55 protein-coding genes and 1 tRNA gene (2 of these 56 cut by a window edge) are annotated in these 55481 nt (G+C 70.3%); 15 read left to right on the forward strand and 41 right to left on the reverse strand.

Translation table 11 applies throughout. The features are described 5' to 3' along the window. The 6 genes from scy to ACIQJT_RS21690 all read left to right on the forward strand — a co-directional run. Positions 1-1358, forward strand: partial view of a polarized growth protein Scy gene (gene scy, locus ACIQJT_RS21665; RefSeq protein WP_402645814.1) — the 3' end only. 2521 nt of this gene lie to the left of the window's left edge; only the last 1358 of its 3879 coding nucleotides appear in the window; its start codon lies off the left edge, out of view; its stop codon occupies positions 1356-1358. Between the two features lie 183 nt (positions 1359-1541). Further along, positions 1542-2477, forward strand: a complete 936-nt coding sequence (locus ACIQJT_RS21670; protein ID WP_053851466.1) for a cellulose-binding protein — start codon at positions 1542-1544, stop codon at positions 2475-2477. Positions 2478-2633: 156 nt separating this feature from the next. Beyond that, complete coding sequence (locus ACIQJT_RS21675; protein WP_365461879.1) at positions 2634-3593, forward strand: ABC transporter ATP-binding protein; 960 nt, start codon at positions 2634-2636, stop codon at positions 3591-3593. A gap of 2 nt (positions 3594-3595) precedes the next feature. After that, entirely contained in the window at positions 3596-4366 is a 771-nt protein-coding gene (locus ACIQJT_RS21680) for an ABC transporter permease (RefSeq protein WP_402645818.1), read from the forward strand. Positions 4367-4478: 112 nt separating this feature from the next. Further along, on the forward strand, positions 4479-5756 hold the full coding sequence (locus ACIQJT_RS21685; protein ID WP_402645821.1) for an ABC transporter ATP-binding protein: 1278 nt from the start codon (positions 4479-4481) through the stop codon (positions 5754-5756). Next, the gene (locus ACIQJT_RS21690; RefSeq protein WP_365461873.1) at positions 5753-6631 is read left to right on the forward strand and encodes an ABC transporter permease; all 879 of its coding nucleotides are present in this window, start codon (positions 5753-5755) and stop codon (positions 6629-6631) included. Before ACIQJT_RS21685 ends, ACIQJT_RS21690 begins: the two co-directional genes overlap by 4 nt. A gap of 4 nt (positions 6632-6635) precedes the next feature. On the opposite strand, the gene ACIQJT_RS21695 is transcribed toward ACIQJT_RS21690, so the two are convergent. Further along, complete coding sequence (locus ACIQJT_RS21695; RefSeq protein ID WP_365461871.1) at positions 6636-6977, reverse strand: ATP/GTP-binding protein; 342 nt, start codon at positions 6975-6977, stop codon at positions 6636-6638. A 224-nt stretch (positions 6978-7201) separates the two neighbouring features. Here ACIQJT_RS21695 and ACIQJT_RS21700 point away from each other — a divergent pair, with 224 nt between their 5' ends. Further along, entirely contained in the window at positions 7202-8230 is a 1029-nt protein-coding gene (locus ACIQJT_RS21700) for an LLM class flavin-dependent oxidoreductase (RefSeq protein ID WP_402645826.1), read from the forward strand. A gap of 86 nt (positions 8231-8316) precedes the next feature. Here the strand turns inward: ACIQJT_RS21700 and ACIQJT_RS21705 are convergent, their stop codons facing one another. Beyond that, positions 8317-8709 (reverse strand): SCO5389 family protein, encoded by a 393-nt coding sequence (locus ACIQJT_RS21705; RefSeq protein ID WP_053851471.1) that lies wholly within the window; start codon positions 8707-8709, stop codon positions 8317-8319. 255 nt (positions 8710-8964) lie between these two features. Between ACIQJT_RS21705 and nucS the strand changes: the two genes are divergently transcribed. Then, positions 8965-9636, forward strand: coding sequence for an endonuclease NucS (gene nucS, locus ACIQJT_RS21710; RefSeq protein ID WP_365461867.1), 672 nt, complete (start codon positions 8965-8967; stop codon positions 9634-9636). 72 nt (positions 9637-9708) lie between these two features. On the opposite strand, the gene ACIQJT_RS21715 is transcribed toward nucS, so the two are convergent. The 4 genes from ACIQJT_RS21715 to ACIQJT_RS21730 all read right to left on the reverse strand — a co-directional run bounded on the left by ACIQJT_RS21715 (position 9709) and on the right by ACIQJT_RS21730 (position 14592). Continuing rightward, positions 9709-12240 carry an ATP-binding protein gene (locus ACIQJT_RS21715; protein WP_402645829.1) on the reverse strand — a complete coding sequence of 844 codons (2532 nt, stop codon included), beginning with the start codon at positions 12238-12240 and terminating at the stop codon, positions 9709-9711. A gap of 230 nt (positions 12241-12470) precedes the next feature. After that, positions 12471-12794 (reverse strand): STAS domain-containing protein, encoded by a 324-nt coding sequence (locus tag ACIQJT_RS21720; RefSeq protein WP_031040714.1) that lies wholly within the window; start codon positions 12792-12794, stop codon positions 12471-12473. Positions 12795-12964: 170 nt separating this feature from the next. After that, complete coding sequence (locus ACIQJT_RS21725; protein WP_402645833.1) at positions 12965-13813, reverse strand: 3-hydroxyacyl-CoA dehydrogenase family protein; 849 nt, start codon at positions 13811-13813, stop codon at positions 12965-12967. A gap of 137 nt (positions 13814-13950) precedes the next feature. After that, on the reverse strand, positions 13951-14592 hold the full coding sequence (locus ACIQJT_RS21730; protein WP_365461863.1) for a TetR/AcrR family transcriptional regulator: 642 nt from the start codon (positions 14590-14592) through the stop codon (positions 13951-13953). Positions 14593-14673: 81 nt separating this feature from the next. Between ACIQJT_RS21730 and ACIQJT_RS21735 the strand changes: the two genes are divergently transcribed. The 3 genes from ACIQJT_RS21735 to ACIQJT_RS21745 are packed head-to-tail and all read left to right on the forward strand — an operon-like array spanning position 14674 to position 16815. Further along, the gene (locus ACIQJT_RS21735) at positions 14674-15459 is read left to right on the forward strand and encodes an ABC transporter ATP-binding protein (protein ID WP_402645836.1); all 786 of its coding nucleotides are present in this window, start codon (positions 14674-14676) and stop codon (positions 15457-15459) included. A 20-nt stretch (positions 15460-15479) separates the two neighbouring features. Next, positions 15480-16229, forward strand: coding sequence for an ABC transporter permease (locus ACIQJT_RS21740; protein ID WP_365461861.1), 750 nt, complete (start codon positions 15480-15482; stop codon positions 16227-16229). A gap of 13 nt (positions 16230-16242) precedes the next feature. After that, entirely contained in the window at positions 16243-16815 is a 573-nt protein-coding gene (locus tag ACIQJT_RS21745; protein ID WP_280849283.1) for a cob(I)yrinic acid a,c-diamide adenosyltransferase, read from the forward strand. Here ACIQJT_RS21745 and ACIQJT_RS21750 read toward each other — a convergent pair. After that, entirely contained in the window at positions 16812-17342 is a 531-nt protein-coding gene (locus ACIQJT_RS21750; protein WP_402645841.1) for a hypothetical protein, read from the reverse strand. The two genes, ACIQJT_RS21745 and ACIQJT_RS21750, sit on opposite strands and share 4 nt — an antisense overlap. Before the next feature lie 152 nt (positions 17343-17494). Here ACIQJT_RS21750 and ACIQJT_RS21755 point away from each other — a divergent pair, with 152 nt between their 5' ends. The 3 genes from ACIQJT_RS21755 to ACIQJT_RS21765 all read left to right on the forward strand — a co-directional run bounded on the left by ACIQJT_RS21755 (position 17495) and on the right by ACIQJT_RS21765 (position 21249). Then, positions 17495-18667, forward strand: a complete 1173-nt coding sequence (locus ACIQJT_RS21755) for a sensor histidine kinase (protein ID WP_402645843.1) — start codon at positions 17495-17497, stop codon at positions 18665-18667. Continuing rightward, positions 18664-19305, forward strand: coding sequence for a response regulator (locus ACIQJT_RS21760; protein WP_402645845.1), 642 nt, complete (start codon positions 18664-18666; stop codon positions 19303-19305). Before ACIQJT_RS21755 ends, ACIQJT_RS21760 begins: the two co-directional genes overlap by 4 nt. Before the next feature lie 120 nt (positions 19306-19425). Further along, on the forward strand, positions 19426-21249 hold the full coding sequence (locus ACIQJT_RS21765; protein WP_365461853.1) for a glycoside hydrolase family 18 chitinase: 1824 nt from the start codon (positions 19426-19428) through the stop codon (positions 21247-21249). Between the two features lie 310 nt (positions 21250-21559). Here the strand turns inward: ACIQJT_RS21765 and ACIQJT_RS21770 are convergent, their stop codons facing one another. From ACIQJT_RS21770 to ACIQJT_RS21895, 26 genes are all read right to left on the reverse strand, one after another. After that, the gene (locus tag ACIQJT_RS21770; protein ID WP_355751279.1) at positions 21560-22006 is read right to left on the reverse strand and encodes a DUF2550 domain-containing protein; all 447 of its coding nucleotides are present in this window, start codon (positions 22004-22006) and stop codon (positions 21560-21562) included. Positions 22007-22148: 142 nt separating this feature from the next. Next, positions 22149-22523, reverse strand: a complete 375-nt coding sequence (locus ACIQJT_RS21775) for a F0F1 ATP synthase subunit epsilon (protein ID WP_053850769.1) — start codon at positions 22521-22523, stop codon at positions 22149-22151. Between the two features lie 133 nt (positions 22524-22656). Further along, positions 22657-24093 carry a F0F1 ATP synthase subunit beta gene (gene atpD, locus ACIQJT_RS21780; RefSeq protein WP_365461850.1) on the reverse strand — a complete coding sequence of 479 codons (1437 nt, stop codon included), beginning with the start codon at positions 24091-24093 and terminating at the stop codon, positions 22657-22659. Then, a complete protein-coding gene (locus tag ACIQJT_RS21785) occupies positions 24093-25010 on the reverse strand; it encodes a F0F1 ATP synthase subunit gamma (protein WP_365461848.1) in 918 nt (305 codons plus the stop codon). The genes atpD and ACIQJT_RS21785 overlap by 1 nt, the downstream gene beginning before the upstream one ends. A 21-nt stretch (positions 25011-25031) precedes the next feature. Beyond that, the gene (gene atpA, locus ACIQJT_RS21790; RefSeq protein ID WP_365461846.1) at positions 25032-26621 is read right to left on the reverse strand and encodes a F0F1 ATP synthase subunit alpha; all 1590 of its coding nucleotides are present in this window, start codon (positions 26619-26621) and stop codon (positions 25032-25034) included. A 125-nt stretch (positions 26622-26746) separates the two neighbouring features. Beyond that, on the reverse strand, positions 26747-27568 hold the full coding sequence (locus tag ACIQJT_RS21795) for a F0F1 ATP synthase subunit delta (protein WP_365461844.1): 822 nt from the start codon (positions 27566-27568) through the stop codon (positions 26747-26749). After that, a complete protein-coding gene (locus ACIQJT_RS21800) occupies positions 27565-28116 on the reverse strand; it encodes a F0F1 ATP synthase subunit B (RefSeq protein WP_179200221.1) in 552 nt (183 codons plus the stop codon). Before ACIQJT_RS21800 ends, ACIQJT_RS21795 begins: the two co-directional genes overlap by 4 nt. A 42-nt stretch (positions 28117-28158) precedes the next feature. Further along, a complete protein-coding gene (locus ACIQJT_RS21805) occupies positions 28159-28389 on the reverse strand; it encodes an ATP synthase subunit C (protein ID WP_031040683.1) in 231 nt (76 codons plus the stop codon). 73 nt (positions 28390-28462) lie between these two features. Then, a complete protein-coding gene (atpB, locus tag ACIQJT_RS21810; protein WP_053850764.1) occupies positions 28463-29287 on the reverse strand; it encodes a F0F1 ATP synthase subunit A in 825 nt (274 codons plus the stop codon). 225 nt (positions 29288-29512) lie between these two features. Next, positions 29513-29944 carry a hypothetical protein gene (locus ACIQJT_RS21815; RefSeq protein WP_053850763.1) on the reverse strand — a complete coding sequence of 144 codons (432 nt, stop codon included), beginning with the start codon at positions 29942-29944 and terminating at the stop codon, positions 29513-29515. A 307-nt stretch (positions 29945-30251) separates the two neighbouring features. Next, positions 30252-31559 carry an MraY family glycosyltransferase gene (locus ACIQJT_RS21820; protein ID WP_365461841.1) on the reverse strand — a complete coding sequence of 436 codons (1308 nt, stop codon included), beginning with the start codon at positions 31557-31559 and terminating at the stop codon, positions 30252-30254. A gap of 129 nt (positions 31560-31688) precedes the next feature. After that, a complete protein-coding gene (glyA, locus tag ACIQJT_RS21825) occupies positions 31689-32930 on the reverse strand; it encodes a serine hydroxymethyltransferase (RefSeq protein ID WP_402645853.1) in 1242 nt (413 codons plus the stop codon). A gap of 154 nt (positions 32931-33084) precedes the next feature. Then, on the reverse strand, positions 33085-33756 hold the full coding sequence (locus ACIQJT_RS21830) for a low molecular weight phosphatase family protein (protein WP_053850760.1): 672 nt from the start codon (positions 33754-33756) through the stop codon (positions 33085-33087). After that, positions 33753-34400: an L-threonylcarbamoyladenylate synthase gene (locus ACIQJT_RS21835; protein ID WP_020136571.1), complete on the reverse strand. Its 648-nt coding sequence runs from the start codon at positions 34398-34400 to the stop codon at positions 33753-33755. Before ACIQJT_RS21835 ends, ACIQJT_RS21830 begins: the two co-directional genes overlap by 4 nt. Before the next feature lie 52 nt (positions 34401-34452). Then, on the reverse strand, positions 34453-35298 hold the full coding sequence (prmC, locus tag ACIQJT_RS21840; protein WP_365461836.1) for a peptide chain release factor N(5)-glutamine methyltransferase: 846 nt from the start codon (positions 35296-35298) through the stop codon (positions 34453-34455). 41 nt (positions 35299-35339) lie between these two features. Continuing rightward, positions 35340-36416, reverse strand: a complete 1077-nt coding sequence (gene prfA, locus ACIQJT_RS21845; protein WP_365461834.1) for a peptide chain release factor 1 — start codon at positions 36414-36416, stop codon at positions 35340-35342. A gap of 103 nt (positions 36417-36519) precedes the next feature. Next, positions 36520-36738: a 50S ribosomal protein L31 gene (rpmE, locus tag ACIQJT_RS21850; protein ID WP_007384712.1), complete on the reverse strand. Its 219-nt coding sequence runs from the start codon at positions 36736-36738 to the stop codon at positions 36520-36522. Positions 36739-36888: 150 nt separating this feature from the next. Beyond that, positions 36889-37995, reverse strand: coding sequence for an LCP family protein (locus ACIQJT_RS21855; protein WP_402645858.1), 1107 nt, complete (start codon positions 37993-37995; stop codon positions 36889-36891). Between the two features lie 207 nt (positions 37996-38202). Continuing rightward, the gene (locus ACIQJT_RS21860) at positions 38203-40002 is read right to left on the reverse strand and encodes a trypsin-like serine protease (RefSeq protein WP_402646478.1); all 1800 of its coding nucleotides are present in this window, start codon (positions 40000-40002) and stop codon (positions 38203-38205) included. 135 nt (positions 40003-40137) lie between these two features. Then, a complete protein-coding gene (gene rho, locus ACIQJT_RS21865; RefSeq protein WP_365461829.1) occupies positions 40138-42159 on the reverse strand; it encodes a transcription termination factor Rho in 2022 nt (673 codons plus the stop codon). 408 nt (positions 42160-42567) lie between these two features. Beyond that, complete coding sequence (gene thrB / locus ACIQJT_RS21870) at positions 42568-43497, reverse strand: homoserine kinase (protein WP_402645861.1); 930 nt, start codon at positions 43495-43497, stop codon at positions 42568-42570. A gap of 251 nt (positions 43498-43748) precedes the next feature. Then, positions 43749-44807, reverse strand: coding sequence for a threonine synthase (thrC, locus tag ACIQJT_RS21875; RefSeq protein ID WP_402645864.1), 1059 nt, complete (start codon positions 44805-44807; stop codon positions 43749-43751). Between the two features lie 6 nt (positions 44808-44813). Beyond that, entirely contained in the window at positions 44814-46106 is a 1293-nt protein-coding gene (locus tag ACIQJT_RS21880) for a homoserine dehydrogenase (protein WP_402645866.1), read from the reverse strand. A gap of 142 nt (positions 46107-46248) precedes the next feature. Next, positions 46249-47640, reverse strand: a complete 1392-nt coding sequence (lysA, locus tag ACIQJT_RS21885) for a diaminopimelate decarboxylase (RefSeq protein ID WP_402645869.1) — start codon at positions 47638-47640, stop codon at positions 46249-46251. A 22-nt stretch (positions 47641-47662) separates the two neighbouring features. After that, positions 47663-49135, reverse strand: a complete 1473-nt coding sequence (nrtL, locus tag ACIQJT_RS21890; protein ID WP_402645871.1) for an ArgS-related anticodon-binding protein NrtL — start codon at positions 49133-49135, stop codon at positions 47663-47665. Positions 49136-49288: 153 nt separating this feature from the next. Beyond that, the gene (locus ACIQJT_RS21895; RefSeq protein WP_402645874.1) at positions 49289-49729 is read right to left on the reverse strand and encodes a response regulator; all 441 of its coding nucleotides are present in this window, start codon (positions 49727-49729) and stop codon (positions 49289-49291) included. 185 nt (positions 49730-49914) lie between these two features. Between ACIQJT_RS21895 and ACIQJT_RS21900 the strand changes: the two genes are divergently transcribed. Then, a tRNA-Arg gene (locus tag ACIQJT_RS21900) sits at positions 49915-49986 on the forward strand. Between the two features lie 199 nt (positions 49987-50185). Here the strand turns inward: ACIQJT_RS21900 and ACIQJT_RS21905 are convergent. The 8 genes from ACIQJT_RS21905 to ACIQJT_RS21940 form a co-directional block, all read right to left on the reverse strand. Then, a complete protein-coding gene (locus ACIQJT_RS21905; protein ID WP_402645877.1) occupies positions 50186-50560 on the reverse strand; it encodes a DUF6083 domain-containing protein in 375 nt (124 codons plus the stop codon). Positions 50561-50755: 195 nt separating this feature from the next. Continuing rightward, positions 50756-52129, reverse strand: a complete 1374-nt coding sequence (locus tag ACIQJT_RS21910; RefSeq protein ID WP_402646481.1) for a tyrosine-type recombinase/integrase — start codon at positions 52127-52129, stop codon at positions 50756-50758. Continuing rightward, the gene (locus ACIQJT_RS21915) at positions 52126-52299 is read right to left on the reverse strand and encodes an AlpA family transcriptional regulator (protein ID WP_030597040.1); all 174 of its coding nucleotides are present in this window, start codon (positions 52297-52299) and stop codon (positions 52126-52128) included. Before ACIQJT_RS21915 ends, ACIQJT_RS21910 begins: the two co-directional genes overlap by 4 nt. An 11-nt stretch (positions 52300-52310) precedes the next feature. Then, positions 52311-53690 (reverse strand): replication initiator protein RepSA, encoded by a 1380-nt coding sequence (gene repSA / locus ACIQJT_RS21920; RefSeq protein ID WP_402645880.1) that lies wholly within the window; start codon positions 53688-53690, stop codon positions 52311-52313. Next, positions 53683-54096: an ASCH domain-containing protein gene (locus tag ACIQJT_RS21925; RefSeq protein ID WP_402645883.1), complete on the reverse strand. Its 414-nt coding sequence runs from the start codon at positions 54094-54096 to the stop codon at positions 53683-53685. Before ACIQJT_RS21925 ends, repSA begins: the two co-directional genes overlap by 8 nt. Continuing rightward, the gene (locus ACIQJT_RS21930) at positions 54093-55004 is read right to left on the reverse strand and encodes a DNA cytosine methyltransferase (RefSeq protein WP_402645886.1); all 912 of its coding nucleotides are present in this window, start codon (positions 55002-55004) and stop codon (positions 54093-54095) included. Before ACIQJT_RS21930 ends, ACIQJT_RS21925 begins: the two co-directional genes overlap by 4 nt. Positions 55005-55143: 139 nt before the next feature. After that, positions 55144-55350: a hypothetical protein gene (locus tag ACIQJT_RS21935; protein ID WP_402645889.1), complete on the reverse strand. Its 207-nt coding sequence runs from the start codon at positions 55348-55350 to the stop codon at positions 55144-55146. A gap of 89 nt (positions 55351-55439) precedes the next feature. Beyond that, a protein-coding gene (locus tag ACIQJT_RS21940; RefSeq protein ID WP_402645891.1) for a SpdD-like protein crosses the window boundary here: on the reverse strand, positions 55440-55481 show its 3' portion. The gene runs 279 nt beyond the window's last position; the window shows 42 of its 321 coding nt (coding positions 280-321); the start codon falls outside the window, past its right edge; the stop codon is at positions 55440-55442.

Raw genomic sequence — 55481 nt, forward strand, 5'->3', positions numbered from 1 at the left:
GCGAGGCCGCCGAGGAGACGGACGCCGCCAAGTCGCTTGCCGAGCGCACCGTCTCGGAGGCGATCGCGGAGGCGGAGCGGTTGCGTTCGGAGGCGTCCGAGCACGCCCAGCGGGCCCGCACCGAGGCCTCGGACACCATCGCCCAGGCCGAACAGGACGCCTCCCGCACCCGTGCGGAGGCCCGCGAGGACGCCAACCGCATCCGTTCGGACGCGGCACGGCAGGCCGACACCCTCATCACCGAGGCGCGCAGCGAGGCGGAGCGGCTCACCGAGGAGACCATCACCGACACCGACCGGCTGCGCACCGAGACGGTCGCCGAGGCCGAGCGCGTACGGGCCGAATCGGTCGCCCAGGCCGAGCAGTTGATCGGCGAGGCCACCGGGGACGCGGAGCGGCTGCGGGCCGAGGCCGCCGAGACGGTGGGTCAGGCACAGCAGCACGCGGAGCGGATCCGCACCGAGGCCGAGCGGGTGCGGGCCGAGGCGGCGGCCGCGGCCGAGGAACTGGTCAACTCCGCGCGCGCGGAGGCCGAACGAACCCTCGACGAGGCGCGCAAGGACGCCAACAAGCGGCGTTCGGAGGCGGCCGAGCAGGTCGACACGCTCATCACGGAGACCACCGCCGAGGCGGACAAGCTGCTCACCGAGGCGCAGCAGCAGGCGCTCAAGACCACCGCGGACGCGGAGGCGCAGGCCGACACCATGGTGGGCGCGGCCCGCAAGGAGGCCGACCGCCTGGTGGCCGAGGCGACGGTCGAGGGCAACGCCCGCGTGGAGAAGGCCCGTACGGACGCCGACGAGCTGCTCGTCGGTGCCCGCCGGGACGCGACCGCCATAAGGGAGCGCGCCGAGGAGCTGCGCGACCGGATCACGGGCGAGATCGAGGCGCTGCACGAGCGGGCCCGGCGTGAGGCCGCGGAGACCATGAAGTCGACCGGCGACCGCTGCGACGCGCTGATCAAGGCCGCGGAGGAGCAGCTCGCGAAGGCGCAGGCGAAGGCCAAGGAGCTGGTCTCGGAGGCCAATTCGGAGGCCGGCAAGGTGCGCATCGCCGCGGTCAAGAAGGCCGAGGGGCTCCTCAAGGAGGCCGAGCAGAAGAAGGCCACGCTGGTCCGGGAGGCCGAGGAGCTCAAGGCCGAGGCGATCCGCGAGGCGAAGCGCACGGTCGAGGAGGGCAAGCGCGAGCTGGAGGTGCTGGTCCGTCGCCGTGAGGACATCAACACCGAGATCTCCCGTGTCCAGGACGTCCTGGAGGCGTTGGAATCCTTCGAGGCCCCGTCGGCGGGCAAGGACGGCGGCGTCAAGGCGGGCGCCACGGTCGGCGCCCCTCGTTCGGGTAAGCCGTCGGACGGCTGACCGACTGGTCGGAATCCGGTGCCGTCTGGGGCCTTTGACCAAGTTTTTGGCAAGCCGTCCGAGGGTTAGCCACTCAAAAGGGGTGTCATTCTCCAGATCAAACACGTATCCGCTCGATGACACACCGCTTCGGCCCCTAGGATTCCCCCTATCACCTCACCGGTCTCATTTGACAGGAACCCCATGAGCGACACTTCCCCCTACGGCTTCGAGCTTGTGCGGCGTGGGTACGACCGCGCTCAGGTGGACGAACGGATCTCCAAGCTCGTCTCCGACCGTGACAGCGCTCTCTCCCGCATCACCGCTCTGGAAAAGCGCATCGAGGAGCTCCACCTCGAGACGCAGAACGCCCAGGCTCAGGTAAGCGACGCCGAGCCGTCGTACGCCGGTCTCGGCGCGCGTGTCGAGAAGATCCTCCGCCTCGCCGAGGAGGAGGCCAAGGACCTGCGCGAGGAGGCCCGTCGCGCGGCCGAGCAGCACCGCGAGCTCGCCGAGTCGGCGGCCCAGCAGGTCCGCAACGACGCAGAATCGTTCGCTGCGGAGCGCAAGTCCAAGGCGGAGGACGAGGGCGTCCGGATCGTCGAGAAGGCCAAGAGCGACGCGTCCCAGCTGCGCGCCGAGGCCCAGAAGGACGCGCAGTCCAAGCGTGAGGAGGCGGACGCCCTCTTCGAGGAGACCCGCGCCAAGGCCGCGCAGGCCGCCGCCGACTTCGAGACGAACCTCGCCAAGCGCCGGGAGCAGTCCGAGCGCGACCTGGCGTCCCGTCAGCAGAAGGCGGAGAAGCGTCTCGCGGAGATCGAGCACCGCGCGGAGCAGCTGCGCCTGGAGGCCGAGAAGCTGCGCACCGACGCCGAGCGCCGCGCCCGCCAGACGGTGGAGACCGCGCAGCGCCAGGCCGAGGACATCGTGGCCGACGCCAACGCCAAGGCCGACCGCATCCGTTCGGAATCCGAGCGCGAGCTGGCGGCCCTGACGAACCGTCGCGACTCGATCAACGCCCAGCTGACGAACGTGCGCGAGATGCTCGCCACGCTCACGGGCGCCGCGGTGGCCGCCGCCGGCAGCCCGGCCGACGACGAGCCGATCTCCCGTGGAGTCCCGGCCCAGCAGTCCCGGTAACACCGCCTGACGGCACCAGAGGCCCGCACCTTCTCCCCCGACAGGTGCGGGCCTCTCGGCGTGCACGGAACGCGCGCGGGTTTCTTACCGCATCCGTCGGTCTCCGTTTGCCCATAGGAGTGGCATCCGCCCCGGCGCGCACCTAGCGTGGTCCGCATGATCGAGCTGGCGGGCCTGACGAAGCGGTACGGCGAGAAGGTGGCGGTCAACAATCTGACGTTCACCGTCAGACCGGGCATCGTCACGGGCTTCCTCGGTCCCAACGGCGCCGGCAAGTCGACCACCATGCGGATGATGCTGGGCCTGGACCGGCCCACCGCCGGGGACGTCCGCATCGACGGCAAGCACTACGACCAGCTCAAGGACCCGCTCACGTACATCGGGGCCCTGCTGGACGCCAAGGCCATGCACGGCGGGCGCAGCGCCTTCAACCACCTGCTGTGCCTCGCGCAGAGCAACGGCATCCCCCGCAAGCGGGTGGACGAGGTCCTCGACACGGTCGGGCTCACCGCCGTCGCGAGGAAGAAGGCCAAGGGGTTCTCGCTGGGCATGGGCCAGCGGCTCGGCATCGCGGGCGCGTTGCTCGGCGACCCGCAAATTCTGATGTTCGACGAGCCGGTCAACGGGCTCGACCCCGAGGGCATCCACTGGATCCGCAACCTGATGAAGTCCCTTGCCGCGCAGGGCCGTACGGTCTTCGTCTCCTCCCATCTCATGAGCGAGATGGCGCTGACCGCCGACCACCTCGTCGTCATCGGCCAGGGCCGGCTGCTCGCCGACACCTCCATGGCCGACTTCATCGCGCAGAACTCGCGGTCCTACGTCCGCATCCGCACCCCGCAGCGCGAGCGGCTGCTCGACGTGCTGCACGCGGCCGGCATCACCGTCGTGGAGACCGGCAACGGCGCGCTGGAGGTGGACGGCGGCAAGTCCGAGCACATCGGCGAGCTGGCCGCCCAGCACCAGATCGTGCTGCACGAGCTGAGCCCGCAACAGGCCTCCCTGGAGGAGGCGTTCATGCAGTTGACCGCGGAGTCGGTCGAGTACCACGCCCACAGCGACGCACCCGTCGACGGACCACCCCAGCAGTGGGGCGACGGCTGGAAGGGGAAGTGACCATGGCGGCCACCCAGGTCATCCGCTCCGAATGGACCAAGATCCGTTCGGTGGCCTCCACGGTGTGGACGCTCTCCCTCGCCGTGGTCGTCACCATCGGGCTCGGCATCCTGATCTCGGCCCTGTCGAAGAACGAGTTCGACAACATGAGCCGCGAGGACAAGCTCTCCTTCGACCCGACCTTCATCAGCTTCGCCGGGATGAGCCTCGGACAGCTCGCGATGATCGTGTTCGGCGTGCTCGTCGTCTCGAACGAGTACAGCACCGGCATGATCCGCACCTCGCTGGCCGCGGTACCGCAGCGCGCCACCTTCCTGGTCAGCAAGATCGCGGTGGCGACCGGGCTCTGCCTCGTGGTGGGCCTGGTCACGAGCTTCCTCACCTTCTTCCTCGGCCAGGCGATGCTCGGCTCGCACCGGGCGGAGATCGGCGACCCGGGCGTCCTGCGCGCCGTGATCGGCGGCGGCCTCTACATGACCCTCATCGCGATGTTCTCGATGGGCGTGGCCGCGATGCTGCGCTCGCCGATGCTGTCGCTGGGCATCCTGATGCCGTTCTTCTTCCTGATCTCGAACATCCTGGGCAATGTCTCGGCGACGAAGAAGATCGGCCGGTTCCTGCCGGACCAGGCCGGCAGCAAGATCATGCAGGTGGTCACCCCGGTCGACGACGACACCCCCTACGGCCCCTGGGGCGGTCTCGGGATCATGGCGCTGTGGGTGGCGGCCGCCCTGATCGGCGGTTATGTCCTGTTGAAGAAGCGGGACGCGTGACGCGAGGAGCCCCGGCTCTCCTGTGAGCGGAACCGTCAGCGCCCCGATAAGCTCCTAACTCTTACGGGGGGCGTGTGCCCCGCTGTCCTGAACCTTGCGATGGGTGCGGAGCATGATCGAGGCAGTCGGCCTGACCAAGCGCTACGGCGACAAGACCGCTGTGTACAACCTTTCCTTCCAGGTGCGTCCGGGTACCGTCACCGGCTTCCTGGGCCCCAACGGCTCGGGCAAGTCGACGACCATGCGCATGATCCTCGGGCTGGACAACCCCACCTCGGGGCAGGTGACGATCGGCGGCTACCCGTATCGCAGGCTGCCCAACGCGGCCCGGCAGGTCGGCGCGCTGATCGACGCGAAGGCGGTGCACGGCGGGCGGACGGCCCGCAACCACCTGCTGTGCCTGGCCCAGCTCTCCGGGATCCCGGCCCGCCGGGTGGACGAGGTGCTGGGCGTGGTCGGTCTCCAGGACGTGGCCAGGAAGCGTTCCAAGGGCTTCTCGCTCGGCATGGGCCAGCGGCTCGGGATCGCGGCCGCGCTGCTCGGCGACCCGCAGGTGCTGCTCTTCGACGAGCCGGTCAACGGGCTCGACCCCGAGGGCATCCTGTGGGTGCGCAACCTGATGAAGGCGCTCGCGGCGGAGGGCCGCACCGTCTTCGTCTCCTCCCACCTGATGAGCGAGATGGCGCTGACCGCGGACCACCTCATCGTCATCGGACGCGGGCAGCTCCTCGCCGACATGAGCGTCCAGGACTTCATCGCGGCGAACTCCGCGGGCTTCGCGCGGGTGCGCACCCCGGACACCGAGCCGCAGCTCCGCGAGAAGCTGTCGGCCGCGATCACCGAGGCGGGCGGGCACGTCCTGCCCGAGCAGGACGGCGCGCTGCGGGTGACGGGGCTGCCCCTGCCCCGCATCAGCGACATCGCGCACGACGCGGACGTACGCCTGTGGGAGCTGTCCCCGCACCAGGCCTCGCTGGAGGAGGCGTACATGCGGATGACGCAGGGCGCGGTGGACTACCGCTCGACCGCCGACCAGAAGGCGGGCCTGATGCAGCCCCTCCCGCCGGGCGCGCAGCCCCCGATGCCGGTTCCGGGCCAGGGCCAGCCGGGCTGGTACGCCCCGCCGCCGCCCCAGCAGGGCGGGCAGCCCTTCGGCGGTCCGCAGGGCCCGTACGGCGGTCCCGGCGCCGGCGCGCCCAACCCGTACGCCCAGGCGGGTCCGGCGGCCCCCCAGGGGGTGCCTCAGCCGCCTGCGCAGGCTCCCGTGGCCCAGCCCCCGGCCGCCGCGCCGGCGCCCCCGCAGGCACCTCCCCAGAACGCCGCCGCGGCCGCATCCGCCGCGGCACCGCAGCCCTCCGCCACCCCGACCGAGCCCGAGGACGCCCGATGAGCACCCCGCAGCCCTCGATGCCGCAGGCCCAGGCCGCCGTGCCGAACTGGCAGGCGGCGAGTGGACCGTCGTACCCCGGCTACACCTCGCCCATCCCCGTCGTGCGCACGCACCTGGGGCACGCCATCGCCTCGGAGTGGACGAAGATCCGGTCGGTGCGGTCGACGATGTGGACCCTGGGCGTGTTCGTGCTGCTCGTGATCGGGATCGGGCTGGGGGCCGCCGCGCTGATCGCGGCCAACGCCTCGTCGGAGAGCCTGCGGGACGAGAACCCGCTGTCGTTCGGCTTCTTCGGTGTGCTGCTCGGCAGCATGTGCGTCATCACGCTCGGCGTGCTGACCACGGCGTCGGAGTACGGCACCGGCATGATCCGTACGACGATGGTGGCCTGCCCCTCCCGGGGCCGGGTCCTCGCGGCGAAGGCGATCGTGTTCTTCGCGGTCGCCTTCGCGACCACCCTCGTCTCGGTCGTCCTCGTCGCCCTCGCGGACGTGGCCCTGCTCGACGGCGCCCGCACGCCGACCGGCCAGGAGTGGCTGAAGGGCACCGTCGGCGTCTCCCTCTACACCGCGCTGTTCGGTCTGCTCTCGCTGATCGTCGGCTCGATCATCCGGCACTCGGCGGGCGCGATCACCCTCATGATCGGTGTCCTGCTGGCCCCGCTGGTCATCGCGCTGTTCATGTTCTCGCAGTCCCTGGAGGGCGTGCGCCAGGCGCTGTTCGAGTACTCCATCCCGAGCCAGCTCAGCGTCTTCTACTCCACCTCCCTCACCGAGTCCGGCCCTTCGGGCTGGGACCCGCTGTGGATCATGCTCGGCGTGACGGCCGCCGTGTTCGCCGCGGCCTTCGCGCTGCTGGAGAAGCGGGACGTGTGATCCGCTAGAACCTCGGCGCGTTACGGGACCGCTGCACCCGCGTAGTGCGGCGGTCCCGCGCGTTCCAGCAGGACTTGTGCCAGTGTCTGCGCTCGTCGACGCCCGAGTGGTCGGGCCAGGCCACCACGTGCGGGACGCCGTCCGGGATCATCTGGTCGCAGCCCGGGCAGCGGTACGTCTTGCCCTGCGCGCTCGCCCCCGCCACATGCCGGACGTTCCAGTCCTCGCCCTGCCAGTGCGTCGAGGACTGGAAGCCGCCGTACCGGCCGGACCGGTCGTCCTCGGCACTCCGGCCGGACGGGTCCGACGAACCGGAGCCCTTGGGTCGGTTGCGACGCGGGGACACAGGACACCTCACGGGGCTATACAGGAAGCAGGGGCCGTGTCCAGCCTACGCGGGACGCGGCGGGGTACGCGTAGGGCACCAACCCCCACAAGTCCCCCCTCGGGGGCGACGATTCTGCAGACAATCGGCAAATCTCTTCGCCAGGCCGTGTCCTCGGCACGTGTCAGGCGGTTATGCCGGGTGGGGGAGCTCCGTGTCGGAGCCAAGGAAGCAGGAAAAAGCACATGCACGTTGGAAGTTTCGTGTTGGCGGCCCAGTTCCCGGGGCAGGGCCAGGGGGAGGCGCTGCACCGCGCGGTCCGCTCGGCCGAGGTCGCGGAGGAGGCCGGACTCGACGCGGTCTGGCTGGCAGAGCACCACTTCGTGCCGTACGGCACCTGTCCCTCGGCGATCACGCTCGCCGCCCTGCTGCTGGGCCGCACCCGCCGCATCCGCGTCGGCACCGCCGTGAGCGTACTCCCGACGGTGCACCCGGTGGCCCTCGGGGAGCAGGCCGCGCTGCTGCACCTGACGAGCGGCGGGCGCTTCTCGCTGGGCGTGGGGCGCGGCGGCCCGTGGGTGGACCTGGAGGTGTTCGGGTCGGGGCTCGACGCGTACGAGAAGGGGTTCCCGGAATCACTCGATCTGCTGGTGCGCTGGCTGCGCGAACCGTCGGTCGGGGCGGACGGCGAGCGCTTCCGCTTCCGCGAAGTGCCGGTCGTGCCGCGGCCGTCGGAGGCGCTCACCGAGACGGAGGGCCCCGAGGTGATCGTCGCCTGCACCTCGCCTGCGAGCGTCCGGTTGGCCGCCGAGCGCGGGCTGCCCATGCTGCTCGGGATGCACGTCGGGGACGAGGAGAAGGCGGAGATGGTCGCGCTGTGGCGCAGGCAGGCGCGCGCGGCGGGCCACGCCCCGGAGAAGGTCCTGGAGGCGCCCCATGTCTCGGCCGGTGTCTGCCAGCTCGCGGACCGGCGTACGGACGCGGTGGAGGCGCTGGTGAAGGCGATGCCGGGCTGGCTCAGGCAGGGGCTCGGCGCCCATGTCACGGTCGACGGGCGGGCACGGCAGATGCGCGATCCGGTGGCCTACACCGAACTGCTCTGCGGACTGCACCCGGTGGGCACCCCGCGGCTCGCCGCCGACCGCCTCGCGGCGACCAGCGAACGGACGGGCGTCTCCCGCTTCGCCCTGCTCGTCGAGGGCTCAGGGGACCTGGCGGCCACCGAGGAGAACGTACGGCGGCTGGGTGCGGAGGTGCTGCCGCATCTGACCTGAATCGGAACACCCCTGTCCGGCGGGAGCTTGCCGCCCCGGTACTGATGCACCTCCCGCGTACGGAGCGGCAAGCGAGCGGCGCCGCGTCAGCAGTCCCGGAACTCCGGGGACTGATTCAGCAACTGACTGCGCACCGAGGTGAAGCGGGCAAGCGTCTCGTCGACGGAGGAGTCCAACGGGAACACCGCCACCCGGTGGCAGTTCTGGAAGGCCAGCCGCACACCGAAGTGCCGCTGCAGCGCGCCGCGTATCGCGTCACTCGCAAGCGCACGCAGCAACTGACCGCGTGCCTGCTCGTCCGGCGGGGGCGTCTGGTTGTCGGCGAAGTTGCCGCCGTCGACCTTCAGCTGGGCCACCAGGGAGCTGATCATCTCCCATGCGTAGGGCAGGGAGGTCCGGACGCAGTCGACGAATTCGGCTTCGTCGACCTCGCCTCGCTCGGCCTTCTCGAGTAGGGCCGGTGAGACGTCGAGCGACATGGGTTCTCCTCTCGCACCCCTGATTCCTCAGGGGTTGCCGGACAGATGAGGGACGTCGCGCTGCCGGACACGCTCAGTACACGCCTCGCGACCTCCCGTTTACTACCGTAGGCAACCGACGGTGACGGCACCAGGAGAATGCGAACAAAGGGCACTCCCAACAGGCCCACAATCGGCCACAAGTGAACAGGGTTTCTCCACAGCCTTACGGGCCGAATCGCGTGGACATGCGCCCGTCGAGTAGCGTTGCCGACCATGCGTCTCGTCATTGCCCGGTGTTCCGTCGACTACGCGGGCCGGCTCACCGCCCACCTGCCCTCGGCCCCCCGTCTGATCCTGGTGAAGGCCGACGGCAGCGTCTCCATCCACGCCGACGACCGGGCCTACAAGCCCCTGAACTGGATGTCGCCGCCCTGCACGTTGAAGGAGGGGACCGGCGACGAGGAAGGCGTCTGGACCGTCATCAACAAGGCGGGCGAGAAGCTCATCATCACGATGGAGGAGGTTCTCCACGACTCCTCGCACGAACTGGGCGTGGATCCGGGCCTGATCAAGGACGGCGTGGAAGCACACCTTCAGGAACTGCTCGCCGACCGCATCGAAACGCTCGGCGAGGGCTACACCCTGATCCGCCGTGAGTACATGACAGCCATCGGCCCGGTCGACATCCTGTGCCGGGACGCCGAAGGGCAGACGGTCGCGGTGGAGATCAAGCGGCGCGGCGAGATCGACGGCGTCGAGCAACTCACCCGCTACCTGGACCTGTTGAACCGCGACCCCCATCTCGCCCCGGTCCGCGGCATCTTCGCCGCCCAGGAGATCAAGCCCCAGGCCCGCGTCCTCGCGACCGACCGCGGCATCAGCTGCCATGTCATGGACTACGACGCGCTGCGGGGCATCGAGGACGACAAGCTGCGGCTGTTCTGACGCCTTTTCCCGTACGACGACGAGGGCCGGGTCCGTGTGACGGACCCGGCCCTCTTGTGTCGCGTGGCGCTGTCAGATGACCGCCCCGCTCGGCGGGCTCACGGTGCTGCTCTCGGGGGCGCTGGCCGAACTTGTCTCCACCGGGGCGGAGGAGGCGGGACCGCTGGCCGAGGTGGAGTTGCTCGGGGTGGTCTCGCTCGGGGTCGGTGTGGGGGTGGGCGTCGGCGTATCCGTCGGGTCGGTCGGCGTCGCCGACGCGGAACCGGAGCCGGTCGGATTGCCGGTGGGCGAGGTCGGGGGCTTCGACGTGTTCGACGGGCGCGGCGACGTCGGCCTGGACGTCGGCGACGAACCGCTTCCCCGCGTCCCGCTCGGATCGTCGGACGGCCTCGCCGTCCCCGTCGGCGTCGGATCGTCCGAGGTCCCGTACGTCCCGTCGGGCCCCGGGTCGGTCGGGCGGGAGGTGGCCGTACCGGTGTCGCCCTTGCCGTCGTCGCTCTTCGGGACGTCCGCGCCGAGGTTGCCGTCGTCGATGCCGACGCTGGCCGACGGGTTGACGCCGACCTGGTCGGACGGGGCGTTCGGGTCGTTGTCGGAGGTGGCGCCCAGGGTCACGACCGTGCCGAGCACAGCGACCAGCAGCGCGCCCGCGCCGGCCGCGACCAGGTTGCGCTTGGCGAGGCCCTTGAGGCCGCCGCGGGCCTTGCGGGAGGGCGCGGGCGTGCCGGGCGAGCGGTGGACGACGATCGTCTGGGAGTCGGCCGACGGCTGGAGCGGCGGGAAGGCCACGGGGGTGCCCGCGGGCGGCGAGGCGGACTCGTCGTACCGGGCGTCGGGCACCTCCTCGCCCGCGGTGGCGCCGAGCGCGGCGGCCAGTCCGGGCGCGCTGCCGTCCCGGTCGGAGACCAGGGCGAGGGCACGGCGGCCCGCGACGGTGCCGCGCTTGTCGGCGAGGGCGCCGCGCAGGCCGATGGAGGCCTCCAGCTCTGCGCGGGCCCGGTCGAGCTGTCCGCCGCAGAGCGCGAGGATGCCCAGCTCGTGGTGGAAGTAGGCCTGTTCGGACACCTCGCCGGCCAGCCGGGAGGCCTCGGAACCGGCCCGCAGCGCCCGCTCCCAGGCGCCCCAGTGGCCGCCGGCGGCGAACGCGGGCGCCGCCGTGCGGGCGAGCTGCACGGTGGCCGCCTCCTCGCCCTCGTCGGGCGCGGTCGTCACCGGGACCAGGACGGCGAGGGCGGCGAGCAGGGCGTCGGCCTCCGCGCACACCCGCTCGGGGGTGACCGAGGGGTGTCCGGCCCACCAGCCGTAGTGCCGGGCCGCCGTGCGGGCGTGGCTCTCGATGTGGTCGTCGCCGTATCCGGCGGCTTCGAGCTGGGCCAGGACGCCGGCGGCGAGCCGGTAGCGGGAGCCCACCGGGGAGACCAGGCCGCAGTCCGCGAGCTCGCCGAGGGCGGCGTCGGCGTGGGTGTCACCGATCAGCGCGGGCAGGTGCGCCTGGTGGGGCACCTCGCCGCCGAGCGCCACGGCGAACCGCAGGGTGGCGCGCGCCGACTCGCTGAGCCGGGAGGCGAGCAGCGGGGCGGGGGCCGCGGCCTCGCCGAGCGCGGGCAGCGGTATCTCCTCGCCCTCGTCGGCGGCGAACGGGGTGTCGACGGGGGCCGCGTCCGCGAAGACGCCGAACTCGTCGACGGCGTTCGCCCCGGCGCGCAGCCGGTCGCGCTGCCTGAGCAGGGCGCCGGCCTGGACGAAGCGCAGCGGCAGGCCCTCGGACTCGAACCAGAGGTCGCCCGCCCAGTTCGACTCCTCCTCCGTCAGCACCCGGCCGACGGAACGCTCCAGGAGCTCCACACCGTCGGCGCGCTCCAGACCGCTGAGGAAGACCTCCTCGACGGCGGAGTCGGCCGAGGGCGCGGGCACGTCGGGCGTGGCGCCGATCACGAACGCGCACTCGGGGGTGGCGTCGAGGAGCTCGTCGAGGGCCGCGCCGCCGAACTCGATGTCGTCGAGGACGACGACCGCGCCGATCTCCCGGACACAGGAGAGCAGTTCGTCCCGGTCGGGGCGGTGCAGGGGCGAGTCGAAGACGGCGTAGTAGAGGTCGTACAGCAGCTCGCCCGCGGTGCGGTTGAAGCCGTTGAGGCGGACCACGCCGTCGGGGGCGAGGTCCGAGCAGTCCTCGGCGACGACGTCGAGGAGGCTGGTGCGGCCGGAGCCGGCCGGGCCGGTCAGGCGTACCGAGCGGCCGCGGGCGAGCAGGCGCACCAGTCGCTCGCGTTCGTCCTGCCGGGCCAGGAGCCCCAGCGCGGTGCGGGTGGGTCCGGGCGGGACGGGCGGGCGGGCCGCACGGTCCACCTCGGCGCGTTCCGCGGCGCCGTACTTCTCGGGCCGGCCGGGCCGCTCGCCGGGCGGGCAGGCCTCTATCTCGCTGCCGTCGACGGGGTTGACGGTGAGCAGGAAGTCGCCGGCGACGAGCTGCACGGTGCGGGCGAGCGCGGGCGAGTGCTGGCCGAAGTCGGATGTGAGGGAGTCCCTGGGAGGCCGCTGACGCGGCGGGCCGCCGTCGTCGTCATGGCCGTACTCCTCGGGTCCCCGGTTGTTCGGGTCCATAGGTTCAAGCCCCCCAAAAGCGTCTCGTGTGCCGTCAGTGGCCCCTCCCGGCCGGCAGCACACCGCGCTGTCGCTTCTGGTCCGGGCCCGCTGGAAGGGATGCAGACAGCGGGCGACCGAACCCTAAACCTTCGCACAGTATCTACGACAGCCCGGGGTACCGCGCCGTCCGAGACGTCACAGTCTCGTGAGGATTGCGCGGGACCTGCGTTTCGCCACGTCGGCCCGGGTCAGACGCGGGGCAGCGACTCCACGCCGATGCCGCCCTCGATCGCCAGGATGCGGTGCAGCCGGGTGGCGACCAGGAGGCGTTGCATCTGCGGAGGTACGTCGCGCAGCACCAGCCGGCGGCCGCAGCGCCCGGCCCTGCGGTGGGCTCCCATGATCACGCCGAGACCGGTGGCGTCCCAGGAGTCCAGCTCGGACAGGTCGAGCACCAGGTCGCCGACTCCGTCGTCGACGGCCGAGTGCAGGACCGTACGGGCGTCCGCCGCGCTGCGGACGTCGAGGCGGCCCCCGACGACCAGCTCGGCGTGGTCGCCCCTGATGTACATATGCGCTCCCCGTGAGTGCGTGCAGTACTCCACGAATGTGATGTCCAGTGATGACACCTCTGACTGCGCGGGGCGGTCAGAGGTTGCCGTCTGTAAGCGAACCGATACCGAATTCACCCCCACGTGTGAAACCTGAGGGGTTTGTGCGGTTACGGTGACGGAAAAAGCCGTCAGTGCTTGTAGAAGCCCTGCCCGCTCTTGCGTCCGATGTCACCGGCGTCCACCATCCGGCGCATCAGCTCCGGCGGGGCGAACTTCTCGTCCTGGGACTCGGTGTAGATGTTGCTGGTCGCGTGCAGCAGGATGTCGACGCCGGTCAGGTCCGCCGTGGCGAGCGGGCCCATGGCGTGGCCGAAGCCCAGCTTGCAGGCGAGGTCGATGTCCTCGGCGGTCGCCACGCCCGACTCGTAGAGCTTGGTCGCCTCGACGACGAGGGCGGAGATGAGACGGGTGGTCACGAACCCCGCCACGTCCCGGTTCACCACGATGCAGGTCTTGCCGACGGACTCGGCGAACTCCCGCGCGGTGGCGAGGGTTTCGTCGCTCGTCTTGTAGCCGCGGACCAGCTCGACGAGCTGCATCATGGGCACCGGCGAGAAGAAGTGCACGCCGACGACGCGCTCCGGGCGCTCGGTGGCCGCCGCGATCTTGGTGATGGGGATCGCGGAGGTGTTGGAGGCGAGCACGGCGTCCGGGCGGACGATCTTGTCGAGCGCGCGGAAGATCTCGTGCTTGACCTCGAGCTTCTCGAAGACGGCCTCGACGACGACGTCGGCGTCGGCGGCCGCGTCCAGATCGGTGGTCGCGGTGATCCGGGCGAGGGCCGCGTCGGCGTCGTGCGCCTCCAGCCTGCCCTTGCTCACGAACTTGTCGTACGAAGCCTTGATGCCGTCGGTGCCGCGCTTCAACGCCTCGTCGGTGACGTCCCTCAGGACCACGTCCCAGCCCGCCTGGGCGGAGACCTGGGCGATGCCGGAACCCATCAAGCCGGCGCCGATGACGGCAAGCTTCCGTGCCACTGTTGCGACTCCCCTTTGAAACGCCTTACGCCCTGTTTACGTTGCCTCTGCGGCGGACACTAGCGCTCGTGAAGGGCTGTGTGACCGGTTAGTAACGCGCGTCACGTCTCATCTGACGGACATCACACCGGTAGCTGTCACGAGTGGTCTCGTACGGCGTAGTTGAGCACCTTATCGCTCAACAACTCCTCCATGCGGTCGAGAAGCACCAGCGTCTCTCGTGACACTTCGTCCGGTTCGCGCCCCGCGACCATCTCGCGTCCGATGGCGCCCATGACCGTGTGGTGCAGCCAGTTGATCTGACCGGCGATCAGGGCGGGCAGCGGATCGCCGGGGGCGGCGCCGGTCTCCTCGCGCAGGGTCTCCTCCAGGTTCTCCTGGACCTCCTGCTGGATGCTCCACAGCCGGGAGCGCAGCGCGGGCGCGTCCTGGATGACCCGCATGAAGCGGTCGTAGCCCTTCAGCAGGCCGACCCGCGGTGAGACCGCCTCGACCTCCTCGCGCAGTTCCCGCAGGACGGCCGCGGCCGCCGACTCCCCGGCGTCGCGGCCGCGCACCCAGCGCGAGAGGCGGTCGACGACACCCTTGCTGCGGTCGAGGAAGAGGTCCTCCTTGGCCGGGAAGTAGTTGTAGACGGTGTTGACGGAGACGTTCGCGGCGTCGGCGACCTCGGCGACGGTCACCGCGTCGAACCCGCGCTCGACGAACAGGGCTGTGGCGACGTCCGAGATGTACTGCCGGGTCTGCCGCTTCTTCCGCTCCCTGAGCCCCTCTGCCATGTCGGCATCGTAGACGTTCCTGGGTCTCCTTGATTTTTGGAGTCATTGCAAAATTTCAGGGACTCTGTTTTTCTGGGGGGCATGACAGCAGTCATCAGCGCGGCCGGACTGGCCCGCACCTTCCGTACCAAGCACGGGCCCGTCGAGGCCGTCCGCGGCGTCGACCTCACCGTCCGGGCGGGCGAGATCCTCGGCTTCCTCGGCCCGAACGGCGCCGGCAAGACCACCACCCTCCGGATGCTCACCACCCTCCTGGCCCCCACCGGCGGGACCGCCACCGTCGCCGGCCACGACCTCGCGACCGACGCCGCGGGGGTGCGGCGGGCGTGCGGGTACGTGGCCCAGTCGAGCGGGACCGACCCACAGATCTCCGTGCGGGAGGAACTGGTCACCCAGGGCCGCTTCTACCGGCTGACCAGAGCCCTGGCCGCCGCCCGCGCCGCCGAGCTGGCCCGCGACCTGGACCTCACCGAGCTGCTCGACCGCAGGTGCGGCACGCTCTCCGGCGGTCAGCGCCGCCGCCTCGACATCGCGATGGCGCTCACGCACCGGCCGGAGGTGCTGTTCCTCGACGAACCGACGACGGGACTCGACCCCGGCAGCCGCGCCGACCTGTGGGACCTGATCCGCTGGCTGCGCGACGAGCACGGCACGACCGTCTTCCTGACCACCCACTACCTCGACGAGGCCGACGCCCTCTCCGACCGCCTCGTGATCGTCGACAAGGGCGTGGTCGTGGCCGAGGGCACACCGAGCGCCCTGAAGCTGGAGCACACGGGCTCGATCGACGCCCCGCTCCAGGACACGTTCCTCGCGATCACGGGCCGGGGTCCGGCCCCGGCCGACGCAGCCCCCGTAGCCGTATAGGAAGGCCGTACCGGAAAGCCATGCTTCTTCACGACACCGCGATCGTCTACGGCCGCTACCTCCGTCAGTCCCTGCGCTCCCGCTTCGCGCTGCTGTTCGGCGTCCTGATGCCGCTGCTGTACCTGGTCTTCTTCGGCCCGCTGCTCACCGGGCTCCCGCTCGGCGGGCGCGGCAGTTCCTGGCAGGTGCTGGTGCCGGGACTGCTGCTCCAACTCGGACTGTTCGGCGCACTGTTCGCGGGCTTCATGATCATCCTTGAGAAGGGCCAGGGCATCCTGGAGCGCATGCGGGTCACGCCCGTCAGCCGGCTCGCCCTGCTGCTGGGCAGGGTGCTGCGGGACGCCACGGTCTTCGTCCTCCAGGCGGTGCTGCTGGTGCTGGCCGCCGTCGCGATGGGACTGCGGGCTCCGCTGGCCGGAGTCCTGATCGGCTTCGGGTTCGTCGCCCTGCTGACCGTCTCGCTGGCCTCGCTGTCGTACGCGCTTGCGATGAAGGTCCGCACACCGCAGGAGTTCGGTCCGCTGGTCAACGCGGTCAGCATGCCGTCCATGCTGCTGTCCGGCCTGATGCTCCCGATGACCCTGGGCCCGGCCTGGCTGGACGTCCTCTCGCACTTCATGCCGTTCCGCTATCTGGTGGACGCCATGCGGGACGCCTACGTCGGCGCGTACACCACGGACCACATGCTGTACGGCGTCCTGGTCGCCGTCGGCCTCGCGGTCCTGGCCGTGACGGTCGGCACACGCGTCTTCCGCACGGCCGGGGCGTAATTACGCTGGCCCCATGGTCAATCTGACGCGCATCTACACCAGGACCGGCGACCAGGGCACCACCGCCCTCGGCGACATGAGCCGGGTCGCCAAGACCGATCTGCGGATCTCCGCGTACGCGGACGCCAACGAGGCGAACGCGGTGATCGGCACGGCGATCGCGCTGGGCGGGCTCGACGAGGAGGTCGTCGCGGTCCTGACCCGGGTGCAGAACGACCTGTTCGACGTCGGCGCCGACCTGTCCACGCCCGTGGTCGAGAACCCGCAGTTCCCGCCCCTGCGGGTCGAGCAGTTCTACGTCGACAAGCTGGAGGCGGACTGCGACCGCTTCAACGAGCGGCTGGAGAAGCTCCGCTCCTTCATCCTCCCCGGCGGCACCCCGGGCGCGGCCCTGCTCCACCAGGCCTGCACGGTGGTACGCCGGGCCGAGCGCTCGACGTGGGCGGCCCTCGAAGTCCACGGCGACACGATGAACCCGCTCACCGCGACCTACCTGAACCGGCTCTCGGACCTGCTGTTCATCCTGGCCCGCACGGCCAACAAGGACGTGGGCGATGTCCTGTGGGTACCCGGCGGGGAGCGCTAACGCTCGCGCTTCGGGAAGAGCGTGTAGCTGCCCGCGATGACCAGGTTGATGCCGATCAGCCACAGCATGCGCTGCTGCCAGGCGCGCAGCGACTCGGTCCGGCCGTCGCCGACGTACCAGACCGCGGCCTGGAGCAGGGCCGTGGCGACGACCGCGGCGAGGATCCAGCGGCCCGCGACCTTCCACTCGTGGACGGCGCGGGCCGTACCGTACTTCGGCGGCCGCACCGGCGGCGGGCCGCCCGCGAACCGGTGGGCGACCCGGGCGTCCGCCCACTTGACGGTCGAGTGGCCGAGACCCACGGTGAAGCCGATGTAGACGGCGGCCAGGCCGTGCTTCCAGTCCGGTTCGGCACCGTTCCTCAGGTCGATCGCGGTGACCGCGAACAGCACGAGCTCCAGCAGCGGCTCGCACAGCAGCAGGGCCAGTCCCACCCGCGGCATGCGCAGCACGTAACGGAAGGCCAGCCCCGCTGCCAGCAGCACCCAGAAGGCCACCTCACAGGCGATGATCAGTCCGACGACCACGACACGCTCCCTCCGCTCACCCTTCCAGGCTCCCGGCGCTCCCGGCCCCTTTCGTCGTCGGCGGTGAGGAAACCGCCGTACATCGAAAGATGCAGTCCAGGACCGTTCTGCGGGATCAGGCGTGGCGGGCGGAGACCGTGTTGGATGGGTTCATGGCCCTCCCCCGCCCGCACCGCTTCGACGTGTACATCGCGGTCGGCGGGCTGCTCGGCGGTCTGCTGCTGGTGGGCATCGGTCTGAGCACCCGGCCCGCGGACGACCCGGTCACCCTCTTCGACGGCCCGTGGCCGGTCCTCGTGCCGCTCACCGTGCTGTCCGGCTGCGAGCTGCTGCGCCGCACGGCTCCCCGCACGGCCCTGCTGACCGGCACCCTCGCGGTCTGCGCCGACGTCCTGACCCAGGGCAACCTCTCCACGGTCATGATGTTCACCGACGTCGTCTACGCGGCCGTGCTGTACGGCCCGCTCGCCTCGGCCCGGCGCATCCAGTGGATCACCGGGCTGCTGACCATCGCCGCGACGCTGGTGCCGTTCGCGGTGTGGCGGGTGCCGGAGGCGCTGCTGATCGGCGTGGTCGTCGGGGTGGTGGCGTACGCGCCCGCCTCCACCGGCTGGATCGTGCGCAACCACCGGGACGCCGCCGAGGCCGCCCGGTTGCGCGCCGAACAGACCGCGCTGCTCGCCGAGATGGACCGCGCCCAGGCCGTCACCGCCGAACGCGCGCGGATGGCACGGGAGTTGCACGACATGGTGGCCAACCACCTGTCGGCGATCGCCATCCACTCCACGGCCGCGCTCTCCATCGACGAACCGGCCACCTCCCGACAGGCCCTGTCCGTCATCCGGGAGAACAGCGTGGCGGGCCTCGCCGAGATGCGGCGCCTGATCGGCATCCTGCGGGACGGCGACGACGAGCCCGCCGCCGTCCCCACCCTCGACGGCCTCACCGCCCTCGTCGAGGGCGCCCGCGCCAACGGCCTGGACGTCACCCTGGACGCCTGCCACGACGGCACCGTGCCCGCCCCCGTCGAGCTCGCCGCCTACCGGATCGTCCAGGAGTCCCTGACCAACGCCCTCAAGCACGCCCGCCCCGGCCCGGTCACGGTGTGCCTCGCCGAGCTGGACGGGACGCTGACGGTCGAGGTGAGCAGTCCGTACGGCGACCGGGACGGACCGCGCGCCCCCGGCTCCGGCGCCGGTCTGGTCGGGATGCGCGAGCGGGCCGCGCTGCTGGGCGGCACGTTCGACGCCGGTCCCGAGGGTCCCGGCGGGGCGCGCTGGACCGTACGCGCCACCCTCCCCCTGCGTGAAGGAGTCCCCGAATGATCCGCGTCCTCGTCGCCGAGGACCAGTCCGCCGTGCGCGCCGGACTCGTCCTCATCCTGCGCAGCGCCCCCGGCATCGAGGTGGTCGGTGAGGCCGCGGACGGTGAGCAGGCGGTGGCGCTGGCCCGGGAGCTGCGGCCGGACCTGGTGCTGATGGACGTGCAGATGCCGCGGCTGGACGGGGTGTCGGCGACGCGGCAGGTCGTCGGGGAGAGGCTCGCGGACGTGCTCGTGCTGACCACCTTCGACCTCGACGAGTACGTGTTCGGGGCGCTGCGGGCCGGCGCGGCCGGTTTCCTGCTGAAGAACACGGAGGCGAAGGACCTGATCGCGGCCGTGCGCACGGTGGCCCGGGGGGAGGGCATCGTCGCCCCGGCCGTCACCCGGCGGCTGATCGCCGAGTTCGCGGCCGGGCCGGTGCGCGGGACGGGCGCCGACCCGGCCGTCCTCGACACCCTCACCCGCCGGGAGCGCGAGGTGCTCTCCTGCCTCGGGGAGGGGCTGTCCAACGCCGACATCGCGGGCCGTCTCGACATGGCGGAGGCGACGGTCAAGACGCACGTCAGCCGGCTGCTGGGGAAGCTGGAGCTGCGCAGCCGGGTGCAAGCGGCGGTTCTCGCGCAGGAGTTGAGGGTTTAGACGGCGTCCGCACATGAGAGTGGTCCAGACCTATTGACCCGTGGTCCAGACCTTTCTATTCTCGCGGCACCGTGGGTGTGAAGGCTCAGTCACGCCCCCAACTCCCCTAGGAGGCGCACGATGCGCTTCAGACACAGAGCCGCGGCAGGGTTCGCGACGCTGTTGCTCCCCTTCGCCGGCCTGGTCGGCCTCGCGAGCCCCGCCCAGGCCGCGACCTCCGCCACCGCGACCTACGCCAAGACCCAGGACTGGGGCACCGGCTTCGAGGGCAAATGGACGGTGAAGAACACCGGTACCACCAGCCTCAGTTCCTGGACCGTCGAGTGGGACTTCCCCTCCGGCACCTCCGTCAGCTCCGCCTGGGACGCCGACGTCACCTCCTCCGGCACCCACTGGACCGCCAAGAACAAGTCCTGGAACGGCACCCTCGCCCCCGGCGCCTCCGTCTCCTTCGGCTTCAACGGCGCCGGCAGCGGATCCCCCGCCAACTGCAAGCTGAACGGCGGCAGCTGTGACGGCGGCTCCACCCCGGGCGACGCGGCACCGTCCGCCCCCGGCACCCCCACCGCCTCCGACGTCACCAACACCTCGGTGAAACTGGCCTGGAGCGCGGCCACCGACGACAAGGGCGTCAAGAACTACGACGTGCTGCGCGACGGCGCCAGGGTGGCGACCGTGACGACGACGTCGTACACGGACACCGGTCTCACCGCCGGCACCTCCTACTCGTACACCGTGCAGGCCCGTGACACCGCCGACCAGACGGGACCGGCCAGCGGGGCGGTCGCGGTCAAGACCACCGGCGGCACCACCGACCCGCCGCCCACCGGCGACAAGGTCAAGCTCGGCTACTTCACCGAGTGGGGCGTCTACGGCCGCAACTACCACGTCAAGAACCTGGTGACCTCGGGCTCCGCCTCGAAGATCACCCACATCAACTACGCGTTCGGCAACGTCAAGAACGGTCAGTGCACCGTCGACGACACCTACGCCGCCTACGACAAGGCCTACACCGCCGACCAGTCCGTCAGCGGCACCGCCGACACCTGGGACCAGCCGCTGCGCGGCAACTTCAACCAGCTGCGCCAGCTCAAGGCGAAGTACCCGCACATCAAGGTGCTGTACTCCTTCGGCGGCTGGACCTACTCCGGCGGCTTCGGCCAGGCCGCGCAGAACCCGGCCGCGTTCGCCAAGTCCTGCAAGGCGGTCGTGGAGGACCCCCGCTGGGCCGATGTCTTCGACGGCATCGACATCGACTGGGAGTACCCCAACGCCTGCGGCCTGACCTGTGACACCTCCGGCGCCGCCGCCTTCAAGAACCTGATGTCCGCGCTGCGCACCGAGTTCGGCTCGAACTACCTGGTCACCGCGGCCATCACGGCCGACGGCTCCTCCGGCGGCAAGATCGACGCGGCCGACTACGGCGGCGCCTCCCAGTACCTGAACTGGTACAACGTGATGACGTACGACTACTTCGGCGCCTTCAACGCGCAGGGCCCGACCGCCCCGCACTCGCCGCTGACCTCGTACGCCGGCATCCCGCAGGCGGGCTTCAACTCCGCCGACGCGATCGCCAAGCTGAAGTCGAAGGGCGTGGCCTCGAACAAGCTGCTGCTCGGCATCGGCTTCTACGGCCGCGGCTGGACCGGTGTCACCCAGGCCGCCCCCGGCGGCTCGGCGACCGGCGCGGCACCCGGCACCTACGAGGCGGGCATCGAGGACTACAAGGTCCTCAAGAACTCCTGCCCCGCCACCGGCACCGTCGCGGGCACGGCGTACGCCTACTGCGGCAACAACTGGTGGTCCTACGACACTCCCGCCACGATCGCCGGGAAGATGACCTGGGCCAAGAACCAGGGCCTCGGCGGCGCGTTCTTCTGGGAGTTCAGCGGCGACACGAGCAACGGCGAGCTGGTGAGCGCCATCAACAGCGGCCTGAGCTGAACGACGATCCACTGAGGGCGCGCGGCCTGGTGCCGCGCGCCTTCGGCGTACTCCCCCCAGGGCCGTTCGGCCCTCACCGAGGGACCATCAGCGGCCGAGAGACAGCTCCCGAGCGGGAACAATCGATATCTCGACCGCAAGCGGAATGACTCATTCGGGGGGAAGAATGAAACGCAGGTCAAGCAACAGGCGAAACTCCGGCGCCCCTTCTGCCAGGCCCAGGACGGCCTACGTGGGGATGTTCGCCGGGACGACGGTCGCGGCACTCCTGGCCGCCTGGCCCGTCAGCGTCACCGTGACCCTCGGCTCCTCAGGCCACGTTGACACGCTGACCGGGGGGAGCTGCCTCCAGCCACGCGAGGAAACCGGTCAGCGCGTCCTCGCTCATGGCCAGTTCAAGGCGCGTGCCGCGGTGCAGACAGGTCAGGATCACGGCGTCGGAGAGAAGGGCCATCTCCTCCTCCCCGTCGGGAAGACGGCGGCCGGCCACCTCGATCGCGGCCCGCTCCAGGACGCGGCGCGGGCGATAGGCGTAGGAGAAGACGCGGTACCACTCGACGCGGTCGCCGTTGTAGCGGGCCACGCCGTAGCTCCAGCCCTTGCCGCTGGTGTCGGTCTTCTCCGGGACGTCCCAGCGCAGGGAACAGTCGAAGGTACCGCCGGAGCGCTGGATGAGTCTGCGCCGCAGACCGAAGACGAACAGCCCCAGTACCACCAGGGCCACGACGATTCCGCACACAGTCAGAGCGAGGACCATCGACACCGACCTCCTCGTCTCCTAGGTACCTTCAATAGGTAACGGAACGGAAAAAACATCCAGATCTGCCTCAGCCGCGACCGGCTCCGGATCACTCCGGTGCCGGCCGCGGCTGAGGGACGTCATACGGCTCCGCGCGGTCTCAGCGCGTCGCCGCCGCACGCAGTCGTACGTCCGCGCGACGCTCGGCGGCGGCATCGCCCTCCGCCTTCGCGCGCTCCAGCTCCCGCTCCGCGCGCTGGACGTCGATCTCGTCCGACAGCTCGGCGATCTCGGCCAGCAGCGACAGCTTGTTGTCGGCGAACGAGATGAAACCGCCGTGCACCGCGGCGACGACCGTCCCGCCGTCGCTCGTGCGGATGGTCACCGGGCCCGACTCCAGCACACCGAGCAGCGGCTGGTGACCGGGCATGACGCCGATGTCGCCGGACGTGGTGCGCGCGACGACCAGGGTGGCCTCGCCGGACCAGACCTCTCGGTCGGCCGCGACCAGCGCGACGTGCAGCTCAGCAGCCAAGGTGGCTCCTCGGGTCACCACCCGGCGGTTCGGCCGGGTGTTGGTTACAAGTCTAGTGGGCGTGAATGAGGGGGCGGGACGTGCCCCGCCCCCTCACGTGTGAACCACAGGGTTCACTCAGAACTCAGGCAGTTCAGGAGACGCCGAGCTCCTTGGCGTTGGCCTTGAGGTCCTCCAGGCCACCGCACATGAAGAACGCCTGCTCCGGGAAGTGGTCGAACTCGCCGTCACAGATCGCGTTGAACGCGGTGATCGACTCGTCCAGCGGCACGTCCGAACCGTCGACGCCGGTGAACTGCTTGGCGACGTGGGTGTTCTGCGACAGGAAGCGCTCGACGCGGCGGGCACGCTGGACGACCAGCTTGTCCTCCTCGCTGAGCTCGTCGATGCCGAGGATCGCGATGATGTCCTGGAGGTCCTTGTACTTCTGGAGGATCCCCTTGACGCGCATGGCGGTGTCGTAGTGGTCCTGCGCGATGTAGCGCGGGTCCAGGATCCGGGACGTGGAGTCCAGCGGGTCCACGGCCGGGTAGATGCCCTTCTCGGAGATCGGACGGGACAGAACCGTCGTCGCGTCGAGGTGGGCGAAGGTGGTGGCCGGGGCCGGGTCGGTCAGGTCGTCCGCGGGGACGTAGATCGCCTGCATCGAGGTGATCGAGTGACCACGGGTCGAGGTGATGCGCTCCTGGAGGAGACCCATCTCGTCGGCCAGGTTCGGCTGGTAGCCCACCGCGGAGGGCATACGGCCGAGCAGGGTCGACACCTCGGAACCGGCCTGGGTGAAGCGGAAGATGTTGTCGATGAAGAACAGCACGTCCTGCTTCTGCACATCGCGGAAGTACTCCGCCATGGTCAGACCGGCCAGCGCCACGCGCAGACGGGTGCCCGGGGGCTCGTCCATCTGACCGAAGACCAGCGCGGTCTTGTCGATGACGCCGGAGTCCGACATCTCCTCGATGAGGTCGTTGCCCTCACGGGTGCGCTCGCCGACACCGGCGAACACGGAGACACCGTCGTGGTTGTTGGCGACGCGGTAGATCATCTCCTGGATGAGCACCGTCTTGCCGACGCCGGCACCGCCGAACAGACCGATCTTTCCACCCTTGACGTACGGGGTGAGGAGGTCGATGACCTTGACGCCGGTCTCGAACATCTCGGTCTTCGACTCGAGCTCGTCGAAGTTCGGGGCCTTGCGGTGGATGGACCAGCGCTCGCCGTCGTACTGCTCGTCGACGTTCAGCACCTCACCGAGGGTGTTGAACACCTTGCCCTTGGTGAAGTCGCCGACCGGGACGGTGATGCCCGTGCCGGTGTCGGTGACCGGGGCCTGGCGGACCAGACCGTCGGTGGGCTGCATGGAGATGGTGCGGACCAGGCCGTCACCCAGGTGCTGGGCGACCTCCAGGGTCAGCGTCTTCTTCGCGCCGTCCTGGGCCGGGTCGGCCACCTCGACGTGAAGGGCGTTGTAAATCTCCGGCATCGCGTCGACGGGGAACTCCACGTCGACGACCGGGCCGATGACCCGGGCGACGCGGCCCGTGGCAACGGCCGTCTCAACTGTCGTCGTCATTACCTGTCACTCCCCGCGGTCGCGTCGGCCAGGGCTGCGGAGCCACCGACGATCTCGCTGATTTCCTGGGTGATTTCGGCCTGGCGGGCCGCGTTGGCAAGTCGGGAGAGCGTGGTGATGAGCTCTCCCGCGTTGTCGGTGGCCGACTTCATCGCGCGCCGCGTGGCGGCGTGCTTGGAGGCGGCCGACTGGAGCAGCGCGTTGTAGATACGGCTCTCCACGTAGCGCGGCAGCAGGGCGTCGAGGACGTCCTCCGCCGAGGGCTCGAAGTCGTAGAGCGGGAGGATCTCGCCCTGCGGCTTGGCCTCCTTCGCCACCTCTTCGAGGCTGAGCGGCAGCAGACGGTCGTCGAGCGCCGTCTGCGTCATCATCGAGACGAACTCGGTGAACACGATGTGGAGTTCGTCCACACCGCCCTCGGCCGTGTCCTTCTCGATGGCCTCGATCAGCGGGCCCGCGACCTTCTTGGCGTCCGCGTACGTGGGCTCGTCGGTGAAGCCGGTCCACGACTCCGCGATCTTGCGCTCACGGAAGTTGTAGTGCGCGACACCACGGCGGCCGACGACGTAGATCTCGACCTCCTGGCCTTCGCGCTCCAGCCGCTCGGTGAGCCGCTCCGCCTGCTTGATGGCGTTGGAGTTGAAGGCGCCGGCCAGACCGCGGTCGCTCGTCAGGAGCAGCACCGCGGACCGCGTGACCGTGTCGGCCTTCGTGGTCAGCGGGTGCTTCGTGTTCGAGCCGGTACCGACCGCCGTGACCGCGCGCGTGAGCTCGGTCGCGTACGGCGTGGAGGCCGCCACCTTGCGCTGCGCCTTGATGACGCGCGAGGCGGCGATCATCTCCATCGCCTTGGTGATCTTCTTGGTCGCGGTGACGGATCGGATGCGACGCTTGTAGACCCGGAGCTGGGCTCCCATGAGTCAGGTCCCTTCCTTACGTCACTTGGCGGCGGCCGGGGCGTCCTCGCCGAGAAGCTTGCCGTCCGAGGTCTCGAACTGCTTCTTGAAGTCGGCGATCGCGTCGGCAACAGCGGTGAGGGTGTCGTCCGACATCTTGCCGCCCTCCTTGATGGAGGTCATGAGGCCCTGCTCCTTGCGGTGCAGGTACTCCAGGAGCTCCTTCTCGAAGCGGCGGATGTCGTTGACCGGCACGTCGTCCATCTTGCCGGTGGTGCCCGCCCAGACGGAGACGACCTGGTCCTCGGTCGCCATCGGCTGGTACTGGGGCTGCTTGAGCAGTTCGACCATGCGCTGGCCGCGCTCGAGCTGCGCCTTCGACGCGGCGTCCAGGTCGGAACCGAAGGCGGCGAACGCCTCCAGCTCACGGAACTGGGCGAGGTCCACGCGCAGACGACCGGAGACCTGCTTCATCGCCTTGTGCTGCGCGGAACCACCGACTCGGGAGACGGAGATACCGACGTTCAGCGCGGGGCGCTGACCGGCGTTGAACAGGTCCGACTCCAGGAAGCACTGGCCGTCGGTGATGGAGATGACGTTGGTCGGGATGAACGCCGAGACGTCGTTGGCCTTGGTCTCGACGATCGGCAGACCCGTCATCGAGCCCTTGCCCATGTCGTCGGAGAGCTTCGCGCAGCGCTCCAGCAGACGGGAGTGCAGGTAGAAGACGTCACCCGGGTAGGCCTCACGGCCCGGCGGGCGGCGCAGCAGCAGGGACACGGCGCGGTAGGCGTCGGCCTGCTTCGAGAGGTCGTCGAAGATGATGAGGACGTGCTTGCCCTCGTACATCCACTGCTGGCCGATGGCCGAACCGGTGTACGGCGCCAGGTACTTGAAGCCGGCCGGGTCGGACGCCGGGGCGGCGACGATGGTCGTGTACTCCAGCGCGCCGGCCTCTTCGAGGGCACCGCGCACGGAGGCGATGGTGGAGCCCTTCTGACCGATGGCGACGTAGATGCAGCGGACCTGCTTGTTCACGTCGCCCGAGCGCCAGTTGTCGCGCTGGTTGATGATCGTGTCGACGGCCAGGGCGGTCTTGCCGGTCTGACGGTCACCGATGATCAGCTGACGCTGGCCACGGCCGATCGGGGTCATCGCGTCGACGGCCTTGTAGCCGGTCTCCATCGGCTCGTGCACCGACTTGCGCTGCATGACCGTGGGGGCCTGCAGTTCGAGGGCGCGGCGGCCGGTGGTCTCGATCTCGCCGAGGCCGTCGATCGGGTTGCCGAGCGGGTCGACGACGCGGCCGAGGTAGCCCTCGCCGACGGCCACGGAGAGGACCTCACCGGTACGGGAGACCGGCTGACCCTCCTCGATGCCGCTGAACTCACCGAGGACGATGGCGCCGATCTCGCGCTCTTCCAGGTTGAGCGCGAGGCCGAGGGTGCCGTCCTCGAACTTCAGCAGTTCGTTGGCCATGGCCGAGGGCAGACCCTCGACCTTCGCGATGCCGTCGCCGGCAAGGGTGACCGTACCGACCTCCTCGCGCGAGGCCGCGTCCGGCTTGTACGACTGGACGAAGTTCTCCAGCGCGTCCCGGATCTCCTCCGGCCGGATCGTGAGCTCCGCCATCTGGGTTCCCTGCTCTCCTTGTTGGGCCCGAAGTTTCACTTTGGGGGTCTGGGGGCGACCCCCAGGATTCTTCATGTACGGCCCAACCAGGGCCGTCGTCCGTACGTACTGCTATGAAGTTGCTGCTAGCCCGCCAGGCGGCGGCCGGCGTCCTCGATGCGGTCCGCGACGGAGCCGTTGATGACCTCGTCGCCGACCTGCACCCGGATCCCGCCGAGGACCGCGGGGTCCACGTCGAGGTTGAGGTGCATCTGGCGGCCGTAGAGCTTCGCCAGGGCACCGCCCAGACGCAGTTTCTGCTGGTCGCTCAGCGGAACCGCCGAGGTGACGACGGCCACCGTGCGGTCCCGGCGCTCGGCGGCGAGCTTGGACAGGAACTCCAGTCCCGCCTCCAGGCTACGTCCCCGGGGCGCGGCCACAAGGCGCGTCACCAGTCGCTCGGTCGTCGCATCGGCACGGCCGCCGAGCAGGCTGCGCAGCAGCTCGCCCTTGGCCGACGCCGTCGCGGCGCGGTTCGTCAGCGCGGCGCGCAGCTCGGTGTTCGAGGAGATGATCCGGCCGAACCGGAACAGCTCGTCCTCGACGTTGTCGAGCTTGCCCCGCCGCTGGGCGGCGGTGAGGTCGGCGATGCTCGCCAGCTCCTCCAGCGCGTCCACCAGGTCGCGCGACTGCGACCAGCGGGAGCGCACCATGCCGGCCACCAGGTCCGCGGCGGCGCCGCCGACCTGCGTGCCGATCAGGCGCTGGGCCAGTTCGGCCTTGGCCTCGCCGGCCTGCGCCGGGTCGGTCAGGACCCGACGCAGCGACACCTCGCGGTCCAGCAGCGCGGTGACGGCGGCCAGCTCGTCGGCGAGCGAGCCGGCGTCCACGGACGTGTTGTCCGTCAGCGCGTCGAGACGCTCGCGTGCGGCTGCCAGGGCCTCGCGGCTCGCTCCGTGCGCCGTCATCGGGCCGCCTCGGCCGTCTCCTCGAGGTCGTCGAGGAAGCGGTCGATCACGCGGCTCTGCCGGGCGTGGTCCTCGAGGGACTCGCCGACGAGCTTGCCGGCCAGTTCGGTGGCGAGCTTGCCCACGTCCTGGCGCAGCGCGGACGCGGCGGCCTTGCGGTCGGCCTCGATCTGCGCGTGACCGGCGGCGACGATCTCCTCGCGCTGCCGCTGGCCTTCCGCGCGCATCTCGGCGATGAGCGTGGCGCCCTGCTCCTGAGCCTCCTGGCGCAGGCGCGCGGCCTCGTGGCGGGCCTCGGCGAGCTGTGCCTTGTACTGCTCAAGGACGCTCTGGGCCTCGGTCTGCGCGGCCTCGGCCTTCTCGATACCGCCCTCGATGGCCTCGCGACGCTCTTCCAGAACCTTGTTGATGGTCGGGAGGAGCTTCTTGGCGAGGAAGCCGAAGACGATGACGAAGGCGATCAGGCCGATGACGAGCTCCGGCCACGGCGGAATGAGGGGATTCTCCTTCTCCGCCTCGGCCGCAAGCTGAACCAGTGCGTGGTTCACATCAGTGCCTTTCGTCGAATGGGGCTGTCGTCGTGGTTCGTCTTAGTAGACGAACGGCATGACGAGGCCGATGAGGGCCAGCGCCTCACAGAACGCGAAGCCGAGGATCTGGTTACCGCGGATGAGGCCGGCCGCCTCGGGCTGGCGGGCGAGGGCCTGGGTGCCGTTGCCGAAGATGATGCCGACGCCGACGCCCGGGCCGATCGCGGCGAGGCCGTAACCGATGGAGCCGAGGTTGCCTTCGACCGCAGCGAGGGTCTGGAGAGCGGACATGCCGGTTCTTCCTTCTCTTTCAGTGACCGGTGGGGGTTGGCCACCGGATGTCTCTGGGGTGGCGGGACGGTGCTCAGTGGTGCTCGGCGAGCGCGCCCTGGATGTAGGTGCAGGTCAGGAGGACGAAGACGTACGCCTGGACCGCCTGGATGAAGAGCTCGAAGGCCGTCATCACGATGACCATCACGAACGAGACGCCGGAGTAGGCGATGCCGATGCCGTTCAGCATGTACCAGCTGGCGATCGTGAAGAGCAGCAGCAGGGTGTGGCCGGCGAACATGTTCGCGAAGAGTCGCACGGCGTGCGTGAACGGGCGCACCAGCAGGTTCGAGAAGAACTCGATGACCATGGCCAGCGGCAGCACGGCGCCGAGCGACTTGTCGTAGCCCGTCACGTTCTTGAAGAAACCGACGAAGCCGTGCCGCTTGAAGGTCAGCGAGACCCAGGTGATGTAGACGATCGCGGCCAGCACTGCCGGGTAGGCGATGATCGACGTCACCGGGAAGGAGGCCACCGGGATGATCGACCACAGGTTGAGCATCCAGATGAAGAAGAACAGCGAGACGGCGAGCGGTACGTACTTCTCGCCCTCCTTCTTGCCGATCGTCTCGTAGACGACGCCGCGGCGGACGAAGTCGTAGCCGGCCTCGGCGATCATCTGGAGCTTGCCGGGGACGACCTTCGGACGGGCGAAGGCGGCCCAGAAGAAGCCCACGATGATGACCGAGCCGAGCAGGGCCAGCAGCATCGGCTTGTTGAAGTAGAGGCCGTTGCCGTCCGCGTCGCCCCACAGGGGCTCGAACATGAACGAGTGCAGGCCCGGAGCCGGGAAGCCACACCCGTCGAACAGGTGACAGCTCGTGTCGAAAGCGAGCGTCTGCGTCGGGTCAGCACTCACCGCGGGCTCCTTCGTCGTGGCGCATAGGTACGGCAACCTCGTTGTGTCGGCGCGGCGGTAGGCCGCAGTTCGGCACGGGACTGGTGGAACGGATGTGGGGGCGGCCGGGGGGCATCGAGCCTCGCGTTCGAGCAGGCGTCAGCTCCGATGCCCGCGCCCGCGATGCCGCAGTTGGCACCGGACGATAGCAGGGTCTCTCAGTCGCATTTATCCCGGCCCTACCTCTCACGACGAGTGCCCCGTCTTTTCGGGCTTGGAGCCCGAATCGGGTTCGACGTAGAGGATCTTGGACTTCATGTGGGCGCGTGTCTGTGCGGCGATCCAGGTGAGGGTGCCGACGACGAGCGTGAGAGCGAAAGCCTTGGGGTGGAACAGCGTGGTGTTCTTGAACACCGCGACGAAGACGAACAGCAGCAGGATCTGAGCCGTGTAGAGCATCAGGCCCATCGCCTGGAAGAGGTGCGGAAGCGATTTGGCAGTGCGCTGCAGGACGTAGAGGCCGATGCCCATGAAGAGGATCACGACCAGCGTCGCCACTCCCGCCCCGACCGCGCCCTTGCCACCGGCGACCACACCGCTGACGACGGCGGCGACAGCGCCGACGGCGGCCGTGGGCACGGCGGCCTGAGCCAGGATCCGGACGTCGTTGGACGGCATGGCGGCAACTCCGCTTTCAAAGGGGGGGTGTGTCGTCATGGACGAGCCTAGTCCCGGGCTGAGAGTGACCCTCACGCCAAGGGGCCGTCGCACTGCGGTCCTTCGGCTCTGTCCCGGGTTCTCGTGAACCGTATCACAAACTATTTGATGCGGTCTTTACCTAGAAGGTGTGCCTGCTGTCACACATGAGAGTGAAGCTGCGCGTCTGTGCAGGAACGCGGTCGAGTTGTCTGGTATGAGGGCGGTTTGTCACCCCGGCCAAGTCCCACGCGTTGGCAATGCTTTAGTCAGATTCTTACCTTGGGCGTCAGCGCGAGGTCTCGGCCTTACGCCTCTCCGGGACGTGCGAACGGGCGCCCAGCGCGGTCGCGCCATTGACACCCGCCACCCCGACGGCCACCGGAGCGCGCTGCTCCGGCTCGGCGGGCTCCGCGACCACGGCACGCCGACGGCGGCGGTAGCGCGGCGGCACGATGTGCTGGGCCCACATCGGGACGCGCGGGGTGAAGCGCGGCAGCAGGAGCAGCACCAGCCCGATCGCGCTGAGGAACACGACGCCGAGCACGATCCACATGGACGCGGAGTTCACCGAGTAGGCGAGCGAGCCGAAGGCGATCAGCGCCGACCAGAAGTACATGATCCACACCGCCCGGCTGTGCGAGTGCCCGATCTCCAGGAGCCGGTGGTGCAGATGCCCGCGGTCCGCGGCGAACGGCGACTGGCCGCGCCAGGTGCGGCGCACGATCGCCGAGATCAGGTCGGCGGCCGGCACCGCGATGATGGTCAGCGGCAGCAGCAGCGGGATGTAGACGGGGACCGTCTGGTGCACGGCCGCCTTCTCGGAGCCGGCGAACAGCTTGAGGGCGTCCGGGTCGATCTGCCCCGTGATGGAGATCGCGCCCGCCGCCAGCACCAGGCCGATGAGCATCGAGCCGGAGTCGCCCATGAAGATCCGCGCGGGGTGCATGTTGTGCGGCAGGAAGCCCAGGCACATGCCCATCAGGATCGCCGAGAACAGCGTGGCCGGGGCGGCCGCCTCGATGCCGTACGAGTACCAGATGCGGTAGGCGTACAGGAAGAACGCCGCCGCCGCGATGCAGACCATGCCGGCCGCGAGACCGTCGAGGCCGTCGACGAAGTTCACCGCGTTGATGGTGATGACGACCAACGCGACCGTCAGCAGGGTGCCCTGCCACTGGGTCAGCGCGACCGAGCCCACGCTGGGGATGGGCAGCCACAGGATCGTCAGACCCTGCATGACCATCACGCCCGCGGCGATCATCTGGCCGCCCAGCTTGATCAGGGCGTCGATCTCGAACTTGTCGTCCAGGACGCCGATCAGCCAGATCAGGGCCGCCCCGGAGAGCAGCGCACGCGGTTCGTTCGACTTCTCGAAGACCTCGCTGAGGTTGGTCAGGTGGTCGGCGACCAGCAGGCCCGCGCACAGTCCGAAGAACATGGCGATACCGCCGAGCCGCGGAGTCGGTTCCCGGTGCACGTCACGGGCCCTGATCTCCGGCATCGCTCCGGCCACGATCGCGAACTTCCGTACCGGCCCTGTCAGCAGATACGTCACCGCGGCCGTGATGCAGAGCGTCAGCAGGTATTCACGCACAGGCTTCCCCACAGGTCTCGCTGGCCATCTCAGCCCCACACCCTAGCGACGCACGCATATGGTTGTGGACTTCCGGGTAGAGCCGATGGTTGCACGCGCGGCTGTGCACGCAGGTGCGGATACCCCCGCTCAGGCCGGATACGGCGGAAATCCGCCGACCAGGTCCCGCACTTCTTCACGTGCCCGGGCGCTCTCGACCTCGCCGCGCACCACCCCCGCGAGCAGGGCGGCGATCCTCGTCATCTCCTTCTCGGCCATGCCCTGGGTGGTGACGGCGGCGGTGCCGAGGCGGAGTCCGCGGGTGTCCGCGTGCGGCAGCGCACAGCAGTCGAGCACCATCCCCCCGGCCGCCAGCCGGCCCCGTGCCGTGCGCCCCTCGACGCCGAGCGGTGCCGGATCGGCCGTCACCAGGTGGGTGTCGGTGCCGCCGGTGGTGACCGCGAACCCCTCGTCGGCCAGCCCGGCCGCGAGGACCCGCGCGTTGGCGACCACCTGACGGGCGTACGCGGTGAACGCCGGGGTCGCCGCCTCGCCGAAGGCGACCGCCTTCGCGGCGATGGTGTGCATCTGGGCGCCGCCCTGGGTGAACGGGAAGACGGCCCGGTCGACCCGCTCGGCCAGTTCGCTCCCGCAGAGGATCATTCCGCCGCGGGGGCCGCGCAGCACCTTGTGCGTGGTGGCGCAGACGACGTCGGCGTACGGCACCGGACTGGGCGCCGCTCCCCCGGCGACGAGCCCGATGGGGTGGGCGGCGTCGGCGATGAGGTACGCGCCCACCTCGTCGGCGACCTCGCGGAAGAAGGCGTAGTCGATGTGCCGGGGGTAGGCGATGGAACCGCAGACGATCGCCTTGGGGCGGTGGGTGCGGGCCAGGGCGCGCACCTGGTCGTGGTCGATGAGCCCGGTCTCGGCGTCGACGCCGTAGGGGACGAAGTCGAACCAGCGGCCGGAGAAGTTGGCGGGCGAGCCGTGGGTGAGGTGGCCGCCGTAGGGCAGGCCGAGGGCGAGGACGGTGTCGCCGGGGCGCAGCAGCGTGGCGTAGGCGGCCAGGACCGCCGAAGAGCCGGAGTGGGACTGCACGTTGGCGTGCTCGGCGCCGAAGAGGGCCTTGGCGCGGTCCACGGCGAGCCGTTCGGCCACGTCGACGATCTCGCAGCCGCCGTGGTGACGGGCGCCCGGGTAGCCCTCGGCGTACTTGTTGGCCAGCGGCGAGCCGAGCGCGGCCAGGACGGCCGGCGAGCAGAAGTTCTCGGCGGCGACGAGCTGGAGCGTCGACGACTGCCGGTCGAGCTCCCCGAGCAGGATCTCGGCCAGCTCGGGGTCCTGCCGCGCGAGGGCGTCGGCGGTCTGGGGCGCATGGGTGACCGACATGGTGGACTCCGGGGCGTCGACGGTGACGTACGTCCAATGTAGGCCCGGGGCCCGTGGGGTGCCCGGTCGTTACGTCCTTGCGGGTACACCGGTGACCGCGGTGAGGACCGGGGCCGGCGCCTCGTGCGGCCCCGCCCCGACGCGCCGCCCTGCGTCACGTACGCGCGGGAACGCCCGTCAGCGCCGTGACGACCGGGTCCAGCGCCTCGTGTATCTCGTCGCCGATCGAGCGGAAGAAGGTCAGCGGGGCGCCGTACGGGTCGAAGACCTCGTCGGCCTCGGCGGTCGGGGCCAGGAGCCACCCGCGTAGAGCGGCCGCCGCGCGGACCAGGGCGCGTGCGCGGACCACCAGGCCGTCCTCCAGGGGCGGCAGGGTCGCCGGGTCTATCGCCTTCACCAGGCGGGTGAACTCCTTCAGGGTGAAGGTGCGCAGGCCCGCCGAGTGGCCCATGGAGATGACCTGCTGGCGGTGGTCACGGGTGGCGGTCAGGACCAGGTCCGCCATGATCACGTGCTCGTCCAGCAGCTCCCGCCCCGTGAAGCCGGAGGGGTCCGCGCCGAACTCGGCGAGGACGGTCTCCGCGTTGGCCTCCATGGGCGCGCCCTCGTGGCCCCAGGTCCCCGCGCTCTCCACCACCAGGCCGCCCCACAGCGGGTCGCCGAGCCGGTCCGCCAGGGCATGCCGGGTCAGCCGCTCGGTGATCGGCGAGCGGCAGACGTTGCCGGTGCTGACGTGGAGGATGCGGAAGCTGTCACGCGGGAGCCCTGTGAAGGTCCGCGTCTCTTCCCCGTCCCATATGCCACGCCCCGCGTCAGGGGCCGTCAATTCGCCACCTCGAGGTCGGGTACGACCTTCCTGAGCTCGTCCGCGGAGATCGCGCCCGCGCGCAGCAGCAGGGGCACCTCGCGGGTGACGTCGACGATGGAGGAGGGGACGTTGCCGGGGGTCGGGCCGCCGTCGAGGTAGACGGAGACCGAGTCGCCGAGCATGTCCTGGGCCGCGTCGCAGGTCTCCGGCGACGGGTGGCCGGTGAGGTTGGCGGAGGAGACCGCCATGGGGCCGACCTCGGTCAGCAGCTCGATGGCGACGGGGTGCAGGGGCATCCGGACGGCCACCGTGCCCCGGGTGTCGCCCAGGTCCCACTGGAGGGACGGCTGGTGCTTGGCGACGAGCGTGAGCGCGCCCGGCCAGAAGGCGTCGACGAGCTCCCAGGCCAGCTCGGAGAAGTCGGTGACGAGACCGTGCAGGGTGTTCGGGGAGCCGATCAGCACGGGAGTGGGCATGTTGCGGCCCCGGCCCTTGGCCTCCAGGAGGTCGTGGACGGCCTCGGAGGAGAACGCGTCGGCGCCGATGCCGTACACCGTGTCGGTCGGGAGGACCACGAGCTCGCCACGGCGGACGGCGGACGCGGCTTCGCGCAGACCGGTCGTGCGGTCGGTCGCGTCGTTGGTGTCGTATCGCCGTGCCATATCTAGCGGGCCTCCTCGTACACGTACTGCGGGATGGAAGTGCGGGGCGTACTCACGGCAGTGCCTTGCGGGCCGTGGCGAACCGGGGGCGGTTGTTGAGGTCGGGGTGGTCGGCCGCGTCGGCCCAGCCCCGCTCCTCGGTGAAGATCCACGGCACCTGGCCGCCCTGGGTGTCGGCGTGCTCGATGACGACCACGCCGCCGGGGCGCAGGAGCCGGTGCGCGGTCCGTTCCAGACCGCGGATGAGGTCGAGGCCGTCCTCGCCGGAGAACAGGGCGAGTTCGGGGTCGTAGTCCCGTGCCTCGGGGGCGACGTACTCCCACTCGGTGAGCGGGATGTAGGGAGGGTTGGAGATGACCAGGTCGACATGGCCGTCGAGGTCCCGGAAGGCGTCCAGGGCGTTGCCCTGCCGCAGGTCGACCCTGGAGCCCTCGACGTTCTTCCGGGTCCAGCGCAGGGCTTCCTCGGACAGCTCGACGGCGTGCACGCGGGAGCGCGGGACCTCCTGGGCGAGGGCCAGCGCGATGGCGCCGGAACCGGTGCACAGGTCGACGATGCACGGCTCGACGACGTCCATCGCGCGGACGGCGTCTATGGCCCACCCGACCACTGACTCGGTCTCCGGGCGGGGCACGAACACCCCGGGCCCCACCTGGAGTTCGAGGTACCGGAAGTAGGCGAGGCCGGTGATGTGCTGGAGCGGCTCGCGCTGCTCACGGCGCGCGATGACCTCCCAGTAGCGGGCGTCGAAGTCCGCGTCCTTCACGGAGTGCAGCTCGCCCCGCTTCACGCCGTGCACGAACGCGGCGAGTTCCTCCGCGTCGTTGCGCGGCGAGGGCACGCCGGCGTCGGCCAGCCGCTGGGTGGCCTGGGCCACCTCTGCGAGCAGCAGGTTCACGCAAGTCCTCCGTGTCGTACTCGGTCGTGCGTAGGTGCCTGTCAGGCGGCTGCCAGCTTCGCTGCCGAGTCCGCGTCGACACAGGCCTGGATCACCGCGTCGAGGTCGCCGTCCAGGACCTGGTCCAGGTTGTACGACTTGAAGCCGACGCGGTGGTCCGAGATGCGGTTCTCCGGGAAGTTGTACGTGCGGATCTTCTCGGAGCGGTCGACGGTGCGGACCTGGCTGCGCCGGGCGTCGGCGGCATTGCGCTCCGCCTCCTCCTGCGCCGCCGCGAGCAGCCTGGAGCGCAGGATACGCAAGGCCTGCTCCTTGTTCTGCAACTGGCTCTTCTCGTTCTGGCAGGAGGCGACGACTCCGGTGGGGATGTGCGTGATGCGCACGGCGGAGTCGGTCGTGTTGACGGACTGCCCGCCGGGCCCCGAGGAGCGGTAGACGTCGATGCGCAGGTCGTTGGGGTTGATCTCCACGTCGACCTCCTCCGCCTCGGGCGTGACCAGCACACCGGCCGCGGAGGTGTGGATACGGCCCTGGGACTCCGTCGCCGGGACGCGCTGCACCCGGTGCACCCCGCCCTCGTACTTGAGGCGGGCCCACACGCCCTGTCCGGGCTCGGTGGCGCCCTGGCCGCCCTTGGTCTTCACGGCGACCTGGACGTCCTTGTAACCGCCCAGCTCGGACTCGGTGGCGTCGATGATCTCGGTCTTCCAGCCGACGCGCTCGGCGTAGCGCAGGTACATGCGCAGCAGGTCGCCGGCGAACAGCGCGGACTCGTCGCCGCCCGCGCCCGCCTTGATCTCGAGGATGACGTCCTTGTCGTCGCTGGGGTCGCGGGGCACGAGGAGGAGGCGCAGCTTCTCCGTCAGCTCCTCGCGGGCCTTCTCCAGCTCCTTGACCTCGGCGGCGAACTCCGGGTCGTCGGCGCCCAGTTCGCGCGCGGTCTCGATGTCGTCGCCGGTCTGCTTCCAGGAGCGGTACGTGGCGACGATCGGGGTGAGCTCGGCGTAGCGCTTGTTCAGCTTGCGCGCGTTGGCCTGGTCGGAGTGGACCGACGGGTCGGCGAGCTTCTTCTCCAGGTCGGCGTGCTCACCGACGAGTTCCTCGACGGCCTCGAACATCTTGGGCTCCTGAACTGCGTAAGAAAGAGGGTGGGCGGGCGACCAAAAACGCCGGTCCCGGCGCACTCCGAGGAGTGCGGCGTGGACCGGCGCTGGTGGCTCGCTACTTCTTGGCAGCAGCCTTGCCGAAGCGGGCCTCGAAGCGGGCCACACGGCCACCGGTGTCGAGGATCTTCTGCTTGCCCGTGTAGAACGGGTGGCACTCGGAGCAGACCTCGGCGCGGATGGTGCCGCTGGAGATCGTGCTGCGGGTGGTGAACGACGCGCCGCAGGTGCAGGAAACCTGCGTCTCGACGTACTCGGGGTGGATGTCGCGCTTCAAGGTGTCTCCTAGTTCCGGGAGGGCACCGGGTCGCCACCGCGGGCTGCGGGAGCGTGAACCGGGGCCGACGTACCAGTCTGCCAGCACTGGCCGCATCCCCCAAAACGAGGGGGTGCCCCCGTCTATTCCCCCGCGTTCCGGACGGCTCCCTCAGGAGGTCACGACGCCCTTGGCCTGGCCCGTCGCCGTGTCGGCGGTGGCCGACCTCGGGATCGGCCGGTCGTGCTCCAGGGCCGTCCAGATCTGCCGGGCCTTGGCCTCCTGGACGAGGACCCGGTTGGGGTTCGCCGGGTCGTAGCGGACCGGCAGGGTGACCATGGTCATGTCCGACGGGCTGATGCCCTTGAGACCGCTCGCGAAGGAGACCAGGGAGTTCACCGAGCCCAGGTCGGAGTCGGTGGTGACGGCCTTGGTGGCGGTGTCGGCGAGGTCGTACAGCTTCTTGGGGCTGGCCAGCACGCCGACGCTCCTGACCTGCTTGACCAGCGCCTTGATGAAGGCCTGCTGGAGCTGGATGCGGCCGAGGTCGGAGCCGTCGCCGACGCCGTGCCGGGTGCGGACGAGACCGAGGGCCTGCGCGCCGGTGAGCTCGTGGGTGCCGGCCTTGAGGTCGAGGTGGCTGTCGGTGTCCTTGATGTCCCTGGTCGTGGTGACCGTGACCCCGCCGAGTTCGTCGACCAGCTTCTCGAAGCCGCTGAAGTCGACCTCCAGGTAGTGGTCCATGCGGATGTCGGTCATGGTCTCGACGGTCTTGACGGCACAGGCCGCACCGCCGGTCGTGTACGCGGAGTTGAACATGACGTCCGTCGCGGCGTCGTGCTCCTTGCCGTCGGTGTCGGTGCACTCCGGGCGGTCGATCAGGGTGTCGCGCGGTAGGGAGACCACGGCGGCCTTCTTGTGGCCCTCGTACACGTGGATGATCATCGCGGTGTCGGAGCGGGCGCTGCCGTCGTCGGTGCCCCCGCCGAGCTCCCGGTTGGAGCCGGAGCGGGTGTCCGAGCCCAGGACGAGGATGTTCTCGGAGCCGTTGTCGGCCTTCGCGGGCCGGGCGCTGCCGAGGACCTGGTCGATGTCGACGCTCTTGATGTTGCCGTTGAGCTTGAAGTACACGTAGCCGGCCCCGGTGCCGCCCAGCACGACGATCCCCGCGGCAACCCACGCCGTGATCAGCAGGCCCTTGCGCCCCTTGCTGCGGGGTTTGCGGCGGCGTCCCTTGCCACCCGGTTCTCCGGGTATCGGCGTGCTCTCGGCTGACATGTGCTCCTCGAATCTCGTCCGGTCGGTTACCCCCTGTTTTCAGGGTCAGACGTGGTCACGGAAGACCCGTACCGCACCATGTTCGCTCTGCCTGGTCAGACGGCGAAACTCGAGAAAGGGTTGCACAACGGGCTGTGACCACCACGTGCAGCGGTGGTCACAGCCCGTCACGGGAGCATCAGGGGCGAGCCCTGTTCACCAGCGGTTTCAGCCAAAGATGTCGTACTGCTGGAAACCGGTGCCCATGCTGGACCTTGTGGCGAAGATCTCGCTGGTCGCCTTGCCGGTGCCCTTGTACAGGTAGAGCGTGCCGCCGGGCGTGCGGGCCACGAGGTCGGCCCTGCCGTCGCCGGTGATGTCACCGACGGCGTCGAAGGCGTTGTACGTCGTGCTGCTCCAGTTGCGCACCTTCACCCGGGCCGCGAAGACGCCCGTACCGGACTTGCCGGTGCCCTTGTACAGGTAGATGTCGCCCGTGCTCTTGTTGCGGGCGAGCACGTCCGCCTTGCCGTCACCGGTGAAGTCGCCGTGGCCCAGCAGGAAGTTGTACTGGTTCCAGCCGGCGCCGACCCTGACCCGGGCCGCGAAGCTGCCGTCGCCGTTGCCCGGGTAGATCCACAGGACGCCCGCGGAGTCGACCGAGAGCAGGTCGGGCTTGTAGTCGCCGGTCACGTCGCCGGGGGTGACGATCCGGGTGCGGGTCCGCCAGTCGGTGAAGACCTTCTTCGGGGCGGCCCAGGCGCCTCCGGTGGACGACGGGACGAACCGCAGCCAGTAGACGTCACCGGTGGCGGAGACGCGGTACACCAGGTCCTGGAAGCCGTCCCGGTTGAGGTCGGTCTGCCGGACGAGGTTCACGCCGTTCCAGTCGCCCCAGGACTGCCGGGCGGCCAGGGTCGTGCCCTTGGAGTCCAGCTCGTAGCCGACCTTGGTGGAGGAGTTGCGCACCCACAGGTCGGCCTTGTGGTCGAAGTTCAGGTTGGTGTCGTCGACGCGCGGGTAGGCGGCGCCGACGTACTTGCTGACCTTGGTGAAGACGCTGTAGGCGCCCTTGGCGACGCAGTCCGTCACGTTCCAGGAGACGACGCCGACGATCCGCCCGTTCACGACGAGGGGGCCGCCGGAGTCACCGCTGCAGATCGCGGTCGTACCGGAGTCGCTGCCGCTGGCGGCCGGACCCGCGCACGTCATGTGCCCCTTGATGAACCAGGAGCCGTAGGCCGCGGCGCAGGTCGTGTCCGACTTGATGGGCAGCGTGGCCGTCTTCAGCGTCTCGGAGATGGCGTCGCTGGTGGAGCTGGTGCGGCCCCAGCCGTAGACCTTGGCGGTCTTGGCGCCGGTCGTGGCGGGGTCGTAGGAGGCGGTGTCCGTGGACGTCGTCATACGGATCGGGGTCGCCTTGACGGGGGCCGCCAGGGTCAGGACCGCGATGTCGTTGTCGATGGTGTCCTCGTTGTACGACGGGTGGTACCACTGTCGCAGCACGGCCGTGGCGGCACCGCCGTGCAGGTCGCCGTCCTCGGAGAGCAGCTGGGTCGCCCCGGTCACCACGGTGCCGCCCACGGCCCAGTTGGCGCCCTTGACGCAGTGCGCGGCGGTGAGGATCTTCGTCGGCGCGACGACCGCGCCGCCGCAGAAGAAGCCGGTGTCGTCGCTGGTGTCCGTGGTGCCCTTGGTGTCGACGTACCAGAGCTGGGCCATCCACGGGGCGGAGCTGATGGTGGTCGTCGTGCCGCCGATGATCATCGGCGAGACGGTGGAGTCGACCGTGCCGCCGCCGGTCGGCGTCCGGGTCGCGGTGCGGGTGGTGTCCACGACCGTGGCCGCCTCGGCGACGCGCTGCTTCAGCTCGGCCTGCGACGGCGTGGACACGGCGGGCGCGGCCGGTGCCTGCGGTTCGGGCACCACGGTGGCGGCACTCGCCGACGTGGCCAGCAGCGCGGCGGCCACGGCGACGGGCAGTGCGATCCATGCGCGCCGTCTGTACCGGCCGGCGCCTCCGGACATGGGTATGCCCATGCAAGTCCCCCCAAGGGATCAGAAGAAGCTCAGAGATCGAAAATTCGACCGAAGAGCGTGATCGTAAACCAGAGAGGGCCGCCCCCTGGCAACAGGGGCGGCCCTCTTTCCGAACGCTTGACGTCAGTCGCCGTTGCCCGGCGTCGGCGTCGTCTTCTGGATCTGCATCAGGAACTCGGCGTTCGACTTCGTCTGCTTCATCTTGTCGAGGAGCAGCTCCACCGCCTGCTGCTGGTCGAGGGCGTGCAGCACCCTGCGCAGCTTCCAGACGATGGCCAGCTCGTCGGGGGCGAGCAGGATCTCTTCCTTACGGGTACCGGACGCGTCGACGTCCACCGCGGGGAAGATCCGCTTGTCGGCGAGCTTGCGGTCGAGCTTGAGCTCGGCGTTGCCGGTGCCCTTGAACTCCTCGAAGATGACCTCGTCCATGCGGGACCCGGTGTCCACCAGGGCGGTGGCGAGGATGGTCAGCGAACCGCCGTCCTCGATGTTGCGGGCCGCACCGAAGAAGCGCTTCGGCGGGTACAGGGCGGTCGAGTCGACACCACCGGACAGGATGCGGCCGGAGGCGGGCGCGGCGAGGTTGTACGCACGGCCCAGACGCGTGATCGAGTCGAGCAGGACGACGACGTCGTGGCCCAGCTCCACCAGTCGCTTGGCGCGCTCGATGGCGAGCTCGGCGACCGTGGTGTGGTCCTCGGCCGGGCGGTCGAAGGTCGAGGAGATGACCTCGCCCTTGACCGACCGCTGCATGTCGGTGACCTCTTCCGGACGCTCGTCGACCAGGACGACCATCAGGTGGCACTCGGGGTTGTTGTGCGTGATCGCGTTGGCGATCGCCTGCATGATCATGGTCTTGCCGGTCTTCGGCGGGGCCACGATCAGACCGCGCTGACCCTTACCGATCGGCGACACGAGGTCGATGATGCGGGTGGTGAGCACGCCCGGGTCGGTCTCCAGGCGCAGGCGGTCCTGCGGGTACAGCGGGGTGAGCTTGTTGAACTCCGGTCGGCCGCGGCCGTGTTCGGGCGCCATGCCGTTGACGGAGTCCAGGCGGACCAGCGCGTTGAACTTCTCGCGCCGCTCGCCTTCCTTGGGCTGACGCACCGCACCGGTGATGTGGTCGCCCTTGCGCAGGCCGTTCTTGCGGACCTGGGCGAGGGAGACGTACACGTCGTTCGGCCCGGGCAGGTAGCCCGACGTCCGGATGAAGGCGTAGTTGTCGAGGATGTCCAGGATGCCCGCGACCGGGATCAGGACGTCGTCCTCGTTGATCTGCGGCTCGGGGCCGCCCATCTCGTCACGCCCACGGCGGCCGCGGCGGTCGCGGTAACGGCCCCGGCGGCCGCGGCGGCCACCCTCGAAGTCGTCGTCGTCCTGCGGGCCGTTGTCGCGCTGCTGGCGGTCCTGACGGCCGCCGCCCTGCTGCTGGCTCTGCTGCTGGCGGTCCTGACGGCCGCCGCCCTGCTGGTCGTCGCCCTTGCGACGGTCACCACGGTCGCCACGCTCACCGCGGTCACGGCCGCGGTCCCGGCGGTCGCGGCGGCCACGGCCCTCGCCGTCACCGGCGTCGCCCTGCGGCTGCTGCGCGGGCGCCTCGGCCTTGGGCTCGCTCTTCGCCTCGGCCACGACGGTCTCGGGGCTGCCCGCGGGGGCGCCCGCCTCGGCGGTGGCACGGCGGCGACGGCGCTCGACGGGGGCGTCGTCGCCCCCGCGCTCGGCGGCCGGCTGGCCGGGGATCTCGATCTGCTGCTGGGCCACGGCCTTCTCGGCGGGGGCCTCGCCGCCCGCCTCCGCCTTCTTCTCGGCGGCATCGCCGGTACGGGCCTTGGAGGTGGCGCGGCGCTTCGGCTTGGTCTCGGCGGCGTCGCCGGCGGCCGAGGACGCCGCCTTGGGAGCCGCGGCACCTCCCCCGGCCTGCGCCTCCTTGATGACCTCGATCAACTGGCTCTTGCGCATACGCGCGGTGCCCTTGATACCGAGGCCGGATGCGACCTGTTGCAGCTCGGCCAGCACCATGCCGTCGAGGCCGGTACCGCGGCGCCGCCGGGAGCCGGCACCGCTGGCAGGCGCGGAGGCGTCCGTGGCGGGCGCGGCAGCGGTCTCCTCGACACGTGCGCCCATCAGATCGGTGGTGTCGCTCACGAAGGGTCCTTCCCTGGAGCGGACGTCGGCCTGTCTGGCTCGGCGACCGTTTGTGCTGTCCGACGTCGGTCCCATCCTTGTGGACCGTGCCGGGGCGGTGGTCCGCCTGAACGGCGGAGGAATGTGATGACGGCGCTTCCGAGAGCCGTGGCACTGAGTGTCCGTGTCACGTGGCTTGGTCACACCGGTTCCGGAGCGTGCCCGGCAAGTCGCTCAGTGCCCGCGTACGAGGTACTGCCCATGTACGTCGTACGGAACGCAGTGCGGCTTGGGAGGCTCCCGGAAGAATGTCTGTCCCGGACGGGGACGTGAAGCACCTCGCCATGGTGGGGTCGGGTGCAGACTTGAGATTAACACTACCGGATCCAACAAACATTCCCCCTCTCGAAATCCGGCACACGCCGGATCTCAGATGTCACTGGCCGCCGCGAGCGGGAGCACACAGGCCCCCTGGGCGTCGAGTTCCAGCCGGTTGGCGGCCCAGCCCTCGCCCGCCAGGTGGGCCACCTTGTCGGCGCTGTCCGCGTCGGCGAGCGCGAGCACGGTCGGCCCCGCCCCCGAGATGACTGCCGGGACTCCGTCGGCCCGCAGCCGCTCCACCAGTGCGGCGCTCTCCGGCATGGCGGGAGCGCGGTACTCCTGGTGCAGACGGTCCTCGGTGGCCGGCAGCAGCAGCTCGGGGCGCCGGGTCAGGGCCTCGACGAGCAGCGCGGCACGGCCGGCGTTGGCGGCGGCGTCGACGTGCGGGACGGAGCGCGGGAGCAGTCCGCGCGCGGTCTCGGTCAGGACGGGCTTCCCGGGCACGAAAACCACCGGAACGATGGAATCGGCGGGCTCCGTCCTGATCGCCCGGGCGGCGCCGGACTCCATCCAGGAGAGCGTGAAACCGCCGAGCAGACAGGCCGCCACGTTGTCGGGGTGGCCCTCGATCTCGGTGGCCAGCTCCAGGAGCGCGGTGTCGTCGAGCCGGGCCTCGCCGCCTATGGTCACGGCGCGGGCGGCGACGATCCCGGCGCAGATGGCGGCCGAGGAGGAGCCGAGGCCGCGGCCGTGCGGGATGCGGTTGGCGCAGACGATCTCCAGGCCGCGCGGCTGGCCCCCCAGCAGGTCGAACGCGGTGCGCAGGGAGCGTACGAGGAGGTGCTTCTCGTCGCGCGGGAGCGTCTCGCTCCCCTCCCCCGCGATGTCGATGTGCAGCCCGGAGTCGGCCACCCGGACGACGACGTCGTCGTAGAGCCCCAGCGAGAGACCCAGGGCGTCGAAGCCCGGGCCGAGGTTGGCGCTGGTGGCGGGGACGCGCACCCGGACGGCGGCGGCGCGGAAGGCGGGACCGGCCATCTCTCGATGACTCTCCTTGAGCTGCGTGATTGTCGAATGACATTCGATGACGTACGAAGACCCTGCGGGCCGCGGAGACGACACGGCACCCCGCTGTACGCGAGGGCATATGCAGCGGGCGGGTTCGGTACAGCCTATCGAAGGAAGGTTCTGTGGCGACATAGGGCGCACAGGAGGCGCACGATGCGTGTCGTAAGCCCCCTGTGCACCCCTCCTGGGGATGCCCTGCTCAGGCGCCGCGGAACGGGGTCTCAGGCGAGGCCGAGGCGCTCGGCCGCCGTCGCCGCGTCGACCGGGACGGTGACCGGCTGCGGGGCACCCGCGACGGCCCAGTCGGGGTCCTTGAGGCCGTTGCCGGTGACCGTGCACACGATCCGCTGCCCCGGGTCGACCTTGCCCTGCTCGGCCGCCTTCAGCAGACCGGCCACCGAGGCGGCGGAGGCGGGCTCCACGAAGACGCCCTCCTGAGCGGCCAACAGCCGGTAGGCGCGCAGGATCTCACGATCCGTCACCTCGTCGATGAACCCGCCGGACTCCTCCTTCGCCGCGATCGCATACTGCCAGGAGGCGGGGTTGCCGATGCGGATCGCGGTGGCGATGGTCGACGGGTCCTTGACGACCTCGCCGCGCACGATGGGCGCGGACCCGGAGGCCTGGAAGCCCCACATCCGGGGCGTCCCGGCGGCCACGCCGTCGGCGGCGTACTCCTTGTAGCCCTTCCAGTACGCCGTGATGTTGCCGGCGTTGCCGACCGGCAGCACGTGGATGTCGGGCGCGTCGCCGAGCATGTCGACGATCTCGAACGCGGCCGTCTTCTGGCCCTCGATACGCACCGGGTTGACCGAATTGACCAGCGCCACCGGGTAGTTGTCGCTCAGCGAGCGGGCCAGGGTGAGGCAGTCGTCGAAGTTGCCGTCGACCTGGAGGATCTTCGCGCCGTGCACGAGGGCCTGGCCCATCTTGCCGAGCGCGATCTTGCCCTGCGGGACGAGCACGGCGGAGACCATGCCCGCGCGCACGGCGTAGGCGGCGGCGCTGGCCGAGGTGTTGCCGGTGGAGGCGCAGATGACCGCCTTCGCGCCCTCCTCCTTGGCCCGCGTGATGGCCATGGTCATGCCGCGGTCCTTGAAGGAACCGGTGGGGTTGGCGCCCTCCACCTTGAGGTGGACCTCGCACCCGGTGCGCTCGGAGAGCACCTGCGCGGGCACGAGGGGCGTGCCGCCCTCGCGGAGCGTCACGACCGGCGTGGTGTCGGAGACGGGCAGCCGGTCCCGGTACTCCTCGATGATTCCGCGCCACTGGTGGGTCATTGCTGGTTACTCTCCTTCAACCCGCATGATGCTGGCGACACCCCGCACGGTGTCGAGCTTGCGCAACGCCTCGACGGTCCCGCCCAGGGCGGCGTCCGACGCGCGGTGCGTGACGACGACGAGGGACGCCTCGCCGTCCTTCCCCTGCTGCCGAACGGTATCGATGGACACCCCGTGCTCGGCGAACACGGTGGCGACCTGGGCGAGAACACCCGGTTTGTCGGCCACGTCCAGGCTGATGTGGTACCGCGTGACGACCTCGCCCATGCCCGAGACGGGGAGGGCGGCGTACGCGGACTCACCGGGTCCGGTCGTGCCGCTGAGCCGGTTGCGGCAGACGGCGACGAGGTCGCCGAGGACGGCGGAGGCGGTGGGAGCGCCGCCCGCGCCCGGCCCGTAGAACATCAGCTGGCCGGAGGCGTCGGACTCGACGAACACGGCGTTGTACGCGCCGCGGACGGAGGCGAGCGGGTGCGTGAGGGGGATCATCGCGGGGTGCACGCGCGCGGTGACGGACCGGCCGTCCTCGGCGCGCTCGCAGATGGCGAGCAGCTTGATGGTGCAGCCCATCTCCTTCGCCGAGGCGAAGTCGGCGGCGGTGACCTCGGTCATGCCCTCGCGGTAGACGTCGTCGAGGCGCACGCGCGTGTGGAAGGCGATCCCGGCGAGGATGGCGGCCTTGGCGGCGGCGTCGAACCCCTCGACGTCGGCGGTCGGGTCGGCCTCGGCGTACCCGAGGGCGGTGGCCTCGTCGAGGGCCTCCTGGTATCCCGCGCCCGTGCTGTCCATCTTGTCGAGGATGAAGTTGGTCGTGCCGTTGACGATCCCGAGCACCCGGTTGACCTTGTCGCCGGCGAGGGACTCGCGCAGCGGGCGGATCAGTGGGATGGCACCGGCGACGGCGGCCTCGTAGTAGAGGTCCTTGTCGGCCTTCAGGGCCGCCGCGTGCAGGGCGGCACCGTCCTGGGCGAGGAGCGCCTTGTTGGCGGAGACGACGGAGGCGCCGTGCTCGAAGGCGGTGGTGATGAGGGAGCGCGCGGGCTCGATCCCGCCGATGACCTCCACGACCACGTCGATGTCGCCGCGTTTGACGAGGGCGGTGGCGTCGGTGGTGACCAGTTCCTGCGGGATGCCCTCGCGGACCTTGGAGGGACGCCGTACCGCGACGCCCGCGAGCTCCACGGGGGCCCCGATCCGCGCGGCGAGGTCGTCGGCGTGCGTCGTCATGATGCGCGCCACCTCTGAGCCGACCACTCCACAGCCCAGCAGCGCCACCTTCAGCGGACGCGTACGCATCATCCGACCTCGTTTCCTCATACCGTCTACGGTGGGTCCAGTCTCACTCACCGGACGGGAGTTTCTGCCCCTCGTCCGGATGATGAGACATCTATTTCATTTCCGCGGGGCCGGAAGACCGTAGATCTTCCAGCCCCGGCCCGGGTCAGCCGACGTCGAGCCGCAGCAGGTCCTCCTCGGTCTCGCGGCGGACGATCACGCGGGACTCCCCGTCGCCGACGGCGACGACCGGCGGGCGCAGCACGTGGTTGTAGTTGCTCGCCATGGACCGGCAGTAGGCGCCCGTCGCCGGTACGGCGATGAGGTCGCCCGGTGCCAGGTCGGCCGGCAGGAACGCGTCCTTGACCACGATGTCCCCGCTCTCGCAGTGCTTGCCGACGACCCGCGCGAGCATGGGCTCGGCGTCACTGGTGCGGGACACGAGGGCGACGGTGTACTCGGCGTCGTACAGCGCGGTGCGGATGTTGTCCGACATCCCGCCGTCGACGGAGACGTAGGTGCGCAGCCCGTCGAGGGGCTTGACGGTGCCGACCTCGTAGAGCGTGAAGGCGGTCGGGCCGACGATGGCCCGGCCGGGCTCGACGGAGATGCGCGGGGTCCGCAGCCTGGCGGCCTCGCACTCCCGCGTCACGATCTCGGTGAGCGCCTTGGCGATCTCGTGCGGTTCGCGCGGGTCGTCGTCGGAGGTGTAGGCGATCCCGAGCCCGCCCCCGAGGTCGATCTCGGGCAGCTCGACACCGTGCTCGTCACGGACGTCCTTGAGCAGGCCGACCACGCGGTGCGCGGCGACCTCGAAGCCGGACATGTCGAAGATCTGCGAGCCGATGTGGGAGTGGATGCCGATGAGTTCGAGTCCGTCGAGCTGCAACGCGCGCCGCACGGCCTCGGCGGCCTGCCCGCCGGCCAGCGGGATGCCGAACTTCTGGTCCTCGTGGGCGGTGGCGATGAACTCGTGGGTGTGCGCCTCGACGCCGACGGTGATCCGGATCTGGACCCGCTGCCGCTTCCCGAGGCTCTGGGCGATGTGCGCGACCCGGACGATCTCCTGGAAGGAGTCCAGGACGATGCGTCCGACACCTTCGGTGATCGCGCGGTGGATCTCCTCCGTCGACTTGTTGTTGCCGTGGAAGGCGATGCGGTCGGCGGGCATGCCGGCGGAGAGCGCGGTGGCGAGCTCGCCGCCGGAGCACACGTCGAGGTTGAGCCCCTCCTCGTGCAGCCAGCGCACGACGGCCCGGGACAGGAACGCCTTGCCGGCGTAGAAGACGTCGGCGTCATGCCCGAAGGCGGTGCGCCAGGCCCGCGCCCGGGCCCGGAAGTCGGCCTCGTCGAGGATGTAGGCGGGGGTGCCGTGCTGCTCGGCGAGCGTCTTGACGTCGATACCGCCGACGGTGGCGACCCCTTCCGCGTTGCGGCCGACGGTCTGGGCCCACACCTTGGGGTCGAGGGTGTTGAGGTCGGCGGGCGGGGCGGAGTAGTGGCCCTCGGGAAGGACGTCGGCGTGACGGGGCCCGGCGGGGTGTGCGGAACGGCTCATCTTCTTGACTGGCTCTCTGTTCTCAGAGGTGTTCGGGTGCGTCGATGCCGAGCAGGGTCAGGCCGCCGGCCAGCACCGCCCCGGCGGCTTCGGCGAGCGCGAGCCGGGCACGGTGGGCGGCCGAGGGTTTCTCCGCACCGCGCGGGAGGACGGCGGGGAGAAGGGGGAGCACGGCATCGGCGACGGTGACGAGGTGCCGGGCCAGACGGTCGGGGGCGTGGTGCGCGGCGGCGGCCCGCAGGACGCGGGGGTGATCGGCGAGGGCGTTCCGCAGGGGGGTCGGGTCCGGTACGGCCGCGTTGCCCGCGCCTGGTGGGTTCAGGTCCCCGGGCTCGGCGTGGAAGCCCAGGTCGGCGGCGTTGCGGGTGAGGGCCCGGGTGCGGGCGTGGGCGTAACGGACCCGGAAGAGAGGGTTGCTCTCCCGCTGGACCAGGTGGTCGGCGGTGATGCGGGGCCGGTCGTGGAGGGCGGGACGGAGCAGCGCCCAGCGGGCGGCGTCGCGGGCCAGGGGGGTGGGGTCGGCGGGGGCGGGGACGGGGCGGATGGTGACGGGTAGGGGGGTGGGGGGTGTGGGGGGTGTGGGGGGTGTGGGTTCGGGGCGGTGGTCGGCGCCGGGAGGGGTGGGGGGTAGCGGTACGGGGTGGCCGTCGCCGCCGAGGGGGGTCGGGGGTGTGGGTTCGGGCTGGTGGTCGACGCTGCGAGGGGCGACGGGGGCCGGAACGGGGCGGACGTCGACGCCGGGCGAGGTGGGGGGTGTGGGCTCGGAGCCGTGGTCGACGCCGGGAGGGGCGACGGGGGCCGGAACGGGGCGGACGTCGACGCCGGGCGAGGTGGGGGGTGTGGGCTCGGAGCCGTGGTCGACGCCGGGAGGGGCGACGGGGGCCGGAACGGGCCGGTGGTCGACGCGGAACGGGGCGGCGGCGGGGGCCGTGGCTGCGGCGGGGGCCGTGGCGGGAGTGTTGGCCTCGCGGCTGCCGTGCGCGTCGACCTGGACGCCGAGGAGGTCGGTCCAGGCCGGTTCCGGGCCGGCGACGCAGCTGGTGCGGACGAGGGCGCCCTGGGAGCGGAGGATGCGGGCGACGGCGTCCATGACGACGACGGCGCGGACTTCGTGGGGCGCGTGGAGCTGCACGAGCTGCCCGGTGGGCCGGTCGGCGTGGCCGTACCGCTGCCCCAGCCGCAGGATCTCCCGCACGAGGGCGTCTTCGCTCCCCCGCCCCAGGCTGATGTTGAGGAACCCGGGTCCGGTGACGACGACGTCGCTGATGCCGTCGCTCTGCGCGAGACGCCGCCGGAGGATCTCCGCGACCCGCAGCGGCGGCTGTCCGGCCGGCCGCGCGAGCTGGAGGGCGACGTTGGAGGCGTAGTCACCACAGCCACCGGGCCCCGGGGGCGCGACGTCGGTCCGCCCCGGCACGACGACGTCCAGCTCCCCGTCATCGACAGCACGACGCACCGCGCGCAGCACGGTACGGGAGAGCTCGACGGGGGTCACGGGACAAGCGTATGGGAGGAGGGGGGTGGGAGGGCGAACGGGTTTGGCGGGGGTCCGGGATGTGGGACGGGGTGGGGCCGGGGGTGGGCGGCGCAGCGGTGCGTGGCCGACGGATGCTCGCCGTTTCCGCCCTGTGGTCCGGTGTGACGGGGTTCAGGCGCCGGTGCGGCCGGCCCGCTCGGTCTCTCCGCTGCCGAGGACGCCCCCGACGAGTGGACTGTCGTCCTCCCCCGGTCCCCGCCCCTCTCGGCTCCGCTCGATCAACTGCCGTACGAGTCGCACGAGTTCGGCAGGCTCGAAGGGCTTGGCGAGGAAGGCGTCCACGCCGGCGTCGAGACCGCTGTCGACCTCGTGCTGCGTACAGGCGCTGACGATGGCGAGAGGGAGGTGGGCGGTACGGGGGTCGGAACGCAGCCGCTCGGCGGTCCGCAGTCCGTCCAGCCGGGGCATGACCACATCGAGGGTCACGACATCGGGACGCACCTGATGCACGACATCCAGACACTCGACACCATCGGCCGCGGTCACGACCTCGAGACCCTCCAGCTCGAGATTGACCCTGATCAGCTGCCGGATGACCTTGTTGTCGTCCACAACAAGCACCCGACCCGACGCGCCTGGCACAACTCGAGAGTAGGTGCGCACCGGCCACCGCGTCCGGGTTTTCCCCACTTCCACCCCGTGCGGGGGACCGGGCATGCGAAACCCGTTCCTGATCACCCCGAGGGAGCTGGTAGTGTTTCACCCGTCGCCGCGAGCCACCAGCTCCGCACCGACACGCCCCCGTAGCTCAGGGGATAGAGCAACGGCCTCCGGAGCCGTGTGCGCAGGTTCGAATCCTGCCGGGGGCACCCTTTGTAAGGTGCCCAAAGACCCCGTCACCAGCGGAAACGCTGAGGCCGGGGTCTTCGCGTATGTGCAGGCGTATGCCACCCTGAGCGGCCGTATGTCGGGGTCCGTGGACTATTTGTGGACACGATCTTGAGGTATCGGCCCAGGTCAGTTCGGGGAATCACGAAGGGCCGTCGACACAGCGCAAGCCTGGCACCCTCACCCGACTTCCGGCCAGGTCTCGGGCGGCTCCGGCTCGCTCTGGCGCCCCACTCGACGCTCGTTCTCGCCCCGCAGGCTCGTCAACCACGGCCAGAGATCGGGCAGCGGTTGAGCCGAGCATGCGATCCGGTGCTCGATACGACACCGCTGAAACGGATCCGGCGGACACACGCCGTAGACCGTCACCCGCCCGTCGGACAGCACGATCCACCGATACTCCGCCGGCACTGTGTGGGCCAACGGCTCCATGTCCGGCTCAAGCAGGACCCAGTCATACTCCAGCGTCGCCACGCGATCGGCCGGCAGGCCGCAGTACAGGCAGAGCGACTGCCCACCCTCTAACCTGCGCGGTCCCTCTTCTAAAGCCCCCATACCGCGAGGGTCGGTAGCGGAAGGCTTCCGCGCGAAGAGGCGAATCGGACGGAACGCATGAGGCATGCACGCATTACTGAAACGACGCGCGACGCAGAAGGTGCACCCCGCAACTATCGACCGTCAGCGCACGGCCGAGACACCACGAAGCCCCCCGACCCAGTTGGGTTGAGGGGCTGTGAGAGTCGAGGTCGCCTACTCGTACTCGGACAGTAGCTCTTCGATCCTGTGGTTGGCGATCTCCTGACGTCCGTCGAGGCACTTGGCGTAGCGGCTCAGCAGAACCTCGACACTGTTGCCGGCGCGTTCGGCCACCTCGGTCGCGTCAACTCCGGAGTTGAGCCAAGTCGACAGCGCCGAATGCCGAAGGTCGTACGGGCGGGCAGCGAGCGGCGAGGCGACCACGGCCGGCGGAAGAGCTAGCGCACGAGCTTCCTGCCACACGCGGTAGTACGTAGACGAACCGACCACTCCCCCACGCTCGTTGGTGAAGAGCCGCCCATCCGTGGCGGTACCGAAGACGTCGAGATGCTCCCGAAGGATCGCAACGAGCTGAGGTGGGATCGGCACCGGCCGCACCTCTTCAACGGGTCGGTTTTTGAGCCCCCGGTCATCATGGGTTTCCCCGGAATCGGTCCAGAGCTTCCCAACACTCGGACGAGTCCGATGCAGCAGAGCCGCTCCCCATCCTTCTTCCGGAAGCTTGAGATCGGCTTCCTTGAGTCCCACTGCCTCTGCCGGACGGAAGCCGCCGTAGTACATGGAGGCGAAAAGACCGACGAGTCGACGACCGCGCGCGCGACGGTATCCACCGACGTATGAGACCGCAGTCAGCAAGGCACGGGCCTGTTTGGGGTTGGCGACCACGCGGGGGTCGACTTCTTTTACGACCTTCGGCTTCTTCCAGCGAATCGAGGTGACCGGGTTCTCCGTGAATTCTCCGAGATCCACCGCGTAGCGCATCGCGTTGACGAGCGTCCGCCGCTTACGTCGCACCGTCTCGGCTGCCGCCGCCGTGCCATCAAGCTTCAGCTTCAGCGAGTCCAGCACGGCCCTGGCAATCGCTGCGTCACCGAGGTCTGAGAGCGGACGTGAAGCCTTGGCCACCCAGTGCAGCGTGTTCGCGATCTCCGTCGGCAACTCGCGGTCCCCAGGACCAGGCAGGACGAAGGCCCAGTTCCGGAGAGCCTTCCTGAGCAGTTGATCAGCCGGTCGTCCCGGACGGTCATCGAGGAGAGCCACGGTCACCGCGGTCAGCGACTCGTTGATCCCATCGCGCGTGTTCGGTGCAGCGTGCGGCCACTTCATGGCGAGGTACTTCACCGCGAAGGCGTACCAGGTCATCGAGGGCGCCTTTTCCACCATCGAGTCCGGAAGTCCGGTCGCTGTGTCGAATTCCTCGCCGTCACGCATGGCACGGAGCAGTTTGGAACGGAAGTTGTCGGCAAGCCCCTTGGTACGGAACTGATCAGAGAACACGTTCCCGCCGACGATCCACCGGACGTCATAGGACGGTTTCTTGGTGTTCCTCTTCCGTACGCCCCACACCTTCACATCGAGCGACTTCATGCCGCCGCCCTTTCTCGGCTGTTCAGCCATGCCGTGAAGTCGCTGCGCCACACCCTCAGTTCACCATTGGGCAACTTGAATGCCTGGGGCGCCTGTCCCAGTTCACGCCAACGGTAGAAGGTCCGGCGCGAGATGCCCTTGAGTTCCGCAAGGATCTCCGGAACGGTCATCAGCTCATCCTTCACACCAGTTCTCCTTCCGAGGCTCGTTGGTCTTGCAGGGCTTCGCGGGTGGTTTCGCGGTTGAGTGCGAGGTCGTGGGCGATGGTGGCGGCGAGGGCGGATTCGCCGGGGGTGTGGCCGTGGCCGGCGTATTGCCAGTCCGCGAGGACGAGGACGGTGTCCGGCTCGATCTCGTCGAGGCCGAGGGCGGCGCGTTCTTGGGTGGCCCTGTAGTCGGCGCGGGTCTGGCGTAGGGCGCCGAGGGTGGTGGAGTAGCGGCGGGATTTGGAGCTGAAGTGGCCGCGGAAGCCGAGCATGTGGGCCCAGGCCCAGAGCCGGCGGTCGGGATACAGCTTGTCGAGGTCGCGGCAGGCGGTGATCAGGCGGCGGGCGTGGTCGGGCACGTGGTGGCGGTCGAGGTCAGCGAGTTCGCCGATGCGGCGGTCGAGGGTGCCGGTGGTTTCGACGGCTTTGGTGGCGTACTTGGCTACATAGGAGGGGACCGCCTGTTCGGTCAGCTCGGAGTCGTCGCCGAAGGCTTTGACGGGGCGGATGTCGAGCTGTCGGCCCCACTGGAAGGTGCGGGCGGTCTGGTCGCCGGCGGCGGGGATCGTGGCGGTGGTGTAGGGGTGCCGGGCGGCGGCGCGGATCGCGTCGGTCAGCAGGTCCACGCTCGCCCAGGAGGGCGGGGTGTCCTCAGGCCCGTTGGGTCCGTCGAGGCGGATCACGGCGTGGAAGTGGATCGCGCCGCGCTTTTGGAATTCGGCGACCTTGCCGTAGGAGAGGCGGCAGACCTCTTTGAGTTCGCGCTGGGAGAGGCCGACGCGGGCGGCGATCTCGCGGCGCAGGCGGTTGGTGAAGCGCTGCCACAACTCGCCCGCGTGGTTGTTGAACAGCACGGCGCCCGAGTAGTCGTAGGTGTCGGGTTCGAGCGGGGTGCCGAGGGCGGGGTCGTCGTCGCGGTGGTGGTGTCCGCAGCGGCAGCGTGCGTGATCGGGCTGGTTGTGGACGGGCCCGAACGAGGGTGCGGTGAGGGTGGCGAAGACGCGGGGGTGGTCCCGGACGGTGCTGGGGATGTTGCGGTCGGGTGCCCCGGCGAGTCCGGCGCGGATGAGGTGGTAGGTGTCTCCGGCGTAGGTCCAGGCGCAGGAAGGGCAGCGGGAGGCGCGGCGGTTGCCGCAGGCGACGCGCAGCCGTTTCCCGGGTTCGGTGGCGGTGGTGTAGTGGTGCAGGACCTCGCCGGTGCGCTTGTCGGTGTGGGTGGTCCAGCCCTGGAGGTGGATGGGGTCGGCGCAGCCTCCGGTGCGGTGGATCTGGTGTTGCCAGCGCTCGAAGTCGGGGGCCGAGGCCACCCGCAGCAGGTCGTTGAGGGTGGCCGGGTCGTTGAGGAGGTCAGGCACGGGCGGCCTCCCTCACCTGGTCGATCAGGGCGGGGGTGGGGGTCCACAGGCCGCGTGCGCCGGGCCAGGAGATCGGGCGGGCGAGGCGGCGGACGTCGGTGAGGTGCCAGTGCCACTGTCCGGGGGCGGACCACAGGGTGCACATGCCGTCGTCCGGGTGGCAGTCGTCGAGGCGGGCCCAGCCCAGGACGGCGCCGATGGGCTGCGGGCGGTTGAGGAAGGGGCGGGCCACGACGGCGTACTTGGCGGCGGGGTCGGTGGTGGTGCCGGCGTGGAGGAGGATCCAGCCCCGGTAGTCGGTGGCCCAGCGCCGGTTCTCAATGCGCTTGGTGCCGTACGCGATGGCGGAGGCCCAGGGCTGCCACAGGGTCAGGGCCCGTACTTCGGCCCGTGCGGTGGTGGTCATGCGGCCACCTCCAGCGCGGCGGGGATCAGGGTGCGCAGGGTGGCGGTGGCGAGCGGAGGGGGCACGGCGTTGCCGATCTGTTGGAACTGCTTGGTTCGTGAGCCGGCCCATGGGTAGTCGGCAGCGAAGCCCTGGAGGGCGGCGGCTTCCTCGAGGGCGAGGCGGCGGACGGGGGTGCCGTCCGTGTCGATCCAGACGACGTGGTTCATGGCCTTGCCGAACAGCAGGGTCGAGGCGGGTTGGTCGAGGCGCCGGCGGGTGGCGGTGGGACGGCTACCGACCTTGAGCAGCCAGGAGCGGGCGCGTCCGGTGACCGCCCAGGACGGGCCGGTGGTGGGGAAGCGGCTGCCGCCGGTGGTGTGGTTCCCGCGGGTGTGGACGACAGCGGGCGGCCAGCCCAGCACCTCGCCCATGGTGCGCCACGGGGGCAGACCGGCGCCGAACAGGTCATCGGGAGTGCCACCGTCGGCATGCGTCGGCTCGGGCGGGAGCGCGGGCCGGGTACGGGAGGCGAGGAGGATCGCGCGGCGTCGGGTCTGCGGAAGTCCGAAGTCGGCGGCGTTGAGGATGCCGGTCCACGTCGAGTAGCCGACGCAGGCGAGCAGGCGGGCGGTGTGCTCGAACAGCGTCAGCGCGGCGGGGACTTGCTCTAGGGCGATCCAGTCGGGGCGCAGGTCCAGGGCGTAGCGCAGGGGCTCGACAACCAGCAGGGAGCGCGGATCGGCGCAGGTGTTCCGCAGCTGCTCGCGGGTGTCGTGGCCGTGGGCGAGGTCGTCCAAGCCCTGGTGGCACAGGGGCAGGTCGTCGCATCCGGCGCGCAGTCCGGCCGTGCTGAAGGTCTGGCAGGGCGCCGAGGTGATGAGGCCGGTCACCTTCCCGCGGAGCGGGGCGGTGGGGTAGACGGCCACGTTGGCGCGGATGGTGTGTGGCCGGCGGCGGCCCGGGTCTGGCACACCACGGGGTCGATCTCGATACCGACTTCCCGTACGCCGATGGCGCGGAGTCCGGTGGACCAGCCGCCGGGGCCGGCGAAGAGGTCGAGGACGCTCATGCGGCCACCTCCACGTCCGTGGCGGTGAGGCGGGGGCGCAGGGGGACGGTGCCGGTGCCGTGGCAGGTTGCGCAGTCGATGTGGAGCAGGGCGCGGGTGCCGTCGCGGTGGCGGGTGCCGGTGGTGATGGCGGCGGTGGCGAAGCCGTCGCAGTTCGGGCAGATGCGCGCGCGGGTGTGCGGGGCCGGGGTGTGGCCGGTCATGATGGAGGTTCCTTCCGGATCTTTGGTTCGGACAGGGACGGCGCCCGGAGCGGACAAGACTTGGCGGTTGAGGCCGCTCCGGGGGCCGGTCAGCGTCGGGTGTCGGTGCTGAGGATCGAGCGGATGACCAG

The sequence above is a fragment of the Streptomyces sp. NPDC091972 genome (assembly GCF_044756385.1).
Lineage (GTDB): Bacteria > Actinomycetota > Actinomycetes > Streptomycetales > Streptomycetaceae > Streptomyces.

Coding starts and splice junctions, on each gene's coding strand:
- ACIQJT_RS21680 (WP_402645818.1), top strand. CDS start 3,596: ATGGCGGCCACCCAGGTCATCCGCTCCGAATGGACCAAGATCCGTTCG.
- ACIQJT_RS21735 (WP_402645836.1), top strand. CDS start 14,674: ATGACAGCAGTCATCAGCGCGGCCGGACTGGCCCGCACCTTCCGTACC.
- ACIQJT_RS21770 (WP_355751279.1), bottom strand. CDS start 22,006: ATGGTCCTCGCTCTGACTGTGTGCGGAATCGTCGTGGCCCTGGTGGTA.
- ACIQJT_RS21675 (WP_365461879.1), top strand. CDS start 2,634: ATGATCGAGCTGGCGGGCCTGACGAAGCGGTACGGCGAGAAGGTGGCG.
- ACIQJT_RS21815 (WP_053850763.1), bottom strand. CDS start 29,944: ATGCCGTCCAACGACGTCCGGATCCTGGCTCAGGCCGCCGTGCCCACG.
- nucS (WP_365461867.1), top strand. CDS start 8,965: ATGCGTCTCGTCATTGCCCGGTGTTCCGTCGACTACGCGGGCCGGCTC.
- ACIQJT_RS21705 (WP_053851471.1), bottom strand. CDS start 8,709: ATGTCGCTCGACGTCTCACCGGCCCTACTCGAGAAGGCCGAGCGAGGC.
- ACIQJT_RS21805 (WP_031040683.1), bottom strand. CDS start 28,389: ATGTCCGCTCTCCAGACCCTCGCTGCGGTCGAAGGCAACCTCGGCTCC.
- ACIQJT_RS21905 (WP_402645877.1), bottom strand. CDS start 50,560: ATGGGGGCTTTAGAAGAGGGACCGCGCAGGTTAGAGGGTGGGCAGTCG.
- ACIQJT_RS21785 (WP_365461848.1), bottom strand. CDS start 25,010: ATGGGAGCCCAGCTCCGGGTCTACAAGCGTCGCATCCGATCCGTCACC.
- ACIQJT_RS21700 (WP_402645826.1), top strand. CDS start 7,202: ATGCACGTTGGAAGTTTCGTGTTGGCGGCCCAGTTCCCGGGGCAGGGC.
- ACIQJT_RS21795 (WP_365461844.1), bottom strand. CDS start 27,568: ATGACGGCGCACGGAGCGAGCCGCGAGGCCCTGGCAGCCGCACGCGAG.
- ACIQJT_RS21910 (WP_402646481.1), bottom strand. CDS start 52,129: ATGAAGTCGCTCGATGTGAAGGTGTGGGGCGTACGGAAGAGGAACACC.
- ACIQJT_RS21915 (WP_030597040.1), bottom strand. CDS start 52,299: ATGACCGTTCCGGAGATCCTTGCGGAACTCAAGGGCATCTCGCGCCGG.
- ACIQJT_RS21860 (WP_402646478.1), bottom strand. CDS start 40,002: ATGTCCGGAGGCGCCGGCCGGTACAGACGGCGCGCATGGATCGCACTG.
- ACIQJT_RS21730 (WP_365461863.1), bottom strand. CDS start 14,592: ATGGCAGAGGGGCTCAGGGAGCGGAAGAAGCGGCAGACCCGGCAGTAC.
- ACIQJT_RS21740 (WP_365461861.1), top strand. CDS start 15,480: ATGCTTCTTCACGACACCGCGATCGTCTACGGCCGCTACCTCCGTCAG.
- atpD (WP_365461850.1), bottom strand. CDS start 24,093: ATGACGACGACAGTTGAGACGGCCGTTGCCACGGGCCGCGTCGCCCGG.
- ACIQJT_RS21670 (WP_053851466.1), top strand. CDS start 1,542: ATGAGCGACACTTCCCCCTACGGCTTCGAGCTTGTGCGGCGTGGGTAC.
- ACIQJT_RS21925 (WP_402645883.1), bottom strand. CDS start 54,096: ATGACCACCACCGCACGGGCCGAAGTACGGGCCCTGACCCTGTGGCAG.
- ACIQJT_RS21690 (WP_365461873.1), top strand. CDS start 5,753: ATGAGCACCCCGCAGCCCTCGATGCCGCAGGCCCAGGCCGCCGTGCCG.
- ACIQJT_RS21720 (WP_031040714.1), bottom strand. CDS start 12,794: ATGTACATCAGGGGCGACCACGCCGAGCTGGTCGTCGGGGGCCGCCTC.
- lysA (WP_402645869.1), bottom strand. CDS start 47,640: ATGAGCCGTTCCGCACACCCCGCCGGGCCCCGTCACGCCGACGTCCTT.
- atpA (WP_365461846.1), bottom strand. CDS start 26,621: ATGGCGGAGCTCACGATCCGGCCGGAGGAGATCCGGGACGCGCTGGAG.
- ACIQJT_RS21745 (WP_280849283.1), top strand. CDS start 16,243: ATGGTCAATCTGACGCGCATCTACACCAGGACCGGCGACCAGGGCACC.
- thrC (WP_402645864.1), bottom strand. CDS start 44,807: ATGACCCACCAGTGGCGCGGAATCATCGAGGAGTACCGGGACCGGCTG.
- ACIQJT_RS21855 (WP_402645858.1), bottom strand. CDS start 37,995: ATGTCAGCCGAGAGCACGCCGATACCCGGAGAACCGGGTGGCAAGGGA.
- ACIQJT_RS21760 (WP_402645845.1), top strand. CDS start 18,664: ATGATCCGCGTCCTCGTCGCCGAGGACCAGTCCGCCGTGCGCGCCGGA.
- ACIQJT_RS21880 (WP_402645866.1), bottom strand. CDS start 46,106: ATGATGCGTACGCGTCCGCTGAAGGTGGCGCTGCTGGGCTGTGGAGTG.
- ACIQJT_RS21765 (WP_365461853.1), top strand. CDS start 19,426: ATGCGCTTCAGACACAGAGCCGCGGCAGGGTTCGCGACGCTGTTGCTC.
- prfA (WP_365461834.1), bottom strand. CDS start 36,416: ATGTTCGAGGCCGTCGAGGAACTCGTCGGTGAGCACGCCGACCTGGAG.
- thrB (WP_402645861.1), bottom strand. CDS start 43,497: ATGGCCGGTCCCGCCTTCCGCGCCGCCGCCGTCCGGGTGCGCGTCCCC.
- ACIQJT_RS21755 (WP_402645843.1), top strand. CDS start 17,495: ATGGCCCTCCCCCGCCCGCACCGCTTCGACGTGTACATCGCGGTCGGC.
- ACIQJT_RS21835 (WP_020136571.1), bottom strand. CDS start 34,400: ATGGCACGGCGATACGACACCAACGACGCGACCGACCGCACGACCGGT.
- ACIQJT_RS21935 (WP_402645889.1), bottom strand. CDS start 55,350: ATGACCGGCCACACCCCGGCCCCGCACACCCGCGCGCGCATCTGCCCG.
- ACIQJT_RS21715 (WP_402645829.1), bottom strand. CDS start 12,240: ATGGACCCGAACAACCGGGGACCCGAGGAGTACGGCCATGACGACGAC.
- ACIQJT_RS21685 (WP_402645821.1), top strand. CDS start 4,479: ATGATCGAGGCAGTCGGCCTGACCAAGCGCTACGGCGACAAGACCGCT.
- glyA (WP_402645853.1), bottom strand. CDS start 32,930: ATGTCGGTCACCCATGCGCCCCAGACCGCCGACGCCCTCGCGCGGCAG.